The following is a 56,457-nucleotide window of genomic DNA, read 5'->3' as shown; positions in this document are numbered from 1 at the left end:
AGAAGTACCAAACAATATATTAATAACATCATAAAATATAGTTTTGATATCATAATCGTTTAATTCCTTGTATTTGTTCTTTTAAATACAAGATAAAAAAATCCGGAATAGAATTTTTCTTCTTCTTCCGGTTTTCAATTGATTGTACTCATCCATCCTTATCGACAAAAAGCCAAAATGTTGGGATAGCTCTTATGTAAAAAAATGCAAAAGAAAAAGGCTTACGCCCTTTACCAAAAAACTATGCGGAGTATCTCTCTCTACGCCATGCGATTGCAATGTTGTTCAGTCACACATTCTACAATACCGTACCAGTCGGAGCGACCGCTGGCATATTGCAGCTTTACGAGATGTGGTCAGGCATGACAGCCTACAAATTCCACAGGGGCATTCGGTATATTTTGATTATTAATAGTATCAACATATACCGCCTTCTGCTACTCTCACGCGTTTCTTGTCTTATAGATTATTTCTAATCATTTCACGGCGAAGGACTTCTTTGGATGTTTCCATCAGTGTGAAATGCCAATCCCTTAGCAAATCTCTTCACGGAGAGGCTAAGTCTTATCAACTTAGCTTTCTATTGTCGTCCCGACAAGTTCGCTACCTTACATTTGGTCACACTTTGCACACGTTCTTTGCGTTCCAATGCTTTTACACTGGCTTTCTTCTTGTTACCAAGAATACTCACTTGATACGCAACAGTATCCCATTACGACATCAACAACGACTTATTCCCAAACGCTCCTTGACGAGTTGCTTAAACTCTCATACACAAGGTTCTGCATTAGTTTTTTGATAAAAAGAATAAACCTTTTAACATTTTTTTTAATGATCATTATTTCATATATTTAGCTGACCTCAACGATATCATTCTTTCTCAACTTTATCATGAGTTAAAAAAATTTTCGTTCCTTAAATTTAAAAAAAAGAAAAAAAGTGGGACAGTCATCAGAATATTTTCTGATGATTGTCCCACACTCTTTATTTGATTGAACTCATCAGTCCTTATTGACAAAGAGACTATAAATACAACAAGCGTTTCTTTCAACCACATTATTTAATACTAGCTAATATAGTCATCTTGATACTCTTTCATCTGTATACGCTTTTTTTCTTTTTCAAGTTTAATTATATAATTTTTCAGAGAACTTCTATGACTGATAAAATCTAAACCTTTCAAGAATGAACTTTTCAAAAGTAGTGATATGAAGGAAATATTTTTGTCTATAAGTGGAACCTCGCTTCCGCTCCATTCATAAAAACTCGGAACTAAAGACAGTGTTTCAAAGTCTTTAATAGTTCTATTTTGCTTTAAAAATTCTGATATATAGTCAAGCCTATCGGTTTCATTTTGATTACTCACGAAATGAAAGAATAATTTGCGAATCAATTCATGGTCGGAACTATTCTCACGAATATAGTTTAAAATCCATTTTTTTATTCGTTCATTTACTTCAAGATTTTTTCTATCTACAGGAAAAATCAATTCATAACTTTCCCATCCAATATACTTTCTAGAATTTTGTAAAATATTATAAAAAGCGACATCAATAAGTGTTTGATAATTTTCTAACTTCCATATTTCTTGGAAAATTTCTTTTTTCTCGTGCTGGCTAAACAAGTCATTATTAGCAATATCTTGAGTATATCTGTCCCAGAATATTGAATCTACCTTCACAATTTCTATTAACATCTTACCGTCATAATCTAAGTTTTCTTCTTTTGCATCCATATATAACTCTTCAAGAACATCAAGATTATTCGAAAAGATTTCAATAAGTTTATCTACTGATTGATGATACTCAATTAAGAAATCATATGCTACACTACTTCGGTTTTTAGATAGTCCATGAATTATCTTACAAAACTTAACAAGTAACTCTTCGTCAAATTTTGTATATTTTAAAATAGTGTTAAGTCGTGGAATAGACGGAAATACTTCGCCTCGCTGAGATTCAATAAAATTAAATAATAGATTGACTTGTTCTTCTTTCACTCTATCTTCTGGAACTACTTCAAATAGCGAACTAATCCAAACATTTCTATATTGATAATTTATTTCGTTAATAACGGTGTATGTTTTCTCGAATCCAAATCTATTTAAAAAGTCAAACATAACTACTGTACATCTTATTGAATAAGGTGCATCACATTGAAAATAACATTTAAGCATATCTTCGCACATTTGCTCAGAACTGCATTTAAGAACAGTTACTAGATTTAGTCCAAGATGGTAATTTAGAAATCCTGTATCATTTTCCACATGTTTTGCTATCAAGAACAGCCGTCTATAGTCATCTATTAAAAATGTAGATGTCAATTCTTTTATTTCACCTTCGTTTTGCTTTTCGAAGTCTTCAGAGTATCTACGATCCTCTTTTGGCTTAATTATTTTGTAATATTGATAGTCTTCATTTTCCTCATATTTTCTAAAATCACTGTCAATTTTAATATCCATGCTTTTTGCAAAATCAGTAATTTTGGATAACACAAGACATTGATCAAAATCTGGAGTTATCCATTTATCAGCAAATAAATCCTTTATACAGGACAGATCAAATTCAAAAACTGGGATGACACGTTTCATTTCCCCAGTCCAACGTGATGATTCCCTAAGTATCTCTTGAACTCTTACTATGAGAGTTTCATCTTCAGATAGCACTGAAAGAATTTCCCAGAGATTTCTTCTTAATATCTTACATCCATCATTTAAACTAACAGTGAAATTTATAAATGTTACTGAATTTGCGTCTTCTCCTTGCTCACTTGTCGAAATAGAAGTTTTAAGTAACTCTCCGATGACTTTTAACAATAAAAAATCATAATTAAAATTAGTATTTGTTCTTAACTTACAAAGAGTATTGATAAGGACGTTTTCTCTTTCATATCTTAACTTAAAAGAATTTTTATCATAGGAGAATTTTTTTGTAAATACAAAATATATATCCATAAAAAGATCTGGCCGTTTTTTAAACAAGACTACAATAAGTTCAATTGCTTCCTCAAAATATTTTGTATTTTTAAATCCGCTCAAAATATTCAGTTCTAGACTTGTTATATTTTGGTTTTTTTGTTTTTCTTTGAAAAAATCATCCGTGATTTCAAAAGTTGTAGGTTCCATATCTGAGATTCTTCTATTTAGAATATCCAAAGACTTATCAAGATTTACAAGATAGAAAGTTTCTAGATAAGCGTCTTGTTCTTCCATTTTTGCTTTATTCCATTGATTATTAATTTGATCAGAAATATACTTTTCAATTTCCTTTGAGTGAAATAGTTCTAAAATAGTATTTATTGCATAGATGATTCTACCTTTTTTAATACTAAATCCTAGCTCTAAAAGCCTTTCTATACTAATAAATTTCTGCTCAACTAAAACATATTCAAGAATATAGTTTCCAAAACTCTGATCCCCAATTTTGACGATTTCATCTAAATACAAATCCACTAACTCATTTTGATGAAGCTCATGACTGATAGTTTTAAAAGATTCCCATGTAATATTAAATTCGGCTAATAATATCTTTGCAAAATCATCATCTTTAATTTTAACAGTGTTTAACAAAGAAACTATGAAGAGTATTTTAATTGTTTCATGAGACAATTTACCTTCATCAATTATTTTACCGTAATAATGCTTAAATATTTCTGACGAATTTTTTATCTTCTCTACATCTTCAATTGCAAACTTCCCAGCAAGTATAGCTAGGCGAATATTTCCTTTTGCAATTTTTGCAATTCTATCTTGAAAGTATTCGTTTTTAATCCCTAAACATTCATCTAGGATTTTCTTGATGTCTTCGTTTTTAAAAATAGGAACTTTAATTACACTAAATAAATTAAACTTACTTAATAAGTCCACTATTCTTCCCTTAGCATAATCTCGTACCGTGGCTAAAATTTTTATTTCAACATCGTCTCTATCATTTAACAATATCCAATCTACAACAGAAACAATGTCTGAGATTTGATTCATATCATCAATAAACAACAAATATTTGCCTAGTGTTGAAACAGAAATTTTAAAATCATCATAGAGTGGTTGTCCATTGTTTTTTACACAAAGAACTTGGTAACCTTCTGACTCAAAGTACTTACAAATTTCTATTGAAATTCGCGTTTTACCAACTCCTGAGGCACCACTAATCAACACGGCTGTATTTTTGCTAACAGCTTCTTTTATTTCAGAAACCTTATCCTCGCGAAATTTAAAATCGATGTCTAAAGGAGACACTGTCACATTTTTGTCATATGCTTTTACAAAACCGTTTATATCAAAAATTTGTTCTGTACCAAAACCAATATTTAAATACTCTTTAGCAATTCCTTGAAATTTAGGACTGGAAATATCTTGCGATAGAGTTCCTAATCCGATAAGTTTGATAGAGACGCCTTGAGTTTGTTCTTTTATATTTTCGATTTCGCGAATATTTATATTGGTTGAAGTATGGCAGCAAATAATTTTTTTTATCTTGCTTTTTGAGATACCTGTTTTCGATTCGTTTAAACAATCTAAAATATCTTCTCTAATTTTCTTTTTTACATCTTTGTGAGTCCCATACATTATTAAAGTATAAGTACCATCATCATGCTCAATGAATGTGTCTGGTACTCCTATAGTTGTTTTGTCAGTTCCCTCTTGTGATCCTAATGGAGAAATGTTTTCAAGCCCATATTTTTGATACAAGTAACTGTTGCACAATTTCTGAAATTTTCCTCCTTCAAGTTCTTTAATTCTATTCTCTACCTCATTAACTCTACTCACTTGAGTTGCCTCCTCATATTTTTTTTTGAACTTTCTTAGATATTTTTGAACATGCGAATACGATTCTTTTGATCAATATATTGATTCATGTAAGATAACGAAGAAAAACCGGAGAAGAAAACTCCCTTCTTCTTCCGGATTTCACTTAATTGAACTCATCAGTCCATATAAACAATGAGTCACTTATTTTTACTTCGATTGATTATTGATGAAATTTTTTCAATTTGAACCCTCAAACACTACTTCTTGAAGAGCCTTTTTATTACTTATTAAAAAAAATATAGAGAAACATCAATCCAATTTCAATACCCCAAATCAAGCATACTACCAATGAATAATTCTTTAAATATACTAATTCACCTCTAATAAATTTATCAGGAAGATATTCATCCACATATCTGCTAACTATATTTTTCTTTAGTATTATTTTTAAATCATTATAGTCTTTTTTTACTCTTTTTGCTTCAAAAAAAGTTTGAAGCATAACCAATATCAAATACAATAAGAAAATTACACAAATAAAATAACCGGATTTCTTTATCACATCTATCGATAATTGTTTGCTTTGAGAATTAGAAATTTCTTTAATAATATAATTGGAGATAAAAAAAGCTAAAACTGTAAATGAATTTGTTTTCAATATTGATCCTATACTCATTCTAATATCTCTAAATTTTTTTAGATTATCTTCAATAGCAATAATTGCTTTATTTTGAACATCAATAAATTTTGATAGATTTTCTCTAAGATACTGACTATAAGAAAATTTTATAGTTTCGAACATATCTTTATCAAGTATAATTTCCTCATCACTTTCAAGATATAAAAAATATTTAACTATATCGATCTTATCTATAGTTTTAGCTGAGTAGACCCATGTATAAATTTTATATGCTTCCGAAAACCTTATATTCATCAACTGATGAAAATTTAATGTTTCTTTTACTTTTTTCTCTGATATAATTTCAATTTTAAAGTTTTTATCATCAATCCTAATTACCTTGTTCGATATAAATATAATAGAAAAAAACTTTTCAAAAATTTTAAAAATTTGGTTCAATCTACTATTTTTATTTTTTTCAAAATTGTGAAAATCTTCTGGAATGAAACTTAAATTTTCATATCCAATTTTTTGACCAATCTCTCTAAACTGAGAAATAACATCATCTCTTATTATATTATTATCAATATTTTTTTTCTTATGACCAATACTATATAAAGTTCCTGAAAAAAACTGCTCATTTATGTCAGTGATAGTTTCAAAATGACGACAATTCTTCGAAAAAATATATTCATTTAAAATATTCAGTAGTTGGTACTCTGAAAGACTTGAACAAAAAGAGTCAAACACTTTAAAATTATATATTGATAAACAATCATTTTTCACACATTTAGTTATAGAAAGTTCAATGATTATATTCTTCATGCAATCAGAAAAAAAGAAGGTATCAAAATCATCCTTCTCTACAATCTCTAACAAATCAACTTCATAATTTTCATTATCAAATTCATGAGCTTTGATAGTAAAATTATCTCTTTTTGAGACTACATTGCCTAAAATATTCTTAATCAAAAGCGTATCCTCATAGCAAAATTCATCAAATTCTACAACCGATTCAAATTTTGAAAAATCTTCAGTAATAGACCGAGATTTATTTAAGAACAGATCACAGAAATTTTTCATTTTTTTACCTCTTAAAATTTTCGTATGCGTCACTAGTAATATCATTTACTATAAGCTTAAACCTTCCTTGGCTGTCCATTATAGCTTCAATATCGTTCTTAAAATTATTCACATGACCACTCAATTTTAAGTCTATGTTGTTTCTGAGAGCTATCGTTTTAACAATTCTTGATTTTATAACAGACGAATTAATATCAAATTGTGTATCGAATGTTAATTTTTCTTTTGTAATAAAGAATTTATCATATTTTTCTTTTATATTATCAATATCTATTTCCTCACTTTGAGCAATAAAAGTTCCAAATATGTATTCTTTTGCTTGAGTTGCTGAAAAGTTTTCACTAGTCCTAAAGTAACCAATCAAATTGTTTCTAAGGTCAAGTCCATCTGTTTTAGAAATTTTAGTAACATTCCTTGAAATAAAGCTATCTATTGCATTAAAAGCTTTAAGTGTATTTTTTCCACTAGTATTTAAAGGTTTTAAGTCTAGGAACTCCTCCGACCAAAATTTTGCAATTACAGGATTTGAATCAGATAAAATAATACTTATGCCATTTTCAACAAATTGAAAATGTGCAATTTTCTGACTAGGTTTCTCATCAGGCAACCCTACCTCATGATTATATGTTAAACCATTTAAATAACCCATATGATCAACTTTTGAAATTAAAAAAGATTCATTTTCTAAATAAAAAATTACGTTACCTTCTTTCAAATTTACCATAGCATATCTTTCAGAATATTTTTTCTGAGATTCTATTAACTTTTCTGATAATTCATCACAAACGTCTTCAAATACTTCTTCTAAACTACCTTCAATTATAGCGTATCTTAATTTCTTTATTAAAGTTTTACATTCGACATTTTCTCTAGTAAATATAAATTCTCTTCTGTTATCACGTGAAAAGTTTTCAACAATTAAATTTTTTGCATATGTATTCAAGCTATCTGGAACATTTTCAATATTAGTTACCTCATCACTTGACTTATTGATTTTATATATACGAGCCAAACTTATCTTTTTTTCTTTATAGTTATCAGTTAAGTTCATTATACCACCCATTCATTTTATTTTACTTAAAAATGTATTCGTTTTCAAAAATAATAATATCATATACTTTTTTTTTTATTCAATTATCTATATATAATTAAAAGTAAATACGAATAATTCTATACTATACTCATCCATATTCATAGACACTACTTAATCTTTTTTGTTTACAACAACGCCATAACTATGTGGTATTTTTAAGATTTTTCATATGAAATTTTTTATTTCGTTTTATATATAAACAATTTATTATCCTTTTGCAAAAAAAAAATACCAAAGTAAACCTTGTAGTTCATTTAAAAGATACCATTAATATTTTAAAATAACGAAAGGAGAATAATTCCTTTTATAAATCTTTCAAATATATGATTAGCTTGAGCCCTGCGGTAATAGTACACTTCTTCTCTAGTAGCTATTTTAAATTTACTGTTATCTCTTCTCCTACTTTCTTCTGAGCAGACAGAATAATTTCTATGACATCAATATAACTTGCTTGTCGTTTGAGATAGCTCATTAACATAGTAGGTTATGCTTGTGTACTAATACCATCAGTTTCAGTTATTAGATAATCCTGAAAAGAAGTAATATTTATTATAACTATTTTGAGGTATTAGATTTATAGGAAACAGAAAAAAGCCAGAAACGCCTTCAAATAGGCACTCCTAGCTTAATCAATTCAATTACCCCACAGACCCTTCCATCTCATAACTAAATATATATAGGTAATGTCAATTGATTTCAATTTAATAAAAGTCCCTATTTAACAGTAGTTTTTATGCCAAAACAGAAAATACGTTCCCCTTTATTTACTTACTTTTATATTTTTTTGTGGCAAATTTGTGGCAAAAATAATGTTATTGATTTCATTTTAAGTCACTATGACTACATGCCTTTGCCGTAGTCAAGAAACATTGGTGGCTGTTTTAGTCCACAAAAAACACCCGCTCGAAAAGAGCGGGTTGTGAAAAAGCAATGTTGTTAGGTGATACAATAAGATTACTATCATTTTAATTATTATTCAACTGTTTTGGTTTTCAGTGGTTGTATCTATTTTTTAAAAGACAATCACTCTGAAAAGTAGCTATCTCATTGAAAACTAAGACCTTCGAGATAAGTAAATTGTCTTAAGCTATAACAATTCTAGTGACTCTCAAATGAAGCTTTCCAATCATACAGACCTCTTTATCTTTTAATTCCTTACGAAAATGTAATGAATAAATCGGACAAAAAAATGGTTAGAAAAAAATTTTTTATAGATAATTAAATGTATCAAAATTAGGAGGTATTTATATGCCAATACTCAAATCTGCTAATCCTTTAAAAGCAATCTCTTTATTAGTAATCGGTGCTCTTGGCACAGCTATATCGGTATTGCACATCACTTGTATCTATATCTTTCATATGGGTGTTGCAGATCCGAACATCCCTCTGTTTGGATCTTTTGAAAAATTTGCTTCTGCTACTTCATCTATCCTTCACATTTCTTCCGACAATCTTTATTTATCATCTCTCTCGTTATTTATCATTTTTTCAATTATTGGATTATTTTTCAATATCTTCACTAATAATAATAAATTGATTTCCATTTGGATTTTAGGAATAAATTTACTTTTTTCTCTCCCTACACTCTTTTATTTCTTCGTTGCATGGGGGATGAATCAGTAATTCTTCCATTGTTAGCACAAATTAAGAAATAGAAAGAGGGTTCCAAAATGACTAATAAAACAGATCGTTTATTAAGAGCATTGCAATCATATCAAGAAGTGTGCTGGATAAATCCAAATTTTGGAGAAAGAAAAACTTCATGTTTTACCCTAAATGATGTGATAGACGCTTCTAAACGGCTACAAAGGTTTGCTCCATACATTGCTAAAGTTTTTCCTGAGACTAAAGCTACTGGTGGTATCATCGAGTCAGAATTAGTTGAGATTCCTAACATGTTGGATAAAATAAAAGAAAAAGAACATTTCGAAACAAACAGTAAACTATATTTTAAATGTGACAATAATCTCCCTGTATCTGGTTCAATTAAAGCCAGAGGTGGAATCTATGAAGTTTTGACGTTTGCTGAAAAAGTTGCGCTGGATTCTGGAAAACTAACAATTGATAGTAATTATGCTATTCTAGCAAATGATGAATTCAAAAATATTTTTTCTAATTATTCAATCGCTGTGGGTTCTACAGGGAATTTAGGTCTTAGTGTCGGAATCATGGGAGCAAAGTTAGGGTTTCAGACGACTGTCCACATGTCTAATGAAGCAAAAAGCTGGAAAAAGCGTTTGTTGAGAGAAATAGGCGTTGTTGTCAAAGAGTACGAAGGTGATTTTAGCAAAGCTGTAGCTTTAGGGCGAGCAGAAACAGTAAACAAATTCCACAGTTATTTCATCGATGATGAAGCTTCAAAAGATTTATTTCTAGGATACTCTGTAGCTGCACTGAGACTACAAACTCAATTAAAAGAAAAAAATATTGAAGTATCTGAAGATCATCCTCTATATGTCCATCTTCCTTGTGGTGTAGGTGGTAGTCCAGGTGGAATTGCCTTTGGATTGTCCTGCATTTTTGGTGATGCTGTAAAAATATTTTTTGTAGAACCTACTCACGCTCCGTCAATGTTACTTGGCCTGTACACAGGATTACACGACAAAATTTCAGTGCAAGATATTGCAATCGATGGTAAGACAGCTGCTGATGGATTAGCCGTCGGGCGCCCCTCACATTTAGTCGGCAAGATCATAGAACCGATTTTATATGCTACTTCTACTGTTCAAGATGAAAGATTATATCAATATCTAACATTGCTTGCGGATAGTGAAAACATCTATGTGGAACCTTCATCCGCCGCTGGGATTGCATCATTTGTGAATATAAATCGAGCATTCGCATTGAAAAAAACTTGGATAAAGTCTGGCACACACATAATTTGGGGAACGGGTGGTAATATGGTTCCAGAAGAAGAAATGGCTCAATATTACAAAAAAGGATTGTCTTTACTTAATTTCTAATTATGTAACAATAACAGCAAGTTCAAGTCATTAATCTCGCTAAAAGAACATCGATAACAAAAATACTCAGTTATCGATGTTCTTTTTTTTGGCAATGCTGGGTTACTAGATCATCGCAGGCTAATCTAGCTTACATTTGCTAGATTATTATGATTTGATTCTTTGTTCGTAATATTTGGTTTTTTTCTATTTTGAGAATTGCTTTCATTTTTTGGTTTTACTTTTTGGCTCTTCTTTTCTTTACTATCACTTGACTGTTTATTCTCCTGTTCATTTCTCTTGTTATTAGATTTTTCTTTTTTCTTAGTACCATTTGTGTCACTACTTTGTTTTTTTCTTGGGATCTGTTGTGATTGCTTTGGCGAATGGCTCTTTGGCTTTTCTGACACTTTAGGACCACACGCTGCAAAACTAACTGTCGCTAAAATTCCTAAACATGCTAATAAAAATTTCTTCATATTGACCACTCCTATTATTTTTTTTGGTACACTTAGAGTGTATAAAAAAGAATAAATTAAACGATGCCTATTTGCTTAAACCATTAATAAGAAACGCTTACATTACTGTCACATTACTTTTTAAACATCCATAGATATGTTTAAATAATTAAGAATATTTCTATTTAGCACTTTGCAGAAGTAAACAAATTCATCTCTTTACAAAATATGAACTTTTTATGAAATTTTTTTGTTTTAAATAGTTTCGCTAAATTTAGTTTTTTTGCTATCCGAAATGATTCATTAGCTCTAAACTTTTATAAAGAAAATTAGGAGGTTATTGTATTGAACGCTAATCGATTAAATACTTCGTCTACACCGATCATCTTATTTTTTATCGGTGGATTAGGTACTCTGTTTTCTTTTTTCAATCTAGCTGATTTTCTAGTTTTTAATGTAGGAATATTGGAACCGTCGATGCCAATACATGTCTATAACTTTTATCATATCTTATCAGTATATGCTGCTAATCTTTTATTTTTTACAGCCAATCAAATATATTTGGTTCTAATTGTTCTTACAATCACGCTTCCAGTTGTTATGCTCTTAATAAATATTAAACAAAATAACTTGAAATCAGATTCAATATTTTTACTCCTATTAAATCTAGTTTTTTCACTTCCAATCATTTGTCTACTATTTTTTCTTTAAATGAATGGTCAATTTCCATTGACAAATGTGAGTGAGAAAGCTAATTCAAAATATACGTATAGTCAAATTGACATTATATATTCTGTAAAACTAACTATATCATTATAGAAAAAAGACCTACTCCGCAGAGTAGGCAATTAAAAAAAACAGTATGGTTAGGATTGTACAATTCCTTTGTTGTCTAAATTACGTATGTTATAATTAGTAAAGAGAGTATCGATATGCACGCTATAGACTTCCCCAAAAGTTTTAGCTATCGATACTCTCTTTTCATAATTACGCCTACAGTTAGTTTAAGGTTAACCTAATGATAATGCAAGCGTTTTGCTAGATTATGAAACATAAAACAGACCCACTCAGAAAAGTGGGCAAATGATAATATCCTAATCAATGGTTTCAAGGACACTTTTAAATTACTATGATTTTATTTATTGTTCAAGTCATATGCTTTTTTTATCGCTTGTTCTCTTATAATGGTTAGGTGCCGATTGAAGATTTGAGCGAGTTACTACAATCGATTAAAAAAACAAAAATTCCCTTTCTAACTAAGGACAGGACTTCTAGTATTTTTATTTTTTTGTTCTTTGCTTACTACGCTGATTACTTTTCTTCACTGCTTTTGCAGCAACAACGCTTGATAACAAACCGTCGCCCATTACTTTATTTGTAGCTTTTTTTGCAACTTTATATTTCACTGCCGATTTTAGAATACTCAATAGCACGCACCTCCTCTTATACATTCAAATAATATTATAGATTTAAGAATTTTATATGAAATTTGAGATAATTTAACCATAAGTTGTAAAATATTGTTATATTATTATTTGAGGTGATTTTTATTTTCTGGATTTTTATTCTATACTTTTTAAGTTTCACGATGTTATATAACCGGTTGGATAATTCATCAGAAAAAACTTGATGTTGATCAATCGAATTGGAGCATATTCATGATATGTTGTATCCTATTTTCGCTATTAGTACTAGGCGTTGCAATCATGGGTACTTGGATAATGCCTGCTCTTCCTTATATTTAACACTCTTCACACATTGACAATGACTATTCGGAAGTATTGTTTTTATTTATTGTTCAAGTCATGTGCTTTGGAATTTATAACAGATCTGCTCGTTCTATATAATGCGATAAATAAAGATTGAGGATCTGGACGAATTGCTACAATTGATAAAAAAACTCAGCCAAGAATGGTTGACTGAGTTTTTTACTATGTACCCTGTAGGACTCGAACCTACGACCGGACGGTTAATAACTCGCCATATGCTCTGCCTAACTGAGCTAAGGGTACAAATTATTGTCAAAAGGGTCGTCAGAACTATTATCTGGTAGATAGTTTATTTATTATGGTAACAATCTTCTTGTCACTATGACTTAAATATATATAATCGTAAATATAAATAATGAAATAGTTATAGCCAAATTGTATCGAACAATTTTTGTTATTGTCAATGTAACAGATTATTCCTTAATTTAACTTTACAAACAATTGCACATTCTTCAATCTTATTACATACCAATACTATTGAGAAGCAAACGGGATTTCATGTAGATGTAATAAAAAATGATTATTTATCAATCCTAGAGATATCGATTTAGTATAAGTTGTTGCTTATTCATTTTAGATTATTTTAATCAAATCAGATTCACTTAGACAAAATAACACCCGCTCATATAAGAGCGGGCAGTCTTAGGATAAAGAATCTTCTGAATGTGGATAATTAAACTTTACTATCATTTTAATTTAGGTTCAAATAATATGTTTTTTTATGTATACCACTCCGAAGAGTGGCACGTACGTTAATATGGGAATTATTTGGTCAGCTTCACATTACTAGAGTTTGACCCCGCATTCAAGTAATACGCTTTCCTTGCTGTTTAAAACACATGTGATAGAATCATAAAAAGAGTACCAATGCGCACGCTGAAAACTTCCCCAAGTTTTTAAAACTTTGTCCATTGGTACTCTTTTTTTAGAATGATTCCTATTCACACCTTATGGGTAACCAGTGATTATTGCAAGTACCTTGTCTTAATCTGAGAATTCTTAAACTTTGATCGAATCTTATTTTAAACAAAAAAATACCCGCTCGTAAAGAGCGGGCCACTAAAGGATTCAATCCGCATTAGTGAAGCTAAGTAAAGCTTACTACCATTTCAGGCTATGTTCAAATAATATGTTCTTTATGTACCCCGCTCCAATGAGCGGGATGTGAAAAAAGCAATGTTGTTAGGGTGATACAATAAGATTACTATCTTTTTATCTATTATTCAACTGATATAATCATTTTGCTGTCTAAAATACGTATGATATAATTATTAAAGAGAGTATCGATATGCACGCTATACACTTCCCCAAAAGTTTTTAGTTATTGATACTCTTTTTTATGATGGCGCCTACGGATATTTTAAGGCTGACCTAAAATTATTGCAAGCGTTTTGTTTTTATGTTTTTTCAGATTTTCCCATAAAAAAAGACCCACTCCGGAGAGTGGGCGGGTATTAAAAAACGAATTCTTAGTACTGAGGATAAATTAAGGTTACTATGATTTTATTTATTGTTCAAGTCATGTGCTTTTTTTATCAGAGAAAAACTCGCTATATTATCAATGGTTAGGTTTTGATTCGGAATATAAACGAGTTGCTACAATTAATTAAAGAACGTAAAAAAGACCTCAGCAAAAATTGATTGGCTGAGGTTTAAAATATATAGTATTTTATTTATCTGGCGTAAAAATTTGTATTAATAAGTACTCAAAAAAACCTAATTTATATGCGAAAAATAAAATGCTAAGACAATATATAGATCCAGTTAAAATATTAATCTTTTTTAACTGTAAAATTTCAGGACTAGAAATTTTTGATTCTAGCTCATCAATAACATTATCGTTAGTTAAATATAGTTTTGGATAATACTTGTTCATAATTTTAATCCTATTTTCAAATTTTGTGTACGTTTTAAATTCTCCGCTTACTAAATACATAAAAAAAAGATACACGGAAAATACAAAAGCAATTTTGTACGCTAATATACTATATGAAGAATCACTTTTATTAATAGCATCAATAAAAAATTTACTTAAAAATATCCCAATGATTGAAATTAAGTTATTCATTAAGGTTTTCTTTGACTCAGATATTTGGTTACTTATTTCTTTTGATAATTGAAATTGTTCTTTTATAATCTCTTTTTTTTCAGTTAAGAATTTTGTAACTTTATCATCAATAAATAAATCATACTCATTTATAATTTCATCGTATAGTCTATCCCAAAACAGCTTATCGTCTAAAATATAATTATCATCATCTAAAGAGCTATATAATAATGACTTTGCTATTCTCAATTTATCAATATATCTGCTCTTTTCTTTATATATAAAGTAAATTAACTTTGAAATTGACGTGTATATTCTTGTGTCTGAAATATTTATATTTTCATAAAGGATTTTATTATAGTTTGGTTTAAAAAAAATAAATGCCTCTCCGGTTTTCTCATCAAAAAAATTACTAAGCAATTTCAAGTGACACAACTTTTGAAGCACTTCAAATTTTTCGTTATTTTCATTATCCAGATTTACTTCAATTAAATTAGGAATATTAGCAATTGTATAATCCATATCCATTTGAGCTTTGATAAAATTTTTTACCTCATCATCAAGAAATTTCTCATTCTCAGTGTTATTAAAATTGAATAATGAAGATTTTAAACTTGTGTTTTCACTTAATTCAATTATTATTTTTGTTGTTAAATTTTTACAATCACTTAACTTTATATTTTGAACCAGTTGTTCCATTAATTCTTCAAAATTTGATTTGAAAACACATTTTATTTTCAATGAATTATTAAAAGGTAATTTATGTGTTTCTGTATATTTCATTTTTATTCTTATGTTATCAAATTCATTATTTTCATTCTGTACTCGCAATAATTCCTTACCCAACTGATCTTCACTAATAATTTTTGAATCAGAAGACATTTTTTCTATAAACAAGCTCATTGATGGTTTTATGGGAAAATTCTTATTTAATAATTCCCTCGACTCTAGAAGTTTTTTTACAGTTATATCACCTTCTAAAATCTCATTTATTATTAAACTACTATCTGAATTTCTTGTCACACTAATACTTTCATTTTTACTACCCTCATTCAAAAATTGAGATACTGAAAAAATATTTTGATCTATGCATTTTCCCCCCATCAAATTCACCTCACTTATTAAAAATTTTACTTACTTTTAACCTGTTTCTTGGGAATAGTAATTACTATATCACGGGTTTTAGACGTATCTACTTTCACTACATGATCATCAATTAAACCTTGCTCTATACTTAAATAGATACTTCTGTTCTCGCTGGAAAGAATATATTTCTTGCCATCTACTGGTTGTGAAATAAAATTAGAATAGGCGCTCGGATTGTTTTGTCTCATTAGTTTAAAAGTTTCTTCAGATAGAGAATTAATGTCATGACCTTCATTTTCTAGCTTTTCAGTATTTAATAATGGGAAAATTTCTGTGAAAATATTCTGTACAGACGTACTTTTCCTTTGCGACATTATAACTCCAATTCTTTTTTCTACTTTTTCATAATCTTCTTGCCCATCAGTATATCTTCTTGCTGTATGCTTTACAAATCGTTGAGCTAATCTTGACATAACTTCATCATCTGCTACTAATACACTATTCATCAAATTAATAAAGTAATTAGAAATTGTTTTATCTTGTTTGTCCAGTATTTTCAAATGAAAATTACTATCCAAATTGTTCACTTCATAATTTTCTAAAAATGATTTATAAATAAATGCACATTTTTGTAAGTGATTTCCTAAATCAGGCAACATGTTTTGATGTATAACAAAATCGTTATTGTTTACTTCAATACCATCATTTGTTTCCATTTTCATAATTGCTAATATTTCTTCGACTTCATCAGGTTCTGCATCTAGAAATCCTAGTTCTTTTTTTTTGAACTCGTAATTTAATATTACAAGTATAAACTTATTCTTAACCGAAAAATGCATATTAGATTTTAAAATATTGGCAATATTACGAGAGTTTTCTTCAAATTGTTCTTCGAAAAAACAACTACCGCAATATCTATAAATATCACTTTTTGAGTTGCGAAACCTTGCTACCTTTGAATTAATGTGTTCGACAGAATTAATAATATGTCCTCTAAAAAAATTATGTACCCCGTTTTTAAAATCTTTTAACAAAGCACTCTCTGTTTCTATTACTTCTAAATCTGGATCAATTTCAAAAATTTTTAAATATTTAATCAAAATAATTCCTCCTCATTTATATCTGCTAAACTAATTAAACCAAAAGAAAGCCCTAAAAACAACAGCTTTCGGGCTTCATAGCAGATATAATCATTGAGGATTATTAAATAACTATAACATATAGGGAACGTAAGTTCAATATAAAACGTTTATGATATTAAAACGATATTTTATGATTTACATACCATTGAATTTGTAACAAAACTGTTATATAAAATCCTATGTACAGCTCCCCCTTGTTGAGGAGCAATTTTTATCGCTTATGAATCGTCAAAACGTACTCTGGAAAACGAATGTCGACTGTTTGTCCATTGATCGTATTTCCGTTAGGATCATTCGTTCGTCGTAACATCGGAAAAACTCTTTTCCCTGCAAATTTACGAATATCCATTGTGCCATCCAAACCAAATCGTAGACCACTAGATAATCCATATGCTGCATTCACATCATCTCTGATAATGCCCGCTGACCGACAACGACCAATTTCGACATTCGGATTGTCTGCATCCATCCAGAAGACATATCCTTGATTTAAATGAGCTGCACCGTTGATTGGCACTAACCAAGCACCAATTCGAAAAATACCAAGAGATAGCTCATTAAACACTTCTAGCTTACCTACATAATTACCAACGGTTTTTGGTGGGCTTGCTAAAATAATTTGATCATGTGTCTGTGGCGTCGCTTGAATACTACCACTTCCGCTTGTGTTGTAGCCAAGCACATTCATCACCGCACGGATTGCCTGATCCATATTCTGATCTAATCGTCGCATGTCATTTGCATTATCGATAAAGCACCATTCGATCAATAATACATTGACGCCCGGATTAGTGTTACGGTGTACGAAGAACGTTGTGGTAGGCTTTGCTCCACGATTCGGAATTCCCAACGTATCCGCAATCACTTTTGATACAGCTGCCGCTAAAATACGCATCTGTTCGTTACCAGCCCAATAAAAAACCTCAACACCAGTTGCCTGACCATTAAAGGCATTCAAGTGACTCGTGATTGCTACGCCTGATCCCGCCACATTCATAACCGTGACTTGGTTCTGCAAGTTTTGGTTAACAGTTGCGCCAACGTTATCTGTAGAATCGCGCACACTTGCAATTGCTTGCATCTTTTGGGTGATTGTTCGTACAACATCTGCTTCACGTCGCCCGTTTCCTACTGCACCTGGATCCATCCAGTTGGAGCCATTTTTTCTTCCTCCGTGTCCGGCACCGTTTGATCTGATCGTCATTTTACTTCACCTCTTCCTACGTAATACCAGTCCAGCATCTGTTGATCCGGATCATCTGTTTTGGGTCGTTGCTTCTGCTCAAAATCAAATGCTTCCATTTTGCCAGTTTCTGTAAATTCAGCTGCCACGGTCACGGTCGTTCCTTCGATATTGTTAAGAGTGTGTGCGGCATCCTCGATCGTGTTCTCGTCATTTTGAAACTCCGGTTTGACTACTTTGTTGTAGTCTTCTAAAAATTTTTCTTTGTTTCTCATCGTATTTACCTCCTAAATATTTAATAGAAAAAGATCAGCCTTTCGACTGATCCTGTTCTTTATAAATTAAGTTTTCTGTACCTTCTTGGCCATCACCATAATCCGGTGGATCAACGTCTGGTTTAACCATGCTGTTTCCTAAATCAAATAATCCGCCAGCGGCTAATCCTGATACAGCCCCAGCCCATGCGTAGATTGCTAAATCTTGTGGTGCTAGGGTCATTGCATAAAGCACCCCTAACAAAATACCCGCAATCACATTGATCACGGGTAAGAGTTTGTACTCCTTCATTTGTGTTTTAATTAACCCTGTGACACCAACGACTAGTGGTGTAATAATACTTGAAGCAGCTAAGATTTCTGTCATGTTATTTTCTCCCCTTTCCAATTTGCTTAAAAATAGATCTGATTTGTTCTTCAATAATTGAAAGCCGATTGCCATAGTCAATCTGACTTTTTTCTACGCGGATGATCGTCTTTTCTAACTTTCCTAACGTGTGATCAAGTTTCGTGAACATCGCATAAAATTTCGCCACACCCACCATTAATGATCCACCGAGTGTAAGAATCGCGATCCACTCCCCGATTGTAATTCCCTCCATAAGTAACCTCCTTTATATCAAACTTCTCGAATTTCCCGTAAAACAGCCTTTAATCCTTCAGAACTCACATTCCCACCATGTCCCCAAATTGAATTAGAAGAATAATCCACTTGAATTCTCTTATTGATCCAGTTACTACTAGAATTTAATACTTGACTCACATGTAAACCTGCTCGTTTAGGTAAAAATTGTGTCGTAAAATCATAATTCCATGCTGAACCGTTAGCGTAAGGTGCCCAGATCAGTAATAGTCCTGAATTAAGATCCTCGAATTTTTTAGAAAGTCTTATGATGTGACTCGTATTCATAGTCAATATTCCTGTCCAAAGGGGAAGACTTTCAATGAGCGAATCATTATAATTTGTTGTGTTCTTTGTAATAATGGCAGTAGTTCCTGAAGTTGTATAACTACACAACGGGAATGTAACTACCCTATCCCCTGCTAAAGTATTTCCATTAATTAAATGGTTAACTGCCTCTAAACGAACCTGATTATTTGTCCAAGAGTAATTCTCACTATCTGCTGGAAAATCATCAGTTGGAATTACCGATTCATTTAAATCAATCGTTAAACAAACATACCCACTTGAATTTGCTGGAAGAGTAATACTTTGTGCTTCTTTCACATATACCATTCTACCTTGTATAATCGCACTACCACTGGCAACTCTTACATCCAAACCACTGGAAGATAATTCTAATCCTTGTTCATAACCAGAAATCACATAACTTCTTTTTCTTGCTAAAGCATGGTACATTTTCGCATCATTTTCAGCACTGATTTTTATATTGTCAAATTGATATCCATCTACATTTCCAGCCATCAGTCCACCTCTTTAAATGTCAGTTCAGGTAATCCCATCTCAACCAAAACTTCTTTTACTTGTTCACGTATGATCTTTGGAACATCTTCAATTTTTTTCTTTTCTTTTATGATTAACGTTGCATATACAATGACCATTGTCTTATACTCCTTTTTTAAAATAAAAAAGACAATCCTACATCTCAGCCTGTTGAGATAAGATCGCTTTGACTTCTTTCTGGATTTTTTTAGGTACATCTTCAATTTTTTTTAACCCCTTGTTAATTAATTCAATATATATTTTTATCAAGTTATCCTCCTCCTAGAATCAATTCATATACTTCTGTTAAAGCTAACTGAGTTTCTGTTAGTTGCTCTTCTTGTCTTTTTACATTTTTTTCTAAATGTTTATAAAGTACTTGAAGATTATCAACCTGCTCACTAAGCACACTATTCTCTAACTCTTGCCAGCGATTTTCTGTTGGAACAAAAAACTGGTTGGCTATTTCAATTTCCTCTATCGGTGGAACATCAGTAAAAGGGACCTGAATTGGGAAATCATCTGAGACTTCTAGCTCTTTTCCACCAGTACGTCCATACTGCCAAATTTTTTTCATTTCATACCTCCTCAACCTTACTATTGTTTGTGGGTGCAGGTGCAAAAACTAATGCATGACCTCGAACTGCTAGTCTCTTCACTAATGTTGTTGGCGAATCAATAAAACGGACAATCGGTTTACGAGCATCATCAAAATTGTTTGATACAGTAATATGATAAGAACCAAATCCGCCGTCTGTGTAGTCTGGTAAACAGGAGCCACCAATCCAAATGTATCCGCCAAAAATATTCGGAACATCAGGATAAGTGAAGCCCGGATGACCATCATTTCCAACGCGAATTGTACTTCCTCTTGCCCAACCAATTGAATTCGAAAATTCTAATGTCTCCCACGCAAGCCACACACAGCCACCTAAATACACCGCACCATGATTTTTATATTTATCAGTCGCTACTGCTTTCGCGTACTCAACACCTATATTTACACCATTAGACTGTAAACCGCTTAAAAAGTTTTTAAATCCTGGGACCTGCTGTGGCTCATTTAGACTAACTGTTTGTAAGATTTTAGAATCCAAGTACTCTTCGGTGATATCCCAGCTATAATCATTTGGGTTACTACTATCTTTCAAACCTTCGCCAAAATATTTATATTCCAAAATATTCGGAGTGGCTATATCACCTTTTTCTATTTTTAATGATTCAATCGTTACTTGCCCCATTGTTGCTTGAGGGAATTGGTAAATTTGTAATGTGCTAGGAGAAACACTCCCATTCAAATTTACTTCTGAAGGAGTGAATGTCAGTCGCCAAGTATCTGCTAAACCTTCTACTATTTCCATGTCCCCAATATTAGAGGTACTATTCGGACCAGTCGTGTATACCCTAAATGATTGTGTACCTAGCTTGGTTCCTTTCAAAGTTAATGTATACGTTTGATTAGCAATAAATGGTTCAATCATTTCAGCAGAATATACTAAATATTGTCGACTACTTATCGGGAAAGCTTGTTCTTTATTTGCTAGATTTTCGTTCAATGGAACCTTGGAAATGTGATACGGTTCAACAAGTAGATTGGGTTGATAAGGCGTAGCAACCGATCCTTCTTCTATCTTTATGTTTCGAAGAGAGATTTTACCCTTAATTCGACTTGATGCTGTAACATCTTGTAAGACTACATACCACTGTTGAGGCAGTGTAGTCGCATAAGTGGCTATTTGCGTACCACTAATCGTGTGCCAGATATTAGTAGCTGTCGGGAGAGGTCTAACTGTAGATAACATAATATTTCCACCTGGTACGTAGGTATTAGTTAATCGAATATTAGAGGCATCTCCCTCTAAACCTTCATGTAACATAATCTCAGCGCTAATTGTGTATCTCTTTCCGTTTTTAAGAGCGGGTAAACGCATGCTTGTATTAAATTTAGTTAGTTGTGCAGATCCATCTAACGTGAAAATGATCTCGCCATCTGGTCCATCTTCAACCGTAGCTCCATTTCCCGATGTAAAATGAGCAGCTGTAATCTTTGGTAGCAAATTGGCATTCCCTGAGTAGTCGTAATTACCGAAATCAATACTGTTTGAGTACATCCGTTTTAGATTACCTAGCTCGTTGATTTGTTTGCTTGTCTCGTTGACTTTTTCATTTAAATTTAAAACTTGTTCGTTTAACTCTTTAACTACGTTCTCAATACCCTTATACTCTTGTTCCTTTTCTTCAATAAATAATCGGAAACGATTATCAAAATCCTTTAGTTTTTCATCTAGCAAAGACACATAAAGCGTTGCTTGACCTTGACTGATATCGGCATCATTTTCAACTTTTATTCGAAAGCTCTGTGTTGCATAACATTCTCCGTTTTCTCTCGTCACACGAAAGAACGCTTCCTTGAACTCACCTTGGACACTAAAATTTTCACGACTAAATTTATAGCTGATTTCACCTTCAGTAGGATCTAAAATTGTGGGCACGCCAGTTGTGAATGTGCCATTTGCATTTGTTCCATAAAAAACTATTGTACATCCATTGAGATTTATTGTTGATCCGTCTGGATCTAATAATTTAAAGGGATAATTTATAAATCGATTATCCCCAACTCGACCAATAATGGACTTTGAGAGCTTTCGTCCGTTACCGCCTAATTTAAGTTCAATAGGCTCCATTACTCCACTACCTTTCTTTTATTCATCAAAATATTCACTTAATCGACTTCGAATATTACCAAATGTTAATTGCATCTTGTTCTCAGTACTATTTACTCGCCAAGCAGTTAGAACTGATTGATAAATTGTATTTTTTATTCTTACATTCGCTAATAATCCAGTTTCAATTTCTTCAACATCAATATTTTTTGCTTGAAACATAACTTTACAATTGATTTCATGTGAATAAGCATTTCCTTTTAGTTCACTATTTGCAACTTCTAAATATGTGGGTTTATCTTCTAAATCCTGATCATATATATATACCGTATTAACAGTAGGTCTAATAATTTTATTGCTGTTTGGATTGTTAGTGACATTATTATCATTTTCTAAATAGTAGGTAGCTAAGATAATTGGATGGTCCATACTGTTAGTTGCTTTATCAACAATTAACAATGCATTCTCATTACCAACTCCTGGCTTTTTTACCCAATAATCCCAGTCACTAAATTCTGAAGAATTATCCATTATTTGAATACTTTTTTCTATTCTTTTTATACCAGTCTGTATTCTGCCTCCTGAGATTGCTTTAACATACCACTTTACGTTGTATTTCCTAAATCCATTAATCAAATAGCTATTAATCCTTCGAGAATTTAATTCAATTGCTTGATAACTATGAGCTGTATCACTTTCAACATCAATACTTAATGTTCCATTTAAATTCTTTGTACGGTCATTTAAAAGGTAGTTAGTGATGATTGATTTAGCATGAGATTCAAAGCTATTCCCACTTGTTCTATAAGTAGGGAAATAACTATCTCCAAGGCCCATCAACCCACGACAACGGATTGTTTTATTATCTTGAGAGTCGACTATCCCAAAATAAGCGTATTTTCCACTAGGTATATACTTTGCTCTTAGCCAATCACCTTTTTCAATTTTTATATCTTCTGTTAAGGTGAACTCACTGGTCAGTTCACGATTAACTTCATCAATACCAAAGTCGAACTCTCCACATATATATTCTCTAGGATAGGGAGTTAGATCCCAACGAAATAAATGAACAGATATAATCATTAAAACAGATCAGCCTCCTCATAAATCGTTATTTCTACTTCTGCAGTACCGATATGAAATACTATTATTGATTCTCCGACAGGCGCATGAACAAACCCGTTTTTAGTTATATCTTGTTGTTGATAGACCGAAGACTGTAATCCATTCTGATCTATTAATATAGCAGTCCTTTCTTGAAATAAACTAGAAACAACCAACTGCTGTTCTTCTTGTAAAGTTAGAAAATAACCATCTGAGCTAATTAATTTTGAACCTTGGAATATTTCCCAACGAGGGTTTACACAATAACCAGTTATTTTTATTCTTAGCGGAGTCAGATGATTTTTTTCAGCAGATAAATAGAGGGAACGATTATTAATTCGATAGTTCCCTTTTTTCTCATGTGCATTTTGAGTATAGACATACGGCCGGACATAATTATAGACTTTTCCATGGGCATTAACATTTATATTTTTTTGATGAATTTTTGCATACTTCACTGTATACCAAGGCGATAATCGGTCAATTATAATTGATTCTTTTAAAAATCCGCCTTGTTGTATAGAAGATTTCGATAACATAGAAACTGTAATCAGTGCTCTTTTTTGGCCTGCGTCAGTAGTATAAATTAAATAAAGTGGACTAAAGGATAAAAATTCTACAAAAGAATAATATACTTGATAGGCATTTTCATTTTTACGACGTCCAAAATGAAAATAAGCTTCAAACTGATGTTGTTTCAATACGTGCTTTTCAATTCTAGAATGCCCATTTTCGCTCAAATAATCAGTTTCAAAACCTATTCCTAAACCATTTACATTAGAAGCCCTTAAAGAGTGCGTATTATCTATGAGCCAGGTATCACCATGACTGTTTTCAATTGATAGATGTTGCACTAAAATCCTCCTCTCGCCATCGTCTTACCGATTATTTTTGTCAGTCCATTAGTGTCTTCAATCATTACTATCTGTTCTTTATTTGCCAAATCTGTTAAAGCTTGTGCAATTTTGGAGGTGTATGGGGATTGCGTACTGTATGATTGATTAATAATTTGTGTACCTCTAGCTTCCATACCCATACTTGAAGCGCCTAAAGCTATTTCTGGGGTAGTGATCCTCAGTATTCCTTTTGATAAATTATCTATCGATTGATATGCTACATCTGCATACTTATCAATTCCCACAGCTACACCTTCTGGTATCCATCGACCAACTTCTGATGCCATCACTCTAGATGGACTGTTAATATCTAATGCTTGTTTCATTGTATTAGCAACCTGATTGGCAATTCTATTTGCGGTTGCCAATACAGATGCTGTACCGGCATTTAATCCAGCATTCAATCCAGCCATAGCATCTCGACCCACTCCATTTAGCTGGTTAGGTAATCCTGAAAAAGCAGATACAACCGCCGAGCTAGTTCTTGATGCAGTTGAAACAGGCTGACTTGCAGATGAATTCATTCCACTATTTAATGAACTAATTGCGTTGCGACCTGCCATTTGCATCTGATTTGGCAACTGATTGAAGGATTGTACAATCCTATTTGATATATTTCTGGAAGTTGCGACAACCCTGCTCGACTCTGCCATCATTCCAGAATTCAATCGACTCATAATATCTCGACCGATCGATTGAAATTCACTTGGCGTATTAGTAAAGGTCCGTATCAAGTTGCTATTCAAAGCTTTCACAGTAGCTAATTGTACTTGCGATCCACTTTGGAAACTCATATTCATAGAATTCATACTATTGGAAGCTACCATAGGAAGCGCACTCAACGCGTTAGCTACATTAGGAACAACTTGATTAAAACTTACTGTCATATTTTTGATACCAATGTCAGTTTGTTTTACCATTTGGTCAACCAACTTATTTACTTCCGCAACAACCACTGGACTAGTGGCTGCGATTCCCGTTGCAAGACCTTCTCCCACTGCTTGTCCGTACTCAGCATAGTTACCTTGGTTCATATGGCTAGATAGTTCATTATTTGGAGTGTCTGCGACAGCTTTAGCACTTTGTTGCACAGCTTCTTGACTGCTATCAATCCCTTGTGCTACACCTCGACCTACCTCTGTTCCACTTTCCTTAGTTTTTTCTGTAGTCATCTCAGCTTGAATAGTATTTTCTGGTATCATTCCTATAGCTTTGGCTGCTAACTCAACATCGGCATTAGATTGATTAATTCCTTCACTTAATCCTTTACCTGTTTCTTGACCAGTCGGAATATAACGATTTGCTTGTATGGTTTCCTGAAACATTGTTTCTGGAGTTTGTGCTACTTCTTTAGAAGCTTCTTCTACTGAAGTAATATTATCTAAAATTCCTTGCCCAATTTTGTTGGTGGTGCTGCACCCATTGAGGCGTAGTCTGTTTGTTCTAGTTGAGGGCCCATAACTCTCTCTGGCGTTTGAGCAACTTCCTTTGCTGCTTCCTCTACTTTGGCGGTTGCCTCTACCATCCCATCCCCAATTTCTTCGACAGGTTGACGTCCCCACTGTGCAAAGTCTCGCCCCTCTGTTCCTCTCCGTAAAGATGCCTCACTTTTTTCTGGAATTAATCCAAATTTTTCAGCAACAGTTTCCGTTTCTTCACCAACGATATTCCCCATACTCGCCATCGCTTGCTTCATCGTTGCATCCGCAGTCCCATTTAAATCACTAATGTGCTGTTGTGCTGTTTCTGGTAATTTACCTAATTCAAGATCTAAATTTTCAACAAACCACGCCGATTGTTCAGCTGACATTTTTGGTAGGTCCTCCATATGAAGACCCATTTGTTCCAGCAGGCTTTTTGTATGTTCTCCACCTAACTCCGCTAATGAACCAAGATTCAGCCCCATCTCATCCACCATTTGCTGTGTTTGAAGCGCACCCGCCGGGCCTAGTTTTTCAAGTTGCATAATAATGCCATCATCTACACCGGCCTTCGCCAAAATGGCAACATTGGTCGACCACGTTCTCATAGCTTCAGCATTTTTTTGTAGATTTTCCTTCATTTGATCTAAGCTGATTGCTTCTTGTTGTTCAATCTGCTTAAAAGCATTCCCTGATTCTTCTACCAGCTTTTTGTACATGCTATTCATTGATTCCAAGGCAGCTTGTTGTGCATCAGATAGAACATTCCATGAAGTAATCATCTGAGAATTAGCTTCTGAGACGGTCTCTGCGACTGCTCGTCTTTTCTCTTGCTCCTCCGTGTACAATTGATTTCGTTCGGATTGATTTTCAACAAGTAAACCTTGAAGTTCATCTTCCTTCTGGGACAGTCCTTCCAGTGATTCTTTGACTTTTTTCTTTCCATCCACGCCAGATTCTGAGGCTTCTTGCTCCAATCTCATACGTTCTTTGGCTACTTCAGTTAATGAGGATTCAATGTCTGCAGCTTCTTGATTCAACGTCTTTTGTCGTTCGGTTAGCCGATTGACTTCTTCCATTCCTTTAGAAGCTTCAATCCGTTTGTTTATTTCTTCTGTGGTTGCATTAAGCAAGCCTGTTTCTTCGTCGTAAGAGAGATTTAGACCAGTCACTGAATTATTCAGTTCATCAACTGTATCAGCCATCAATTTTTTATCCGCAGCCGATTTATCTTCAATTGCTGAAAGCCTTTGTAATTCAGCTGCTAGATCCTTGTTTCTTTCTGTATTCGACTCGATCACTTTAGCTTGTGACTCAAATTCTTTTGCACTGGACTGGGTTGACTTTCCGACATTATCTAGATCGTCTTTTAATCCATCTAATTCACTAGCTAATTCTTTGGTCTTTTTACGTGTATCTAAAAAATTTTTTCCCATTATGGCTGCAGCTACACCAGCTGCTCCTAAAACAGCTGCTGTACCCGCGACTACTGGATTCAATAGAATGCTAGCTGCTGCCAGTGCCTTCTTCGCTGCTGCAGAAGCACCAGCAGCAATCGCATAGGTTTTTTGGGCGGCTGCTGCACCTTTTAGTGAAGCTGCATTGGAAATGTTTGCTGCAACAACCGCTTTAGTGGTGGTGGCGTTCTGTAAGTTGAGACTGATTCCTAGTTTTGTAGCAACTGCATCAACTTTTTTAGCCATCGTCGCACCAGAAGTTGCACCGGTCAGGTATTTCAACATCTGAACATAAGATGCTGTAGCAACTGCTGCTTTCTGTACAATAAGTAGTCCACCAAATGCAGTTCCTAATCCGATAATCACGGGTGAAGCTGTCACAGCTGCGTCCTTCACAGTAATAACCCCACCGGTCATCGTATCAACAGCCGAAACAACAGGAGGGATTACACCAGCAATCCCATTTAGCGCACCTTCAAATGTTTTACCAAATCCTTGGATGTTTTCTTTCATCGAGCCAAAACGTGTTTCTGAGAATGCCTCGTCCATAGATGCGATAATATTTGCTGTTCCTCGGCTTGTTGCAGTAGCCATATTGGCAAACGACCCTGCCCAAGTATCCCCAGCTTGTTGAGCCATCCCAGAAACCGATGTGAATTCATTCCCACCATCACGCATCGCCTGTTCAACCGTATCAAAAAACTGATTGGCACTAATTTCACCATCACGCAACGCATCACGAATACTCTGCATACTCATGCCAGTTGCATCTTCATAGATTTTCCAAGGATCAACACCACGACGGACCATTCGATCCATTTGAGCCATATTTACGGTACTGGTGGCTCTCATTTGGATCATGGCATCCATTACGTTATCCATTGTCTCCGCTGCACCGTCACCATACATAGCCACAGCGTCACCCCAGATTTGATAACTTTTTGTCGATTGTTCCAGTGAGCCGTTTTGCATCACTAAACGTTGAACGGTCTGAGCCGCACTATCCAGCATGTAGTTTGTACCAACAACGACATCTCGAACGCCTTCCATCCCTGCAGCCGCTTCTTCTGAACTGCCAGTTAATCGAGTCATCGTATTTTCAAAGTTATTCAAAGTATCAATACGACCAAATGCACCATCTAATGAACCTTTAGCCATCGATAGTGCTGTAGTTGCTCCTTTTGTGATCAACATCGCTGCACTTAGTTTGCCCACAGAGCCTGTTAACAAATTGGCTTTTGGCTCTGGTTGAGAAAAGGAGGTACTCATTTTAGCACCAGACTTTTCTGCTTCATCACCCAATGACGTAAGATCCTTTTTCATCGCATCAACCGCATCACTGACAGTCTTTGCTCCGTCTTTGGAACCAGCTTCTAAACTAGTCGCAATGCTCTTTCCTGCCTTAGTTGCTGATAATTCAACAGGAGGAACCATCTGCGCAGAGGACTTTTCTATAGATCCAAGAGCGCTAGCTGCTTGCTTGGAACCTGCTTCAAACGAATTACCGATGCTTCTACCTGCCTTAGGTGACGTCGCTTCAATACTGGCTAACATGTTACTGCTTGATTTCCCGATACCATCTAAAGCGCTAGTCGCCTCCTTGGCACCAGATTGAAAGGAGCCACCAAGCTCTTTACCAATTTTAGGTGCAGAAGATTCCACAGAAGAAACCAAGCTTGTGACTGATTTAACGACACTGTCATTGGCCTGATTGGCATTTTTGGCACCAGAATCAAAGGATTCACCCATGATACGTCCTGACTTAGCTAGTTCAGTGCTCGTCGTGGCGGTTAGATCCGTCACTCCTTTAGCCACGCTATCTGTTGCGTTATTAGCAGCCTTAGATCCCACTTCGAAGTTTTCGCTTAATGATTTCCCAGCTTTGACAGTAGCCGTATCAGTCGATCTTCCCAAATCAGTCATCGACTGTTCAACTGAATCCACTGCTTGATTAGCAACTTTCGCTCCTGTCTCAGTATTGGCACCCATATTATTACCAATTTTTTTTGTAATATCATCAGCATTTTTTCCTAACTGTCCAAAGTTTTTTTCAATTGAACTTATTACATTAGGAACCTGCTTGGCGTCGACATCAATCAGAATACTTATTTTGCCATCTTTAGTCATTATCTTCCTCCTCTCTATCAGTATTTAAGGCATAGTATCTTTGTAAATCTGTCATATCTTGCTTATATTCTTCTGAATCATTATTTCCTGGTTTCCAAGCTCGAATCTGCATAATTCGTTTAAGTGGGGTGTCTGAAGGCAGATTATGTAAAAGAGCTCTAAATTTGGACCAAGTCAGTATTCCCTGTTTATCAATTAAATCGATGTTATATGCTTGAATAAAAGAAGCGTAAATAGTCTCTGCATCCGCTGATATATCTATTAATTGTTCGTGCTCTTCCACAGAAAGTGGCTCTCCGTAAAAACTATATTTAATGAACGGTGGAACTTCTTTATGAATAAATTGGTCGTAAATAAATATCCATAGACTAAGTGCATCCTCAGATTGATACCAACCTTCTCCAATTAATAAATCTAGACATAGACAAGCTTTCTCATAATCAGTGAATATTGCCTCGTTTAACACATCAAAAGCATCTAATACAATATCAAATGACAAATTAATCAAATACTCACGTTCTTTATAAAAAAAGGAAGTGACTTCTGGGTCATTTAACCTCATGTCACCACCTACTTTTTATTTGCTACTTTTTGCTTTTTCTTTTTCTGAAACTCTTTGGTTAACTTTTTTGCAGCAAGCTCTCTATCCTTTTGTCTTTTCTTTTCTTGTTGTTCGACTTTTTTACCAATAGCTTTGATAGTTGGTTCATAAGCACGTTCAAGTGCATCAAAATCTGGTACACACTCATATAATTTTTTAAATGTTCCTTTACCAAAGAAAAAATCATATTGATATTCAAGAGTCCCTTTAGCATGTTCTATGACTGTTTCAACATTAGTTTCGTGGATAGAATCTTCTTTAAGTTTTTGTTCGTATATTTCGAATTCCTCATAGTTTTCTTCTACAATAATTCGTTTTAAATTTTCCAATGAGCTATCAAACCAGATTTCAACACGCTCACCAGTAATTGGATTTGTAAATCCTACTGGAAAGCCAGAGAGTTCAATATCGATATCAAGTGTTTGTTTCATAATTACCTCCATATAAAAAAGAGAAGGCTATAAAGCCTCCCCCAATATTTTAGTTAGTTCGTCTTTTTTAGCATTTGACGGGTATTCTATATTTTTACTATCAAGTGTTTGTTTTAATTCTGGAATAGTTAGCCCAGTAGCTTTCAGTTCTTCTGGCTCTGGGCTGTCTGCTTTGAATAAGGTTCCCATTTAGGTGTAGTATCATATAGAACAGTAAATTCAATATTACCAAATTCAGTAGCCCCTCCAGTTTTCGTTTGAGGACTTGATAAAGTTGCAATTCCTTCCCTTTTCTTTTTGGGATTATCTCGATCATCTGTTACTCGAAAACCAATTTTCCGATCATCTCCAAATAAACCAATCATTTCATCAATTAATTCGGATGCTTCATCACCCTCAAAGTATTCACCCGTAAAACTATAGCCTAGTCGATGAGAGGTGATCGTTTGCTCTGGTTCTCCTGACCCATCAAAGAAACCGTCTCCATCGTCAACTTCTTCTTGTGAGGCATCAGAGACACTCTTGATTTTTTTTAAACGAACCCAACCATCTTCAGTAATTTTTCCATCTTTCAATTTTTGAATTTCAAATCCAATTAGCGCAATTTTTTTTCGTTTCATAATATTCCTCCTATTTATCAAAATATAATGTTGCTTTGATTGCTAATCGATAATACAGAAATTTTTTGTCGTCATAACCTGTAAAAAAAGGTTCATCTACAATAGTTATTCCAACAAATTGATAACTATTGTTACTAGATGGAATATCTTCTTGTTCTTCTAGTAACTCACCTAGTTCAATCATTATCCGATCTGCATTTTCACATTTTGTTTTATAGACAAATTCATAATTTAGTTCTTTTTGTTTTGATCCATCCATAAAAGTTTCGACCGTTTTACCTCCAGGTAATGCGGTTAGACGCATCGACTCGTCTTTATCTAAAGAGTGAATACGGACTGGTACTGGTACTTGGTTCGATACTTCTAGCAACTGATCAATAAAATCCATTACCAATTCGCTCCCCTCTTGAATGCTTCTAACCAACTAGACATAAATATAGATTTTGCTTCTTTATCCCAATATGGGCCAGTTCCCGGTGTAGTATAATTAGAAAATATTACCTGTGTTCCAAACTTATTTGTAAACCCTCCGTGATAATGAGCCAAAGCATATCGAGCATTCCAAGTAATCTTTTCTCCATTACTTTCAACAAAAGACATATCTCTCAAGTGTTGGCTCCTCATAGGAACAAATCTTTCATTCATATCTAAATGAGCTTTATTTGCCATTTCGTGCCGTCCATTTTGTATAGATGAATGACTTAATTTTATTTTTGCTCGACTTAAATCAATTCTTACAGATGCTCCCATTAAACCACCTCCAATTCATAAGCGAATGGTTCAGGAGAATCAGCAAGCAACGGAACGATTTTTGTGATTGTGTATTGTTCGCCAAAGATTTCAATTTGATCTGCAACTGAAAACTCCGGTAATGGTCCAGTGTATTTTTTCACCATAGAAATCAATGCATTTGGCGTTTGTACTTTCCCATCAATATCCCTTGGCTCAAATTTGACTGTGTCGTCAAAGCGGACATGCTCAATGGCTAAATCATCCTCAAAAATCGGCTCACCTCGTGGACCCATTCCGTTTTTCTTGCGATAGATCATCGCATGAGGGAAAAAACGTTTAGGTGGCATTCGCATTCTCATCGACTCACCCCACGATATAACAGCCCTGTGCCAGATAACTGCAGCATAGCGTCCCCAGAAAGCAGGGATACTTCGTTTGTCGATGACGAAACACCTTTGCTTTTAGAAACACTCATCCGTCCGATGGACCAACTGTCAGGCTCTTGCATGCCAAACGTGGTAGTGGCATCTACTTCATGCATGTACTCGATTTGATAGGCAATAGCCAACTTAAAGGCATTGCGCCGCATCGGAATATCTGACTCGAGATCATTCCGCTGATAAAAACGTCTCGTTTGGATGTCCAACAATGCACTGGCTTTTCTCAGAAGCTTCCGGAAATCTTTTTCGGTCAGTTCCGTGTCACGATCCACGAGTCGCTTGTACTCTTTAAGAGACAGGTAGCCACATGGCTCGATGCTCTCCTGATCGTCAAAGCTTTCGTTCAACGGCTTACGTCTTATTCGTTCCATGGTTTTTCACCTCCATGAAAAAAGAGAGTGGTTATTCACTCTCTTTTAACAGCTCAATTAATTCTGGTTTCTTGGCAGTAGATGGATACTCAAAGCCAAGACGATCTAACTCAGCTCTAAGCTCATCAACTTTCATGTCATCGATGACAAATGATTTACCTTCTACCCCAGACTTCCCCGGTTCTTCCGGGGTCATGCTTTTGGGTCATCATAAGAGATATAGATTGCTGGACGTGCTTTCTTAAGTACCAAGCAATCGTAATAATCCAACCCTTTGATGGTGTCACGGTAACCGCCACGATCCTGGTCAGCAGGGACCAAATCAATCGTATTGTACTTCTCGATTGGCTTAGCAACGGTAATAGGCGTCATAATGAAATTAATATGCTTGTCTTCATCGACCTGCAACCGATTTTTAGCAACCTTTTGGATGATGATGTTCGTGCCATCAAGCATCTCGACACGACGATCGATACCGTTAAATTGAACAGTGTTGGTGGTAAAAGTTTTAGAAACGCCATCTGCATTCTTCAATGCTTTGTAGGCATCACTAGACATAAATGCCACAAACTGACCAATGACTTCTGTGTCAGTCATGTACGCTTCAGCATCGTCGAAGCTATCTAAAATATTAGATTTAGTGATTGTTTGTTTGACCGTTTTTCCTTTGTAAATCTTATCAGAAGTATCAAATCCAGCTTCAAGCAAACGAGCAACAGCGGTTTGATCTTTCTCAGGAATCGTAACCAATCGAGTGTGCTCTTCAATGACAGCACCTACTTGATAGGCTGCATTTTCCGATTGATCTAAGCGATCCATGTCGTAGCCCATCCAACGTTCCTTTTCCAATTTTAAAGTTGACTTCTCAACTGATATATTGTTCCGTTCATTTTCTTTATTTCGCTTATAATCGGCAGCAGTAAATCCTTGCATTTCATTTACACGAACTTCATGAGTCCCCACAAAATCAGCTTCTGTAATATCTTTTGCGCCTTGTGTCAATACTTCCCATACTTGCGACTCAGCTGCAAATTCCTTGTCGATTTTCGCTAAATCCTTACTGTCTAAAATTACTGGCATTTAAACCACTCTCCTAATTATTTTTTGTTCTTGCAATATTCTCTGCTAGATTATCTTTCCAGCTTTTTTCTTTAGGTGGCTCACCACCACCTGTATTACCAGCAGCCACAAACTGCTTTTTCTTTGGCTGTGGTGCAGGATCGCTTGATTGAAACAAATAGCCTTCATCTTTTTTCAGTGAGGCTACTTTATCATCTAATCCCTTGACTCCTTCGTCAGTCATTTCCAATTCATCTGCCTTCAACAAAGCTTTCACAGCTGTAATGTTCTTAGCTCCAGCTTGTGTTAAAGCTAATTCGATCGCAGCGTTCTTACGATCTGCTAGTCTTTCAGCGGTTACGGTTTCTAACTGATTTTTATAGTCATCAATTTGTTTTTGCAGATCTTCATTTCCACTGTTTGATGCTTTCAACTGCTCAACAAGCGCATTTGCGGCGGTTAAATCTTCGTTTGCAGTTTTTAGCTTTTGAGACTTATCGTTAAAATCAGCTTTAGGCACAGCATTTTTCGGAAATTCTGATTTTATTTCTTTTGTCGCTCCGTCTAGATCAAACTTCCCATCCTCTCCGACGTGTTTTGATAAAATTTCTTTGATCCATTCCATGATTCATTCTCCGTTCCTTTTTATTCTGGTTGGTACCAGTTTAGAGTGTGAGTTATACCGCTCACTCGGTAGATGAACAGTTTAATGTCATATTCAGGACAAAATAAAAGCCTAGCAAGCTAGACTAAACAAACCAAAATCCTCAAACTTCAAAGCAAGACCAATTTCATAAAATGTTAGTAAGATTTCAGATAAGCTCAATTTGCTTTAATCCTCCACCATACTTTCTCCTTCTATGAATACACTTGCTCTTTCGAATAATCCCGACGTAACAATTGATCATGCTCATTGATAAAAGTACGCAGTGCTGCTTGACGTCGTCTGACCAGTTGTTTGAAGTGCAGAACATCTTCTTTGTTGTCCATTGTCGTTGCTCCGTTCAACTGCCGCTTGGCACGACGAATAGCGACTTCCATGCGTCGTTGCTTGGCAACCAAGTCTGCATTGTCAATCGCTTGCTTTGGATCATACTGCTTCATGTGAATATCAAGATCCGGATCATAGATTTGGATGTACAATCGATGTCGACAATTAATACCTTGGGTTCCGTCAGGCTCACCGTATCCATGATCATAGATCGATGGAATGTGCCGTAATTCTTCCGGCGCATCCTCTTTACGGACAAGCAATACCCATCCACCTTGAATATGGGCACAGTGTGGTCGTGCAGCCACATGGCTACTCATTAAAGCAGTGACGATGCCATGCTCTAAGCCTCGCTTAAGTCGCAGATCTTGATAAACACGGTGAGTGGTTGCTTTTAAAACCATCCGAACGTACCGCTCAAGGCTCCATTCACGCCCTGCCTTGTCGACAAAGGTCGTCATCACCCCTTTTTCCACCATCGCATAGATCGACTCTCTAAGCGCCTGTTGTGGCGTTTTAGTGCCGCCAATGATTTTGGCTACAGTATCGTTTAAAACTTGTTGATACATCTTAGCCAGTGGATTATTCGGATAATTAGTGTCGATCAGCGTTTGATTGACATGATTGTCGAGCTCTCGCCATTGCTGATTGAAATATGACTCCATCACATTGTCGATCTCCGTTCGTGGTGGCGATTCTTTTCCGGTTTGCTTAGCCAAATTCTTGTCGAGATCTGAAACGACCTCAAATCCCATATCCACGATGATTTTACGTAACTGATCATAAGAATAATGACTTGTTTCATTGACCACTTGCTGCAAAGATTGTTGATTCAACAAATTTAATTGCTGCATCTTTTCAAGCTTCCATCGAAGCACATTATCTTCTGTGAGCGGTGTTCTCGTTGGCTTGTTTAACTGGCGGACAAGCATCCTCATGATCTCATCTTCCATCGCCATATAAGCATCTTGAATGTAAGAAGCCTCAATATCTAGCTGGTTGGGTGTAATGGCCATTCAATCACTCCTCGAAGTCTTCGTATCCAGAATCTCGTATTTTACCAGTAGTCTCATCAACTATATCTAATTGCGCTTGTCGGTAAAGATCTTTTGCCTTACTTTCAGGCAACTTCATTATTTTGGCTAAAGTTAACCATCCGGGAATCAGCCCATCATTTTTCAGTTCACGATAATAATCAGATTCTGACTTTTTATCTAAGAAGATGCCATCATCAAAGTTCACACCGATCTCTTCACGATTTGGAGATTCACCACTAAATAGTGGTTTCCCATCAACTTCTGTGGCCCGCCCTAACTCACACAACGCTAGTACAACATCCCGAATGAATTCCTCTAATTCGGTTGTTTGTTGGTTCCTTGATTGATACGTTTGCGAGTTCTCGCTGATTACCTCAGTTGCCGTCTTATTCGTCGTACGTACCCCGGCACCATCGAAAACGAACGTACCAGTCGACAGCCCCACTTCCATTTCTAGAAGTCGCAAGCGATGATTAATTGCTCCGATGTATTGTTCTGTTCGAATATCATGAGTTAAATCAGTAATTTTAAATTCATCAGGGTTCGTACCAGGAACAATGACATAGAAGTCATCATCTTTATCAAAGGTTAATTTCGTTTCGCCTGTTCCCTTGTCAGGAATTCCACTTAGCATAGATTCAGGAAAGGCCGCTCTTCTCTTTCCTACGTCAATTTCATGATCGAACGCATCAAGTGCTTTGTTTAATCGATCAAGTGTTCGTTTACAGTTATCGTACACACCAACACCAAGTGGTGAGTATGGGTTGATATTGTTAAAACCTGCTGTCTTAAAATAAGAGAAGATTGGACGTTCAATTTCTTCACCATGAACAGCCGCCTCAAACTCTTCGTACTGCTTTAATGTGTTTAAAGATACTTGCATCCCCAACACATTAGATTTTTCACTTTCGTATAGTTCCATAGAGACCCAATACTCACCATCGATCCACTCATGGAATTCTAACAAGGTATAATAGAACGTTTTGTTCCCTTGGGTTTTGATCGTTTTAAATGCCATTGCACACTGACTGATCTTATTTGTACTACTTTCCAATGGAAAGAAGGCATCCGGGAGCGCCCATGAAAATTCCACTTGTCCTGATTGATCATTGAAATAAGGTCGCACAACTAATCCACCAAGAGCCATTGCTGGTTCAAGATACTTACTGAGATTACGCTTGAAGTCATTATGTTGAAACACAGACTCTATCCAAGCGCTAGCTTCATCATATTTTTTTGATTTATCGTCTTTTCCGATCGTGATTTCTGCCTGTTCATTGAACATTACCTTCGCATATTCAGAAGCAACCTTGCGGGCCATATTGATATTCGCCTTTGCTCTCTGATCAGAATTACAATGCATGTACCCTTGGTAATAAAGCAAGCTGTTTTGAATACGATCATATTCTTCACGACTCATTTGAATCTTTGGATGATCTAAAATACTTTGTAGCTCTTTTTTCGCTCCTATCGCAACCGCCCCCTGTCCAAAAACTCTTTTTATTGCTTGCCAAAATGACACCTGATCACCTCCTGCTAAAGAACATAGCGTTTCGTAAAGTAATTAATCGCATAACGACATTCATCTAATGCATGGTTGTTTTTATCCACTGGGTAGCCAGAATCATTCCGAACGTACATTCCTAATTCTTTGATGAAATGATAGTGACCATACTTGCCATCATGATCGTAAAGAAAAAAGCGTCCTTTTGAAAAGGCGCTTTGCATACGTTCGATACCTATTTCAATTTTAGTGCCATTGCTGGTTACTTTGTCTTTTGAGTTGTTATCTGCTTTTGTTGTGACGATTCCTAACACACGTAATTCCTCACTCAATGACTTACAGGCTGGATCGACAAAGAATTTTGAATGCTTAGGCAGCCATGACCACTCTTTATAACACCATTCTTTAAACTGCTTAATTTCCTTGGCATACTCACTCATCGCTTTCGTGACACCCGTGTCGGCACCACTATGATAGAAGTTGGCCATTCGATAGAGATTATACTTTCCGTCTTTCCATGTAACGAGATTTAAGGAACAGGTAGTAGCATCACTTTGTCCGCCGTCTGCACTAAAGAACGCTTCTACAGACTTGCCTATAATTTCTTTTGTCATATGGATATCTTCATTAAACATTGAATAGATCACACCCTCAGGCATCACACGGTCACCTAGCCAATCTCGTTTGTAAAGATACTCGGAGACTTTACATTCCGCTTCCCATTCTTTCAAAGCTTGTTTCGTTAAAATAGGATTATCTTGTGGTCGCCAATGACGAAACTTAAAAGACCCAGTTTCTATAAAAGGTTTAAGAGTTTCTAGGTTCGGATGATTTGGTGCTGGCGGATTCTGTTCAGCGAGATGATAACGAAAACTAGAAGCTTTAGTCCGACGAAAAGCCTCCTCTATGACCGCTTTGTTAAGCAGATTGAATTCCAAAAAAGTGACAGTTCCAAATGACATACCAGTGATAGCGCCGACAGCATTTACTTTTCCGCCGCCTTTATAATAGATCCGCTTTTCTCCCTCTGGAAGATTGATCCATAAATGATCCCCATGCTCATCGTGTCGAATCTCAGCACAGCTGGCAAAGATATGTTCCAGTCCGAATCCTTCACAATCCATAAACATTCTGTAAGCTTGTTCTTGGTTGTAAGCAAGTACAAGATGATTGGTGTCGGGATGTCCTGCATAGATCAGCGCCATCTTTTGTGCATCTGACATCGTTTTTCCCGAACGAATCGTTCCCTCGTTCAATTCCATCCGAATTCCCTTGAGCGATTGGAAAATATTCTCTTGTTGCTTAGTCGATAGTTTCAACCGGCTCATCTGCATCACTCTCCTCATCTTTCTTTATTGGGCCAATAAGCGATTGACCGATATCGATAAGGCCCTGTACTTTATTTTGCTCACCTTGTTTCAGAATAAGTTTAGAGACTTTATGTTCGAGAATATCCGCTTCAAAGGCTAGCTTCCGTTTCTGCTCTTCCATTAATACAACTTTTCCTCCTAATAGAGATAATTCATTTAGTTGTTTAATCGATTTTGTCAACTGGTTACTAATCCGAGTTAGCGAATCTTCAATTGAAAGAATATCATCAATTTTACGGTATACTTTTCTACTTACTTGGATATCTTGCATTGCTTCACGTTTGATTTCTAGCTTTTTGCCATCTTTTTCTATGGGAGTTTTTATTTTTCTTAGCTGTTGTAGTCGCTCAACTTCTTCCTCATTTAGCCCTTCTTCGGCTTTTTTGATTCTTTTCATCATTCGTAGCTGCCTAATCTTCAGTAACCGTATTTCTTCAGACAAAACAAAAGAAGGATCATCATCCAAACTTGAATAGATGTCCTTCTCATCATCACTTAACGTATCAAAGAATATTGTTTCATATTCGCCAGTTTTCAAAGCGTTCTTATTACCTGATGGCGGCGATGCTCTGCTATTCCCTTTATTCCCTATGGCATTCTGGTTACCGATAGGTGCGCCACCTTTATTTGCAGTACTACAATGATTATTTGAAGTACTACATTCATCTTTTTGCAGTACTTCATTCCATTTGTCACGTGATTTCCATGCTGAAATAGTTTTTTCTGGGACAGATAACTTTGCAGAAATTTCTCGGTTAGTTATTGTTCCATTAGACTTTTTAAACAATTCGAAAGCTTCATCACGTCTTGGATCACGCTTTCTTGCCATTCAATATACACCACCTCACAATCTGATTAGGTTGAGTTTTGTTTTTCTATTTCCCTTCTTTAGCAACATTCCATTCTTGCTTTAGATATTTTCTTATCTCATCTCGAAATTCAATAATAAGGTCACTACTTCTGGTATCATCTTTGTAAAAATTCCCACTATTTACCTTCTTTAAAATTTCATTTATAAATTCCACAATCTTTTCATTCTCTCCATCTTTATCTGGACCAAAATAAATCATTAAAAGATTTGCAGCATTGTTCAATTGAACCCTGATTTTTTCTTTTTCTTTAGCATCTACTACATCATCATAATGAGATAAAACTTCCTCATCAGGTTCGACGTCTGCAGTTATAGTTACAGTATTACTTTCTATATTTTCCACTCTAACATTTGTCGGCTTTCCGACAATTCTTTTAGGTGAATACTCTAGATACAGTAAACAATTTGTAATAAAATCAGCAGATTGGACACGGACTTGTGTAATCCACTCTATTCTTGCTTTTGCTTTCAAATTAGCATCTATTTGCTGTTTAGCGATTTTCTTTTGTATGCATACATTCATAATCACACCTACAAACACAAAAAAAGCAGATACAGCCGAAACAGTAGCTGAAACACCTGACCAAATAATCCCTCCATTTGAATCAATGAAAATATTTGATAACATTTCATACCTCCGTTAGTTTTATTTTAATTATCTACTAACTATCGATATCTTTCAACATAAGATCAGCTTCAATTAATATTTTTAAATCGGAAACTTTATCCAACTTGATTTGTCCTGATTGGAGATTTTTCAACCATTTCCCCAAAGCGACACGAATGATCTTTTTATATTCTTGAATGGACTCTGCTTTCTCCATTGCCTTTTCAATCTCATAATCTAAATCAAAGTTTTCGTTTTCCATTGTGTAAGCCCCCCGCATTTGTTAGAATGCTAAAAGACACAGAACTGTCTAGAAAGCACGCGCGTGTGGTTTCTGTGTCTTCGGGGGCTTACGGTCCTTGTTGAAGTAGTCGAGTGTTAGCGCACTCGGCTTCTTTTTTATTCTGAAACTAAAATTGCTTCGTTGCCTGTTGCTCGTTCCCATCTTTCAATAATTACATCACAAAATAGAGGATCTAATTCGAGAGTATAACAAATACGTTCTAACTGATCGCAGGTCATTAATGTACTACCAGAGCCACCAAACAAATCTAAAACGATATCTTGTCTTTTAGAACTATTTTTTACTGGTATAGCAATAAGTGATAATGGCTTTTGCGTCGGATGATAATATGCATTCACATCATCTTTGGGAACTCTCCAAATGGTTGCTGGTAAATCTTCTAGTAAGTCGTCTTGCCAAACCGTTGTCTGTTTCCTATCTCCGTACCACGTAGGTGCATATCTTTCCTTATGTGCATAAAAAACTGGTTCATGTTGCCAACGATACTGACTCCAACCAAATGTTGCATTATTTTTAACCCAAATACACTGCGACCGAACTATAATTCCTGCGGCATTCATGCTATTTTCAAATTCTCGCTGATAAGAAGATCCATGAAAGACATAAATTGCCGAGTTGTCTTCCATGGCATTAGCATAGTTTTGGAATACAAACATTAAAAATTGATCAAAATCTTCATCACTCATATCGTCATTCATAATTTTATCTCGTCCAGATTCGTTTAATTCTTTATTATCAGATTTCACCGCTACATTATATGGTGGGTCAGTGACAACTAAATTCGCTTTTTTACCTTGTAGCAATCTTTCGACGTCGCTCGCTTTCGTAGCATCGCCACATAATAAATAATGCTTACCCAGCTTCCATAGTTGACCATATTTAGTTCTAGGATCAGAATGATTTTCTATAAATTCATTCACTTCGAATCCATCTTCTATTACAGGCTTTTCGGTATCTTCTTTATACTCAAACGCAGTAAGTAATTCTTCTACTTCTTCCGATTCAAACCCTGTTAAAACAATGGTTTCATTTTCTAATTCTTTCAACAAAACAGAAAGCTTTTCATCATCCCAATGCCCAGTAATCTTATTGAGAGCCACATTAAGAGCTTTTTCCTTATCAAGTGGTAAATCAACGACAGATACGTCTATCTCTTCGTATAGGCCCAAATCTTTAGCCACAGCAACCCGTTGATGACCGCCTACGAGATTTCCTGTTCGTTTGTTAAAAATAGGTGGATCAACAAAGCCGAATTCCAAAATGGACTGTTTTAATTTCTCGTATTCGGCCATACCAGGTTCTAACTTAATTCTTGGATTATAATCAGCAGGCTTTAAGTCCTGTAACTTCATTACTTCAATTTGCATTTGTATCCCTCGAATTCTTGTTAATATTTTCTTCAATATGTGATTCATTAAAGTAGCCATATCCACAGTATCGAAGATTATATTTGTCAATTTCTTTCGGTGTCGCTTCTCTGGTCATTTCTACAATGGAGTATTTCTTTTTGATCTGAACTGACTGGACGACTCTAACTAGATCACCTTCATTCGGCTGTGGATACCTATTAGATAGTGATACGTACCAGTAGTTTCTCATCACGTGGCCTTCTCTCTATCTGAGATCAAATCATTGTAAAGAGCAGTAGCTCGTTCCTTTCCAACACGTAATCTACGTTGAATAGTTCCAATCGTAAATACTTGACCTTGACCAACTTCTTCAAAGCCCTTCTTTAATTGTTTCATTTCCTCAAAATCTTTATCAGTGTATTGTTTCATGAGTTCATTCCTCCTTAAGACAAAATAAAAAAGACCTCTCAACGAGCGATCTTATGTAACTACACAGAGAAGTGTGTTTGATTTTCTTATAAATGGGCAATAATGATTTCACTAGACATTAATGCTCGTTTTTTGTAAACTGTTTTTTACTATAGTCATTTGCCTATACTAGCGGAAACTAGTATAGGCTTTTTTGATATAATTTGATTATTGGCCTCTGACGCATCTTGGATTAGCGTGTAATCTTTCTCCAAATTATTTGCCTCGTTTTCATAATTCCCTCCTAAGATATTGGTAGCAAGACTCTGTAACATCCAAGTTTATCTCATACATTCTAAGTGACAGACTTGTGTAAACAGTCCTCCCTAGACAATACACTTTGATCAAATGTTGTAAAAAAATGTAGCTTGTATTGCTTACGAGTCTTTACCTTGTCCCTTCTAATCATTCATCTGATTTAACTTTTTCATGACTTTTTATCCTTTCGCTGTATAATAGAGTAAAAAAGAGAGGTAAGTAAAATGCCTTACTATGTGATCAAAAAGAAAAAGTTAAAAATATCGAATAATCGATTCGTCATTCACGAATGCACTTGCCATCGTATTAAACAAAAAGATGAAATCACTGCTATCGGGTATCATACAGAACATAATGATGCTCTTCTCTCTATTAGCTTAAAAAGACCCTCAGACGAATTTTTATTTTGTAGCTTTTGTTGCAAAACTCGAATTATAAGTGAATAGGCCCTACAATCTGCCAGATTTGATACCGGCAAATTTTTTTCTCAAAACAAAAAGCTATCCTTTATAGGACAGCTTCTCTAATATCTTTTAACTTAACTACAGCTACCTTATTGCTGTCGTCCACTAACTCGACGACTGCTGTTCTTTCTAAAATATTACGAATTTTGATTTTATAAAGTTCTTTTTCTCCGACTACTTTAGCCATGTAGATGCCATCTTTTTTCAATTCACTAGTTTCTAACATAAATCGTTTCACCTCTGAGAACATTTTCCATACAGGATAAACAATTTTTGATAATTAGTAAAGCATGTTCATATTGTAGATACAAACAAATCCAACAACCTTACACAAGCCTGACAACCGCTTCTCTTCCCTACCACAGCCTCAGTTGCTATTGTTATGGGTCAGATACTTATTACACTGACCAGTGTTAAATAAGTCCTCCCAAAGTCACTGGAGTGGGATTGCACTACACACAAGAACCTACTAGATTCTCACGAGGTTATTCACATTGACCGTTGCGTCTCATACTTCCGCCACAGCGACATAATAAGAATAGACAGCAACATATGAACTATCCGCAGGAGCTGAACCCCACATCCTTTAGTTTATTTGCTGCTGTCTATCGAAGCTTAATTACAACGATGAGGGAGATTTCCTCCCTTCAAATTGTTTTTGTCGAAGTCCTGTTTCCTAATCTTTCGACACTATCATAATAAATCATTTGCTAGGTAGTTGATCGGTACAAAAAAGGTATAAAAAGGAAAGCTTCTGGGTAGTAAATGGGTATAAAAAGTGTAAAAACTGGCTACTTAAAAGCAACCAGTTCTAAGGAAGAAGCAAATTGAATGATGATTTTGTTCGATTCTGCTTTTACAGATTCCTCGCTCGTATTATTTCTTTGAGCAGTTACATAAATCGACATACCGTTGATATAACGATCATAGAATATCTTTTTCCGTCTTTCTGTTACATCAGGTTTATGCGGATGCTGAATTGCTGAATAGCCACGAATAAATAATTTGTGCAAGTACTCAAATTCTTGTTGTGCTTCCTCTTTCTCAATCATCATTCGTTCTGCTTCAAATGTATTATTTGCAGTAGAAGGTGGAACCAAGGAGTAAGATGCTGTTACTTTAGGCTCACGAGGTTGACCTACCCTACATCTAGCTGACAGATATGCTGAAAGGAAAACACCAACATTATGTTTTGTGCGATCCATATCCACATCTTTTGCCTCTGGTGTCTCATACTTCTTTACATCGAAAAGTACCATCCATTGATTCCTCCATTTATGATATAATAATTGTGTCAGAATTATTAATTAAGGTCGGAGGAATCCGGCTTTTTTTATACCCATGCTTATGCTAAGCTTTTCAAGTAGCGAGGTTGCACTCGTTACCCATATACATGTTGAGCTATCTGGCGGAAAACAGATGGCTCACTATTTCAATATTCTGCTAAGGACAGCCAGTGGTCGGCTGTCTTTTTTATATTTAATGAGAAGCCTTACTTATTTTTTTATCTTTATTACGAAAAATGATATTATCTATTGATAATAAAGCGTATAGGAGATGGTTGAGTGACTATGTGGAGCATGCTGTTATTTTGGATTCCCGTTTGTATTGGTGTTGTCGCGTTTTGTTACTTTGTCAAACACTCTAGAACAAATAAGCTCCTCATGTTATCTTTTTTACCTATAGTATTTTTTATTGTACAAATTGTTAAACATACCTATATTGAATCGCAAGAAATATTCATTTTTTATGTGGTAGGTTTATTTATCTCTGTGGTCTTTTTCATAATGATACTTTCCTATTTTTATAGAAAATAAATTTTTCTCTTAGAAGTACATTCTTTCGCTGTTTATATAGTCTTCATATCCACTAATCGAGCAACTGCAATATTCGCTTTGCTCTTTGCCAGTCCTCTATAAAATTTGTTACTTTCTCAGATTTCATTGTTGATCCGTCTTTATTCCATATAATTAAGCTTTTAGCTTTTTCCATCTTGACACTCCTATTCCAATTGTTAAAAATTTTTGTGCTACTTGCCTCTAGACAAGTAACTTTTTATTCGTTTGGTTTCTTCATCGAAAAACTTTTGCAACCATTTATTAAGTATTCTTAAATGGAATTTCATTACGAGAAAGGAAACAATAAAAGAAGTTATTGTAGAGACTAAAATGACTATTATCAATCCCCTCATCCTTCCACCTCTTTCACTGGCACAGCAAATGGCCAGAAGCGTTCGTCATTCCCTTTGATTTCCTTTTCAGTAAAAGTTGGAATATGTGCTTTGTTATTTGTATAATCAGCGTTTCCTTCTTCATCTAAAAAAGTATATTTCCATCCACCTTTATTTTCACTCAATATCACATAATACATCGGCTCTTTCTCGACCTCGTAGCCATCTTTCATGCGAATGAGTGTTTCGATTGGATTTTTTTCGAATTGGCAAACCATTGATGAAATTCATTACGATATTCTTTGCTAATCTCCATCGCTCTAACACATTCGTAGAATATTGGAATTTCTAAATTATCCTTTGCATCCTCAAACCACTTAGCTACAAACTCAGGCAACACTGGCTTTTGCTGTTCCTCCTTCATAAAAACTAACCAATGTGTTTTTGTTCACTTGCTTGAATATATCTGAGTTTCAATCTTATTATTCGTCTCTAAATCTCTAACGTGTTAGCGTTAATTTGTGGGGGGATTTAGGGGGTGGCTCATTTGTTTATAACTGCAAAGGTTATCTTTTGAGTGATAGTTATTCTTTTCGTCCTAGTTATTTGTAGATTTGCAAAATGCAATGATCAATGTTACACAATGTTTCTTTTTGCAAGTCCGATTTTTTATTTTATATCTAAAATCTTTAACTATGGACTTGATCAATCGTTATCTATTTTTATTAGATATTTGATTGGCCTATTTCTCGCAGTTGTTACTTTTATCGCATATCTAATCTATCGCTTTAAAAAGTAACAACTAAACCAGTCTATATGGCTGGTTTCTTACGTCTACTCCTCTAATAGATCACTATTCTCCCAAATATTCCCGATTACCTCTTCTTCACCCGTCCAAGAATAGCCATTATTTAGTCCTGAAAGATACCATGCTGGCATACCACCGATAAACGTCCCGCCATACTCCTCTAACCAAATGACTTCATGAGGACAACCACTAGTACATTTGATAATATCGCCTTGATAAACGTCTACACCGTTCTTATCCTTCAGTCCTGTAGATTGCATGAGTATGGTATCGACTTCAAAGCTGTACCAATCACCTCTACCGTCTTCTATCGATAAATAGCCTATATTATCAATAAAATCTATTAATTCAACTTCATGCATTGTCTTGTTTTTCTTATCCCATGCCCGAAACTTCAGTATCATCTGCTGTCTTCCTCCATATTCTGAAAAATAATAATAGCTTTCTCTGCATCTTTTGTAGCTTAATTGTACAGGTAACTTCTTAAGCGACGTATGGCTTTGCTAATCATTACTCTTTTCATTATCCTTTTCCCAATCACTCATTTGCTGGCCTCTACCCCAAACCGCAACTTGGCAAGTCCGATGATCAGTAGGTATTGCTTGTCGTACTCGTTGTCTCCGTGAGTCTCTTTCAGTTTGTGTAAACTCATATAGATTGGCATCATCCAAAGAATCTCACTACGGTTTTTAACCTCAGTATCGTCGGAGACCCATTCACTTTATCTCATTTATTTCACAATGAATGTATAGAATTATAAAACACACTACTATTCATCAATTATGTGTTAAACTTATATAAAGGAGTGAAATTTATGCTAAAAACACAAGTTGATATTGTATCAATAATGAAAACTGTCTCATTACAAGTAGCAGATTCTTTTGACAGTGCTTCAATTATTGCAGAATTCGATACACCCAATGAACTAATTGAGTATTCAGAAAAAAATTTTGATTTAACATCAAAAAAATTTATAGAAGAGTTTGAAAAAAAATTTCAAGAAACTTATGTTGCTGAAGTAATTAAACAATTAAAAGAGCAAAGTGTGACTTTTAATTAGCCTCTACTCAGAAAGGGGCTTTTCTATCTCAGCAAAATACGGTAAATTTTCCTTTTACGACTTCCTTTACAATAATTGCTAATCTCTAACAGATGAGAATGGCAGCGAGATTATCTATCCCTTGGCTTACTTTTCAAGAAACTCTTGTAAATTAACGACGTGCCGATAAACTAAAAACCATTCCTATAGTCACAATGAGCATAATTAGTTTTTTCATTTGCTGTCCTCCAGATCACTAGACTTTACAAACACCCCATCAACCATTTGCCCAGTACGTCCTTTAATTTCGTTCTAAGCCTGTACTAAGCACTCCTCAGCAGTCAACCCATGCTGCATAGCTGAAATGATAAGAGTAACAAGCGTGTCTCCGATACCATCTTTTACGGCTTTTAAATTGCCACGAGCCATACCAGCTCCGACCTTTCCAAGTTCCTCAATTACCTTCAACATCTGTTTCTCTGGTTGTGCCTGATCCAATCCTTTATTTTTAGCCCATTTCTCAATATTTATTGTCAGTTCGTTCATTTTTCTTCCTCCATGTATTTAAATTGACGGCCCTTAGAGTCAATATCCATGTGCTTCGCTCTGCTCCATATGATATTTTTTGACAGCCCAGTAATTTCTGCTAACTGTTCAGCTGTACCTGTAACTAGAATTCTGTCGCCATGCCAAATTGCAATTTTCCTCGGTGTTTTTCTTCTAAGCTTCTCAGTCCATATCTTTTTACCAAGCTTTTGTACTTCTACGATGATTTTTTCATCTTCTTGCCAAGATTCCGCACTGGTTAATTCAGCAATTCGTTTCATTGCTGCTTTCTTATCCATCCTGACAGTCTCCTTTCAATAATTTGAGTACTTGATCAAGTGCACTCTCACGTCCGCCGTGAAATGTATTTAACCATTTGTCTTCATACGAAGCGCTTTGCCTCATCGCTTCTTTGTGCATTAGCTCCACTTGAGCTTTCAACTCATTAATTTCCATGACAGTACCCTTGTCTTTCGAGTTCTCTTAAATGTGCTTTTAATCCTTTGATACATTCCCAAAAAAGCAATTTCATATAAGCTGTTTCCCTTAGTTTTGTACGATCAATGTAAAAAGCATAATAATGACGTAATTTCGCCCAACATCTACGATCATTTTTGATCTGTTCGAGATTAACTGCTGCCAGTTGATCATGTACGATTCCTAAAATGTCATACTCCTCATCTTTTTTGTACTTAGCGATTTCTTTAATTAATCCTAAGTAGTCAAAATTAATATCCAAATCTTCTCCCCCTTACGCTTCATCCCATCGGGGCTTATTTGATCGTTCTAGCGCTTTTTTCTTTTGATAGGCTTCTTGGTCGATTGCCCATTCAGGAAGTGTCTCTCGTCTTCCTGTGCGCTTGTAGCTACTATTCATCTTCTTAGGCTCACTTTTTTCTTTCCTTGCCCAGCTTCGAATAGTGGCCAAGTAATTTTTATAAGTTTTACCAGCTGATTCACAATACTCGGATAACCGTTCAATCCTTTCTTGATAATCATTAGGGAATTCTGTTTTGAGTTTCTCCATTTGGTCATCTGACAAGAGAACATTTTTATATTCCCCGTATTTATGACGGATGGGCTTAGCCTTCGATTTTTTCGAAGGCGGTAACTCTCTTATATATTCTTTTGTATTATTAAATGTATTATTAATAGATGTATTATTATCTTGATAGATTTCTTGGTGACCCCCCGCCAAATTTTCTTGGTGACCCCCACCAAGAATTCTTATATACCTAGCCTCGATTTCTTTACTACCCTCTTTGTACTTAACTTCTCGGTAGATATAGCCTTTTTCTTCAAGTGACTTTAGCCAATTCTGAATTGTTGGCTTACTTACTTTGTATTGATTGGCAAAGTATTCATTACTAGCCCAGCAATAACCTTTTTCATTACACAAAGCTGTGATTTCTCCATAAAGAAGTTTTGCACTAGGTATCAATGAATCGTCATATCTAACATTTGCAGGTATGATAGCGTAATATCCTCTGTGATCCACTTTTTATCCTCCAATATTTAACTTTTTGATCGTTTCTTGATTTAACTTAATCCCTTTGATTTGGTACTTATTTTTAAAATTAGTTACACCGATTTGATGTTTTTCTGTGTGGTGTATTCTGCAAAGTCCTGCGTAAGTGTATTCTGAATGATCAATTTTTTTACGTTTTCGTCTACCCAATGCTTTATCGAAGTGATCAATGTCAGCTCCTGTTCTTCCACAAATACAACAGACTCTTTTCGTAATACACTTGTAGAAGTAGTATTCTTGATTCGCTGGTAAGATTTCATATCCTTCTTTAAAAGGAATATGATGTTCAAAGATGAAATCTAAGATGATATTTGCTAGGATGTTTACATCGCTCACAGTTGTATTCGATTCGTCTTTGAGGCTTATTTTCCGCCCTGTGACACCTTCAAAACGAAAGTAGAAGAATTCCTTCCAGAAATCTGTTGGCGTGCCTGTATCGATGAATATATCCCCTATGAGCGCATAAATGAAGTTTCTTTGCTGGGCTGTGAAGCGACGTGGATCGATAAAACGCACTTCAATGATCCGATCACCTTCATAGCCTTCGTACATTGTTCTTAAACGTTCGATGTTTACTTCTTCGTTGATTGTTGCGCCAATGTAGTTGCCCCTAAAATTCTTTAGTACTGCAGAATATGAATCGATTAATGGTTTGAACACTCATATCACTTCTCTTTTACTTCTTCTTTGTATTGGTCTTCTAACCAGTTAACACCTCGTTTCAGAACACCTAGATCACGTTTAGTCCATTTGCTATCATCCGCTGTAATAGAAGCCGCATCAGTCAACGCAACAATTGCTTCATCAATTGTTTTTTCATACTTATTAGCAATAAGCTGTAAAGCATCCAAAAATAGTTTTTTACTTCGCTGACTCGCAGTTTCTAGCATTGAAACATCCTCTGGCATATCTTCACCGGCAAAGATATATAAACCAAGACCGAACATTGCGAGGTTTTTTACTAGACAACGCATGATTGTCTTGTTGATATCGAACATAGTTGCCGCTTCAACTCTCTTTTTAACTTTTCCAACAATTTCTTTTTTCTTCGTTTCGTTATTCCATTGATAGTCATTAACTTCATAGGTGTACGGCTCATCTTTCATTGCCTTGTTTGCTCCGTCCATCACTGGCAGCCACATATCACGCTTTACTCCAGTGACTGTGATACTGGTAAAGACCATGTACCCTGTTTTCTCATCAAAAAGATAAGGGCGATTTGTTTCTGGATCACGATAGATTTCGTAGTCTACCTCTTCACAGATCTTACTGACTTCTGCCCACGCCCATGCCCAAGATAGATAAGTCAGTTTATTTCTTTTTTCGACCACATCATTGACGGTTATCTTGTATAGGCTATTGAATAATTTGTTATCGGTGCGTTGCGTTCCTTCACTCATCGAATTCTTCCTCCATTTCAGCAATGTATTTTTTCCCTTGTCCGTAGTATGAGATATCGATCAAATTTCCCCTCTCGTACTCTTCAAGCGCATCAATCAAGCCATCTTCGATGACGTAGATATATTCTGGTTTATTTGAATGTTTTGATAGATGGATAAGATAGACATGGTCATAGATACTCACAAAATTCCCCAGATCATCTTGATCACATGCTAGTTCTTCATCCGTCAAAAGATTTCGTCTAATTTTTCGGTTATTTGTTCCTTTAATATTCATTTTTCCCCAATCAGGGTCAGTCAAATATTGATCTAGAGTGGAAAGTTCTTTTTCCATGTGTTAACATCTCCTTAGATGTGTTTTCTTTAGTGACTCTATGCTTGCAGGCGGAGTCACTTTTTTTGTATTTTTTCTCCACACTTTGAACAATACGGTCCATCCCATGGATGACACTGTTGTAGTAAATTATTGTTAAAACGTAATGTATAGCGACAATCCGGACAATAAAAAACATGTCTGTAAAATAGATACTCTTTTATTTTTTGTCTTAATTTCATTTAATTTCCTGCCATTTCTTTTGTTTATTGATCACCTGTTGACTTAAGAAAGTTGACTTATTGTCACGCCACCATCTATCAGCAATCACCTTTCCTTTTTTCAAAGCTTCTTTTCGTTTCATATGTTCTCCTTTCCTTGGAATCTAATAGGTTCATCAAAACCATTAAACTTGCGAAAATACTCCCTCCCACTACGCTGTAGTGCGCTACTAGTACGAGTAAACCTAAAATGACTCCGATAAAAAGCGTGTCTGTCTTTTTCATAGTCTTATCTCCCTATTTTTAATTTCTAACTTGCGTAAATCTTCAAGCTCATTCGCAATCAGCTCTGCTTGTCTATCTGAAAGCTCATCGGCTTTTCTGAGTGCTGCACGATCATCCTGTAATTCTTTTCTACGTAGCCTTATAAGATTGATAATTTGGTGTTCTTGTTGTACTGTGTATGCCATCAAATTACCTCCTATATATCCGTATTCAGTGTCGAAAATTCGCAATTCTATCTACGACATCAAATTTGATTCCTCCTCATCCCTGCTTGTGCAGGTTCTCGTTATTGTTGTGCCTATGAGATTCTTCTTTTTGGTATAATTTAATTATCAGCACTGCAATGCTGAAATAATCGAAAGGAGAATACTAATTGAAAAAATATATAATAAGCTTTCGTTATCTTGAAGTCGCTGACCCAGAGCTAGCTATCAAGATTCGCGCAAAGATTGAGTCTTTGTCACCCGATACATGGATTCACGTTTTGGAAAATCAATTGTTAGTTCAATCTGAAAAAAATATTGAAGAAATATACTCGTATCTATCATCAGAGCTAAAAAATGTACGACTTTCAATTGCACAATTTGATAAGATTTTCATAAACGATGGTTTTATGAGTGAACTTGAATCCCGTAACTACTAGAATCTCGCTCGCCTAACATAATCTTCGTACAGAGCGATGTATTCTTTTTTTGAAATTGGCGGCCTTTCAAAAGTCATTCCTGAAAAAATAGATGACTGTTCATCAGAATCTGTTACTTTTTCAACATTCAATTCATGATGCTCCTTACTTCCTCTAATAGTAGGGAGCGTTTTTACTATTTCTTCTGCAAACTCTAGCTTTTCAACTAATTCCTTTGCATCTTTCAATTGCTCTATGGTTAATTGGATTTTTTCACTAGTTAGGCAAACAACAGCATCATCCTCGTTTATGACAGTTGAACCCAAATCTCTTGCAGCATTTAGAAACATCTCAGCGCCTTCCATCATCGTTTCCCACACTTGCCATTTTTTCTCTAATTTTTTATTGATTTTCATTCTGTTACCTCCTATGCGAGTTGTTTTTGTTCGATTAAAGGAAGTATTCCGTTATCCTTCAAAAGTTGATAGATAAAAATATGACCTTGTTGTGTCCACTTAGTACTAGGTTTCAAATTCTCGCTACCTTGTACTGGGATCATCTCGGTATGTGTGTAGCCCTTGTCTTGGTGTTTGCGATAAAGTAACCAAGCATTACCTTGACGGTACTGAACACCTAAATCATGCAATAGATTGTTCATCTTGGTTGCGCTCATGCCGTAATTTTTAGCTATGATACTGATTGTCATAAGGCTTTTGTTTTTTAAAATGTTGTCATAGTACTCCGCTTTGGGTTGTAACTCATTTACCCGTTGTTCAGCGACTAATCGTAAAGCACGTTCCTCTTTAAGTTTGGTTGCTACTCCGATAAGTAAATCTGGGTTATTTAGCAACTCATCTGTTGCATAAATACCGTGTTTACGGATTGCTGGTAGGACTTCGCTTGTCACCCAGCGTTTGAACTTTTTTGCTGACGGCAAGTTGCTACCAAAAATCAAATCATAAACTCCACTTTCGTTTATTAAAGTTGGATACTGGTTCCTTCCTAATTTATCTTTAAAAGATGGGGTGGTGTTTTGGCACCCTATGATTTTGTCTTCATTTTCAACGTGTTGTTTTAAAGCGTTATTCGAATCTTTAAACCCTAACGCTGTTGCAACATCTTTCCCTACAAAATATGGTTCATCATTTGCTAAAACCGTTCGAGCCTCGTTTTGTTCGAAATTAAAAATTTGTGGTTGATTCATTGTGTTGCCTCCATTCTCTAATACTCTGGTAAATCATCAAATAATCGTTTTAAAAACGGGCGGATATTCTCGGCATCGAAAAGCCATTTACCATCTGTGTCTTTTTTAGCTAACTTGTTTTTCCGAACATATGGGTCATCGACGATGTACTCCATTATCCATGCTCGTTTACGACGAGTAATTTTTTCCATGTCAGCAATAGTTAAAAACTGTGGTCGTAGATAATGCTCAAACAGTTCTCTAAGGTATGCGTCTGCATATTCTTTCCAGTACGCGTCATCAACCTGAATATCCACCGTCACTGACTGTCTTTGTTGCTGAAACATAGATTACGCCCCCTTTACTATTGCAATCTGTAAATCGTTGGCGATTGTACGTTTGTATGCCTGGGCTTTAGGACCTTTTTGAACACCTTCTACAATTTGCTTGGCGTATGTCGGTGAAGTTCCGATTAATTCTCCTAGGTATTTCCAGGTTTTATCTTGACGTTTCATTTGAATCAGGACCATTTCATGAAAATCTTCAATGACCATAACGTCACCTTCTTTCTTATTTTTCTTAAACGTGTTTAATAATTTTGATATAATTCTCATATCAGCGAGTGGTCCGCTGAAATAATTGATAAGGTGGTGATTTACGTGAAGAATGTTTACGCTAATTTACTTGGCGAATGGCAAAATCTGTCAGCAGATCCTAACTGCGTCATCGGAACTAATCATTCAGATCCCAACACTTGGTGGAGAGAAGAGGGACATGAACTATTCAATTATGACTACATTAATTTGCATTTTCGTGGCCAAGACTTCCGCATTCACCCGTCATTCATTCAAATTGTCACTGACAAGAATTGATTGCAGGTGATTAGCAGTTCTGTTCAAATCAAGGTCTCTGAATGTTAAATTTTCTTCATATTCATGGACCTTGTTTTTCAACGTATTGCTCACAACATCTGAAACCAATTCCCATTCCGCCAACGTCATCTCCTCGCCTTCATGCAGGATTGTATTTATATTTTCTTTAGTAACCATCTTTCTCACCTCATTTCTCATATAGTTAAACTAGAAATATAGCTAGAAATTAAACTAATTATTGACATTTTTAAACTATAGTGTAAAATAAAACCATAGCTAAATAAGACTGAAAAAAGCCTATAAATCAGTATTTCTAAGTTTACCGACCTCGAAATTTTTTGATTTTTATTGGTGCTATTTAGTTTTGTTTCTAGCTAAATAACTAGCTTATGAATACAGTATATTAGACTATAGATTAATTGTCAAATTATTTTTAATCAAAAGTTTAATTTTATGTGTTCTCTATTGAGGAGAATCTTGAGATGACGGTATTTGATAGAGTAAAAAAACTAGCTGACAAACAAGGAATTTCTATAAATACTTTAGAAGAACGAACTGGATTCAGCAAAAATTACTTGTACTCTTGGAAGAAAAAAGTACCTAGTGGCAATAATCTAAAAATTATCGCTGACTACTTCGGCGTAACAACTGACTATCTACTAGGACGCACAGACAACCCTAATCCAATACAGGAACGTGTGCCTGACGATTTAGACAAGATGCTCGACAACGCTATGACTTTTGGTGGTAAACCACTGACCGATATAGACAGAGCGGCAATTCGCGCTTATATAGAAGGTAGACAAAGTTCGAAGTGAGGTGAGTGTATGCAGTTATTAGAAACGGTACTTAATGAATGTGGCGTAGGTATTGCTTATGTTGAAATGGAATCAGATGGCTGCTATATCGAAGAAGAGCATATTATCTTCGTTAACTGCAGCCTCTCGCAAGAAGACAGAAGAAAAACAATTTATCATGAAATAAAGCATGTTGTAGATCACAAAGAATTTATTGAGCTCTACAAGATATTTTATTTCAGAACTAAAATGGAATATGAAGCTGATCGCTTTATGATTGAGAATTTACTCTACGATTTTTTATCTGAATGTCATATCGATCCATATCAAATAAACATTTTTTCATTTATGGACTACTATGAACTAGATTACAATTGCGAATCTACTATCAGAAATCTTATTTTAGAAATGGTAAGAAACGAAGTTGCAGTTTAATTATTATTTTTTTGCCTGGAAAACGAACATACATTCTTGAAAAGGGATTCATTATGTCCGAAAAAAATTTGACTATACCAAACGGTTTTTTACTACAGAATGAAGCAAAATTTAATATTGACATGGATAACTACTTAAATTTAATACTAACAAATGATGTTTTGTCTCAAATAGAAATATCCGAAGGAGATATTGCGTTAGTAAAAAAACAACAGGCTTTCAAGATAGAGAGTTAGCCGTGTTAGAGTCCTAGAATGTCTAAGAAAGGTGTTGATTATCATGGCTAGTATCAAGCAACAAGAAAACGGAAAGTGGCGTTTTCGTATTCGATATAAAGATAACGGAAAATTTAGAGAAGTTTCGAAAAGTGGGTTTAGAACAAAGAGAGATGCACAAGCTGCGGCAAATGAACTTGAAAGACAATATAATAACGGTGTTCAGATTGGAGCTAATAACATATTAATGGCCGACTATTTGGAGGATTGGCTCGAAGTTTACAAAAAACCAAATATCAAACAATCAACTTATCTTAGGTTAGAACGTTCCATAAGACTTCATATATTACCTACGTTTGGAATGATGAGTTTAAAGGAAATAACCCGTACAGATATTGTTAAGTGGGTAAATGACCTAGATACCACAAAGCAACAAACAAGAAACACAATTCGATCAAATCTAAATGTGTTACACGATGCATTAGAGACTGCAGTATATGAACTCAACTATCTTGAAAAAAATGTTGCTAAAAAAATAAAACTCCCAACCGCTAAAGAAGAACAGAAATTGAAATTCTATTCTAAAAATGAGCTTGCTCAAATGTTAGAATACTTATCCTCTTATAAATTAGGTAAATACGCTCATTCCATTCAATATTACGTCTTATTCTACCTGTTAGCGAGTACTGGTCTCCGATTAGGCGAAGCTTTAGCGTTAGAGTGGTTAGATATTGACGGAGATAAATTAACAGTAAACAAATCACTATCTTACGATGATCATAACAATTCAATAATTACGCCACCTAAATCAAAAACAAGTATTCGTACGATCAAAATTGATGATCGTCTTGTTCATCTGCTAAAGAAACATAAAATAAACAAGAATGAATGTATTTTGAGGTATCGATCGTACGATAGCCCAATAAATGAATCTATGGTATTTTCTAACGAAAACGGCAACTATTTGCGCCATTCAGTTGTTAGAGA

Annotated in this window: 67 protein-coding genes, 1 tRNA gene and 2 pseudogenes (1 of these 70 cut by a window edge); 8 read left to right on the top strand and 62 right to left on the bottom strand. The window is 35.0% G+C overall.

Going from position 1 to position 56,457, the window contains the following annotated elements; translation table 11 throughout:
* Positions 1 to 1,066: 1,066 nt before the first annotated feature.
* The 3 genes from I2F89_RS08350 to I2F89_RS08340 all read right to left on the bottom strand — a co-directional run bounded on the left by I2F89_RS08350 (position 1,067) and on the right by I2F89_RS08340 (position 7,503).
* The gene (locus I2F89_RS08350; RefSeq protein ID WP_195514183.1) at positions 1,067 to 4,768 is read right to left on the bottom strand and encodes an ATP-binding protein; all 3,702 of its coding nucleotides are present in this window, start codon (positions 4,766 to 4,768) and stop codon (positions 1,067 to 1,069) included.
* Positions 4,769 to 5,030: 262 nt separating this feature from the next.
* On the bottom strand, positions 5,031 to 6,452 hold the full coding sequence (locus I2F89_RS08345; protein ID WP_195514182.1) for a hypothetical protein: 1,422 nt from the start codon (positions 6,450 to 6,452) through the stop codon (positions 5,031 to 5,033).
* A 4-nt stretch (positions 6,453 to 6,456) separates the two neighbouring features.
* The gene (locus I2F89_RS08340; RefSeq protein ID WP_229078079.1) at positions 6,457 to 7,503 is read right to left on the bottom strand and encodes a hypothetical protein; all 1,047 of its coding nucleotides are present in this window, start codon (positions 7,501 to 7,503) and stop codon (positions 6,457 to 6,459) included.
* A 1,290-nt stretch (positions 7,504 to 8,793) separates the two neighbouring features.
* Here I2F89_RS08340 and I2F89_RS08335 point away from each other — a divergent pair.
* Complete coding sequence (locus I2F89_RS08335; protein ID WP_041684275.1) at positions 8,794 to 9,168, top strand: hypothetical protein; 375 nt, start codon at positions 8,794 to 8,796, stop codon at positions 9,166 to 9,168.
* A gap of 47 nt (positions 9,169 to 9,215) precedes the next feature.
* Positions 9,216 to 10,508, top strand: coding sequence for a D-serine ammonia-lyase (locus I2F89_RS08330; protein WP_023520187.1), 1,293 nt, complete (start codon positions 9,216 to 9,218; stop codon positions 10,506 to 10,508).
* Positions 10,509 to 10,633: 125 nt separating this feature from the next.
* Here the strand turns inward: I2F89_RS08330 and I2F89_RS08325 are convergent, their stop codons facing one another.
* From I2F89_RS08325 to I2F89_RS08135, 40 genes are all read right to left on the bottom strand, one after another.
* A complete protein-coding gene (locus tag I2F89_RS08325) occupies positions 10,634 to 10,966 on the bottom strand; it encodes a hypothetical protein (protein ID WP_023520188.1) in 333 nt (110 codons plus the stop codon).
* Positions 10,967 to 12,225: 1,259 nt separating this feature from the next.
* Complete coding sequence (locus tag I2F89_RS08320) at positions 12,226 to 12,372, bottom strand: hypothetical protein (protein WP_195514180.1); 147 nt, start codon at positions 12,370 to 12,372, stop codon at positions 12,226 to 12,228.
* A gap of 507 nt (positions 12,373 to 12,879) precedes the next feature.
* Positions 12,880 to 12,957: transfer RNA gene (locus I2F89_RS08315), tRNA-Asn, on the bottom strand.
* Positions 12,958 to 14,383: 1,426 nt separating this feature from the next.
* Positions 14,384 to 15,865: a hypothetical protein gene (locus tag I2F89_RS08310; RefSeq protein WP_195514179.1), complete on the bottom strand. Its 1,482-nt coding sequence runs from the start codon at positions 15,863 to 15,865 to the stop codon at positions 14,384 to 14,386.
* Between the two features lie 26 nt (positions 15,866 to 15,891).
* Complete coding sequence (locus I2F89_RS08305; RefSeq protein WP_195514178.1) at positions 15,892 to 16,947, bottom strand: hypothetical protein; 1,056 nt, start codon at positions 16,945 to 16,947, stop codon at positions 15,892 to 15,894.
* A 253-nt stretch (positions 16,948 to 17,200) separates the two neighbouring features.
* Positions 17,201 to 18,193: an N-acetylmuramoyl-L-alanine amidase gene (locus I2F89_RS08300; RefSeq protein ID WP_195514177.1), complete on the bottom strand. Its 993-nt coding sequence runs from the start codon at positions 18,191 to 18,193 to the stop codon at positions 17,201 to 17,203.
* Complete coding sequence (locus tag I2F89_RS08295; RefSeq protein ID WP_096081701.1) at positions 18,190 to 18,447, bottom strand: hypothetical protein; 258 nt, start codon at positions 18,445 to 18,447, stop codon at positions 18,190 to 18,192. Before I2F89_RS08295 ends, I2F89_RS08300 begins: the two co-directional genes overlap by 4 nt.
* Positions 18,448 to 18,481: 34 nt before the next feature.
* A complete protein-coding gene (locus I2F89_RS08290; RefSeq protein WP_195514176.1) occupies positions 18,482 to 18,814 on the bottom strand; it encodes a holin in 333 nt (110 codons plus the stop codon).
* A 1-nt stretch (position 18,815) separates the two neighbouring features.
* The gene (locus I2F89_RS08285) at positions 18,816 to 19,049 is read right to left on the bottom strand and encodes a hypothetical protein (protein ID WP_062804778.1); all 234 of its coding nucleotides are present in this window, start codon (positions 19,047 to 19,049) and stop codon (positions 18,816 to 18,818) included.
* Between the two features lie 17 nt (positions 19,050 to 19,066).
* Positions 19,067 to 19,873, bottom strand: a complete 807-nt coding sequence (locus I2F89_RS08280) for a hypothetical protein (protein WP_010734001.1) — start codon at positions 19,871 to 19,873, stop codon at positions 19,067 to 19,069.
* Complete coding sequence (locus I2F89_RS08275) at positions 19,873 to 20,010, bottom strand: CD1375 family protein (RefSeq protein ID WP_010734000.1); 138 nt, start codon at positions 20,008 to 20,010, stop codon at positions 19,873 to 19,875. The genes I2F89_RS08280 and I2F89_RS08275 overlap by 1 nt, the downstream gene beginning before the upstream one ends.
* A 37-nt stretch (positions 20,011 to 20,047) precedes the next feature.
* A complete protein-coding gene (locus I2F89_RS15635; RefSeq protein ID WP_264082979.1) occupies positions 20,048 to 20,161 on the bottom strand; it encodes a CD1375 family protein in 114 nt (37 codons plus the stop codon).
* A gap of 1 nt (position 20,162) precedes the next feature.
* Positions 20,163 to 20,468 carry a hypothetical protein gene (locus I2F89_RS08270; RefSeq protein WP_010733999.1) on the bottom strand — a complete coding sequence of 102 codons (306 nt, stop codon included), beginning with the start codon at positions 20,466 to 20,468 and terminating at the stop codon, positions 20,163 to 20,165.
* 1 nt (position 20,469) lies between these two features.
* Complete coding sequence (locus I2F89_RS08265) at positions 20,470 to 22,575, bottom strand: BppU family phage baseplate upper protein (protein WP_096081704.1); 2,106 nt, start codon at positions 22,573 to 22,575, stop codon at positions 20,470 to 20,472.
* 18 nt (positions 22,576 to 22,593) lie between these two features.
* Positions 22,594 to 23,637 (bottom strand): hypothetical protein, encoded by a 1,044-nt coding sequence (locus I2F89_RS08260; protein WP_010733997.1) that lies wholly within the window; start codon positions 23,635 to 23,637, stop codon positions 22,594 to 22,596.
* Positions 23,637 to 24,512 (bottom strand): phage distal tail protein domain-containing protein, encoded by an 876-nt coding sequence (locus I2F89_RS08255; RefSeq protein ID WP_096081705.1) that lies wholly within the window; start codon positions 24,510 to 24,512, stop codon positions 23,637 to 23,639. The genes I2F89_RS08260 and I2F89_RS08255 overlap by 1 nt, the downstream gene beginning before the upstream one ends.
* Positions 24,512 to 25,879, bottom strand: coding sequence for a hypothetical protein (locus tag I2F89_RS08250; protein ID WP_195514175.1), 1,368 nt, complete (start codon positions 25,877 to 25,879; stop codon positions 24,512 to 24,514). The genes I2F89_RS08255 and I2F89_RS08250 overlap by 1 nt, the downstream gene beginning before the upstream one ends.
* A 56-nt stretch (positions 25,880 to 25,935) precedes the next feature.
* Entirely contained in the window at positions 25,936 to 29,559 is a 3,624-nt protein-coding gene (locus I2F89_RS08245) for a tape measure protein (RefSeq protein ID WP_195514174.1), read from the bottom strand.
* On the bottom strand, positions 29,552 to 30,121 hold the full coding sequence (locus I2F89_RS08240; RefSeq protein WP_195514173.1) for a Gp15 family bacteriophage protein: 570 nt from the start codon (positions 30,119 to 30,121) through the stop codon (positions 29,552 to 29,554). Before I2F89_RS08240 ends, I2F89_RS08245 begins: the two co-directional genes overlap by 8 nt.
* A gap of 8 nt (positions 30,122 to 30,129) precedes the next feature.
* Positions 30,130 to 30,591, bottom strand: coding sequence for a hypothetical protein (locus tag I2F89_RS08235; RefSeq protein ID WP_195514172.1), 462 nt, complete (start codon positions 30,589 to 30,591; stop codon positions 30,130 to 30,132).
* Positions 30,592 to 30,618: 27 nt separating this feature from the next.
* Entirely contained in the window at positions 30,619 to 30,780 is a 162-nt protein-coding gene (locus tag I2F89_RS15760) for a HeH/LEM domain-containing protein (protein ID WP_080637949.1), read from the bottom strand.
* On the bottom strand, positions 30,735 to 31,211 hold the full coding sequence (locus I2F89_RS08225) for a phage tail tube protein (protein ID WP_010733992.1): 477 nt from the start codon (positions 31,209 to 31,211) through the stop codon (positions 30,735 to 30,737). Before I2F89_RS08225 ends, I2F89_RS15760 begins: the two co-directional genes overlap by 46 nt.
* Before the next feature lie 10 nt (positions 31,212 to 31,221).
* A complete protein-coding gene (locus tag I2F89_RS08220; RefSeq protein WP_010733991.1) occupies positions 31,222 to 31,599 on the bottom strand; it encodes a minor capsid protein in 378 nt (125 codons plus the stop codon).
* A complete protein-coding gene (locus tag I2F89_RS08215; RefSeq protein WP_010733990.1) occupies positions 31,599 to 31,961 on the bottom strand; it encodes a minor capsid protein in 363 nt (120 codons plus the stop codon). Before I2F89_RS08215 ends, I2F89_RS08220 begins: the two co-directional genes overlap by 1 nt.
* Positions 31,961 to 32,302, bottom strand: a complete 342-nt coding sequence (locus I2F89_RS08210; RefSeq protein WP_229078078.1) for a putative minor capsid protein — start codon at positions 32,300 to 32,302, stop codon at positions 31,961 to 31,963. Before I2F89_RS08210 ends, I2F89_RS08215 begins: the two co-directional genes overlap by 1 nt.
* Positions 32,299 to 32,754: a hypothetical protein gene (locus I2F89_RS08205; protein WP_137073000.1), complete on the bottom strand. Its 456-nt coding sequence runs from the start codon at positions 32,752 to 32,754 to the stop codon at positions 32,299 to 32,301. The genes I2F89_RS08210 and I2F89_RS08205 overlap by 4 nt, the downstream gene beginning before the upstream one ends.
* A 31-nt stretch (positions 32,755 to 32,785) precedes the next feature.
* Positions 32,786 to 32,950, bottom strand: a complete 165-nt coding sequence (locus I2F89_RS08200) for a HeH/LEM domain-containing protein (protein ID WP_100495009.1) — start codon at positions 32,948 to 32,950, stop codon at positions 32,786 to 32,788.
* On the bottom strand, positions 32,947 to 33,834 hold the full coding sequence (locus tag I2F89_RS08195) for a hypothetical protein (RefSeq protein WP_010733986.1): 888 nt from the start codon (positions 33,832 to 33,834) through the stop codon (positions 32,947 to 32,949). Before I2F89_RS08195 ends, I2F89_RS08200 begins: the two co-directional genes overlap by 4 nt.
* A gap of 13 nt (positions 33,835 to 33,847) precedes the next feature.
* Positions 33,848 to 34,438, bottom strand: coding sequence for a phage scaffolding protein (locus tag I2F89_RS08190; protein WP_010733985.1), 591 nt, complete (start codon positions 34,436 to 34,438; stop codon positions 33,848 to 33,850).
* Between the two features lie 233 nt (positions 34,439 to 34,671).
* Complete coding sequence (locus I2F89_RS08185; RefSeq protein WP_195514171.1) at positions 34,672 to 35,820, bottom strand: phage minor capsid protein; 1,149 nt, start codon at positions 35,818 to 35,820, stop codon at positions 34,672 to 34,674.
* Between the two features lie 4 nt (positions 35,821 to 35,824).
* On the bottom strand, positions 35,825 to 37,363 hold the full coding sequence (locus I2F89_RS08180; RefSeq protein WP_195514170.1) for a phage portal protein: 1,539 nt from the start codon (positions 37,361 to 37,363) through the stop codon (positions 35,825 to 35,827).
* Positions 37,364 to 37,377: 14 nt separating this feature from the next.
* The gene (locus I2F89_RS08175; protein WP_195514169.1) at positions 37,378 to 38,673 is read right to left on the bottom strand and encodes a PBSX family phage terminase large subunit; all 1,296 of its coding nucleotides are present in this window, start codon (positions 38,671 to 38,673) and stop codon (positions 37,378 to 37,380) included.
* Entirely contained in the window at positions 38,648 to 39,544 is an 897-nt protein-coding gene (terS, locus tag I2F89_RS08170) for a phage terminase small subunit (RefSeq protein ID WP_195514168.1), read from the bottom strand. The genes I2F89_RS08175 and terS overlap by 26 nt, the downstream gene beginning before the upstream one ends.
* A gap of 46 nt (positions 39,545 to 39,590) precedes the next feature.
* On the bottom strand, positions 39,591 to 40,214 hold the full coding sequence (locus I2F89_RS08165) for a hypothetical protein (RefSeq protein WP_195514167.1): 624 nt from the start codon (positions 40,212 to 40,214) through the stop codon (positions 39,591 to 39,593).
* Between the two features lie 34 nt (positions 40,215 to 40,248).
* Positions 40,249 to 40,455, bottom strand: coding sequence for a hypothetical protein (locus tag I2F89_RS08160; RefSeq protein ID WP_195514166.1), 207 nt, complete (start codon positions 40,453 to 40,455; stop codon positions 40,249 to 40,251).
* A gap of 137 nt (positions 40,456 to 40,592) precedes the next feature.
* Positions 40,593 to 41,864 (bottom strand): site-specific DNA-methyltransferase, encoded by a 1,272-nt coding sequence (locus tag I2F89_RS08155; RefSeq protein WP_195514165.1) that lies wholly within the window; start codon positions 41,862 to 41,864, stop codon positions 40,593 to 40,595.
* Complete coding sequence (locus tag I2F89_RS08150; protein WP_071866030.1) at positions 41,854 to 42,096, bottom strand: hypothetical protein; 243 nt, start codon at positions 42,094 to 42,096, stop codon at positions 41,854 to 41,856. Before I2F89_RS08150 ends, I2F89_RS08155 begins: the two co-directional genes overlap by 11 nt.
* Entirely contained in the window at positions 42,096 to 42,275 is a 180-nt protein-coding gene (locus tag I2F89_RS08145) for a hypothetical protein (RefSeq protein WP_071866029.1), read from the bottom strand. Before I2F89_RS08145 ends, I2F89_RS08150 begins: the two co-directional genes overlap by 1 nt.
* A gap of 804 nt (positions 42,276 to 43,079) precedes the next feature.
* Positions 43,080 to 43,262 (bottom strand): hypothetical protein, encoded by a 183-nt coding sequence (locus I2F89_RS08140; protein ID WP_023520218.1) that lies wholly within the window; start codon positions 43,260 to 43,262, stop codon positions 43,080 to 43,082.
* A 565-nt stretch (positions 43,263 to 43,827) separates the two neighbouring features.
* Complete coding sequence (locus I2F89_RS08135; protein ID WP_071866027.1) at positions 43,828 to 44,295, bottom strand: ArpU family phage packaging/lysis transcriptional regulator; 468 nt, start codon at positions 44,293 to 44,295, stop codon at positions 43,828 to 43,830.
* A gap of 306 nt (positions 44,296 to 44,601) precedes the next feature.
* On the opposite strand from I2F89_RS08135, the gene I2F89_RS15695 reads away from it, so the two are divergent.
* Complete coding sequence (locus I2F89_RS15695) at positions 44,602 to 44,853, top strand: hypothetical protein (RefSeq protein WP_081367400.1); 252 nt, start codon at positions 44,602 to 44,604, stop codon at positions 44,851 to 44,853.
* 52 nt (positions 44,854 to 44,905) lie between these two features.
* Here the strand turns inward: I2F89_RS15695 and I2F89_RS15630 are convergent, their stop codons facing one another.
* The 4 genes and pseudogenes from I2F89_RS15630 to I2F89_RS08120 all read right to left on the bottom strand — a co-directional run bounded on the left by I2F89_RS15630 (position 44,906) and on the right by I2F89_RS08120 (position 46,418).
* A complete protein-coding gene (locus I2F89_RS15630) occupies positions 44,906 to 45,028 on the bottom strand; it encodes a hypothetical protein (protein WP_010733971.1) in 123 nt (40 codons plus the stop codon).
* A gap of 195 nt (positions 45,029 to 45,223) precedes the next feature.
* Positions 45,224 to 45,469, bottom strand: a pseudogene (locus I2F89_RS08130) (DUF1642 domain-containing protein); the annotation flags it as partial.
* Positions 45,436 to 45,630: a DUF1642 domain-containing protein gene (locus I2F89_RS15755; RefSeq protein ID WP_178946496.1), complete on the bottom strand. Its 195-nt coding sequence runs from the start codon at positions 45,628 to 45,630 to the stop codon at positions 45,436 to 45,438. The gene I2F89_RS15755 and the pseudogene I2F89_RS08130, both read right to left, overlap by 34 nt.
* A gap of 410 nt (positions 45,631 to 46,040) precedes the next feature.
* Positions 46,041 to 46,418 (bottom strand): YopX family protein, encoded by a 378-nt coding sequence (locus I2F89_RS08120; RefSeq protein WP_071866025.1) that lies wholly within the window; start codon positions 46,416 to 46,418, stop codon positions 46,041 to 46,043.
* 410 nt (positions 46,419 to 46,828) lie between these two features.
* On the opposite strand from I2F89_RS08120, the gene I2F89_RS08115 reads away from it, so the two are divergent.
* The gene (locus I2F89_RS08115; protein ID WP_137072774.1) at positions 46,829 to 47,074 is read left to right on the top strand and encodes a toxin-antitoxin system, toxin component; all 246 of its coding nucleotides are present in this window, start codon (positions 46,829 to 46,831) and stop codon (positions 47,072 to 47,074) included.
* A 213-nt stretch (positions 47,075 to 47,287) separates the two neighbouring features.
* On the opposite strand, the pseudogene I2F89_RS08110 reads toward I2F89_RS08115, so the two are convergent.
* The 10 genes and pseudogenes from I2F89_RS08110 to I2F89_RS08070 form a co-directional block, all read right to left on the bottom strand.
* Positions 47,288 to 47,599, bottom strand: a pseudogene (locus I2F89_RS08110) (MazG-like family protein).
* Complete coding sequence (locus I2F89_RS08105) at positions 47,596 to 47,898, bottom strand: hypothetical protein (protein WP_137072776.1); 303 nt, start codon at positions 47,896 to 47,898, stop codon at positions 47,596 to 47,598. The pseudogene I2F89_RS08110 and the gene I2F89_RS08105 overlap by 4 nt, the downstream one beginning before the upstream one ends.
* The gene (locus I2F89_RS08100) at positions 47,891 to 48,055 is read right to left on the bottom strand and encodes a hypothetical protein (RefSeq protein ID WP_010733960.1); all 165 of its coding nucleotides are present in this window, start codon (positions 48,053 to 48,055) and stop codon (positions 47,891 to 47,893) included. Before I2F89_RS08100 ends, I2F89_RS08105 begins: the two co-directional genes overlap by 8 nt.
* Positions 48,045 to 48,338 (bottom strand): hypothetical protein, encoded by a 294-nt coding sequence (locus I2F89_RS08095; protein ID WP_229078077.1) that lies wholly within the window; start codon positions 48,336 to 48,338, stop codon positions 48,045 to 48,047. The genes I2F89_RS08100 and I2F89_RS08095 overlap by 11 nt, the downstream gene beginning before the upstream one ends.
* A 12-nt stretch (positions 48,339 to 48,350) precedes the next feature.
* Positions 48,351 to 49,097: a helix-turn-helix domain-containing protein gene (locus I2F89_RS08090; RefSeq protein ID WP_137072778.1), complete on the bottom strand. Its 747-nt coding sequence runs from the start codon at positions 49,095 to 49,097 to the stop codon at positions 48,351 to 48,353.
* A gap of 3 nt (positions 49,098 to 49,100) precedes the next feature.
* On the bottom strand, positions 49,101 to 49,787 hold the full coding sequence (locus I2F89_RS08085) for a putative HNHc nuclease (RefSeq protein WP_137072781.1): 687 nt from the start codon (positions 49,785 to 49,787) through the stop codon (positions 49,101 to 49,103).
* A 5-nt stretch (positions 49,788 to 49,792) separates the two neighbouring features.
* Entirely contained in the window at positions 49,793 to 50,527 is a 735-nt protein-coding gene (locus tag I2F89_RS08080; protein ID WP_137072783.1) for a DUF1071 domain-containing protein, read from the bottom strand.
* Entirely contained in the window at positions 50,520 to 50,861 is a 342-nt protein-coding gene (locus I2F89_RS08075; protein WP_137072225.1) for a hypothetical protein, read from the bottom strand. The genes I2F89_RS08080 and I2F89_RS08075 overlap by 8 nt, the downstream gene beginning before the upstream one ends.
* Before the next feature lie 217 nt (positions 50,862 to 51,078).
* Positions 51,079 to 51,204, bottom strand: a complete 126-nt coding sequence (locus I2F89_RS15625) for a hypothetical protein (protein WP_023520240.1) — start codon at positions 51,202 to 51,204, stop codon at positions 51,079 to 51,081.
* 138 nt (positions 51,205 to 51,342) lie between these two features.
* On the bottom strand, positions 51,343 to 51,531 hold the full coding sequence (locus tag I2F89_RS08070) for a hypothetical protein (RefSeq protein WP_137072785.1): 189 nt from the start codon (positions 51,529 to 51,531) through the stop codon (positions 51,343 to 51,345).
* Between the two features lie 188 nt (positions 51,532 to 51,719).
* Between I2F89_RS08070 and I2F89_RS08065 the strand changes: the two genes are divergently transcribed.
* The gene (locus tag I2F89_RS08065) at positions 51,720 to 51,989 is read left to right on the top strand and encodes a hypothetical protein (RefSeq protein ID WP_023520241.1); all 270 of its coding nucleotides are present in this window, start codon (positions 51,720 to 51,722) and stop codon (positions 51,987 to 51,989) included.
* On the opposite strand, the gene I2F89_RS08060 is transcribed toward I2F89_RS08065, so the two are convergent.
* From I2F89_RS08060 to I2F89_RS08040, 5 genes are all read right to left on the bottom strand, one after another.
* Positions 51,986 to 52,384 (bottom strand): hypothetical protein, encoded by a 399-nt coding sequence (locus tag I2F89_RS08060; protein ID WP_096081726.1) that lies wholly within the window; start codon positions 52,382 to 52,384, stop codon positions 51,986 to 51,988. The two genes, I2F89_RS08065 and I2F89_RS08060, sit on opposite strands and share 4 nt — an antisense overlap.
* Before the next feature lie 11 nt (positions 52,385 to 52,395).
* Complete coding sequence (locus tag I2F89_RS08055) at positions 52,396 to 53,172, bottom strand: phage antirepressor (protein ID WP_195514164.1); 777 nt, start codon at positions 53,170 to 53,172, stop codon at positions 52,396 to 52,398.
* Between the two features lie 17 nt (positions 53,173 to 53,189).
* Positions 53,190 to 53,498, bottom strand: a complete 309-nt coding sequence (locus tag I2F89_RS08050; RefSeq protein WP_137072789.1) for a DUF771 domain-containing protein — start codon at positions 53,496 to 53,498, stop codon at positions 53,190 to 53,192.
* A 3-nt stretch (positions 53,499 to 53,501) separates the two neighbouring features.
* A complete protein-coding gene (locus I2F89_RS08045) occupies positions 53,502 to 53,705 on the bottom strand; it encodes a hypothetical protein (protein ID WP_096081729.1) in 204 nt (67 codons plus the stop codon).
* Between the two features lie 285 nt (positions 53,706 to 53,990).
* Positions 53,991 to 54,200: a hypothetical protein gene (locus I2F89_RS08040; RefSeq protein ID WP_137072793.1), complete on the bottom strand. Its 210-nt coding sequence runs from the start codon at positions 54,198 to 54,200 to the stop codon at positions 53,991 to 53,993.
* A 305-nt stretch (positions 54,201 to 54,505) separates the two neighbouring features.
* Between I2F89_RS08040 and I2F89_RS08035 the strand changes: the two genes are divergently transcribed.
* From I2F89_RS08035 to I2F89_RS08025, 3 genes are all read left to right on the top strand, one after another.
* Positions 54,506 to 54,841 carry a helix-turn-helix domain-containing protein gene (locus tag I2F89_RS08035; RefSeq protein WP_137072795.1) on the top strand — a complete coding sequence of 112 codons (336 nt, stop codon included), beginning with the start codon at positions 54,506 to 54,508 and terminating at the stop codon, positions 54,839 to 54,841.
* A gap of 9 nt (positions 54,842 to 54,850) precedes the next feature.
* Entirely contained in the window at positions 54,851 to 55,255 is a 405-nt protein-coding gene (locus I2F89_RS08030; protein ID WP_096081731.1) for an ImmA/IrrE family metallo-endopeptidase, read from the top strand.
* Positions 55,256 to 55,534: 279 nt separating this feature from the next.
* Positions 55,535 to 56,457, top strand: partial view of a site-specific integrase gene (locus tag I2F89_RS08025; RefSeq protein ID WP_096081733.1) — the 5' portion only. The gene runs 250 nt beyond the window's last position; 923 of the gene's 1,173 nt are visible here — the first part of the coding sequence; the start codon lies at positions 55,535 to 55,537; the stop codon falls past the right edge of the window.

Origin of the sequence: Enterococcus sp. 1001283B150225_161107_E12 (genome assembly GCF_015556925.1) — a bacterium.
In the GTDB taxonomy this organism is placed as follows: domain Bacteria; phylum Bacillota; class Bacilli; order Lactobacillales; family Enterococcaceae; genus Enterococcus_B; species Enterococcus_B mundtii.
The sequence above is the reverse complement of the archived record's forward strand: the minus strand, read 5'-3'. Positions and strand labels throughout refer to the sequence as shown.

What these genes read in the sequence shown, in the direction of transcription:
- I2F89_RS08210 (WP_229078078.1), bottom strand. Translation starts at nt 32,302, where the DNA reads ATGAGAATGCGAATGCCACCTAAACGTTTTTTCCCTCATGCGATGATC.
- I2F89_RS08190 (WP_010733985.1), bottom strand. Translation starts at nt 34,438, where the DNA reads ATGGAATGGATCAAAGAAATTTTATCAAAACACGTCGGAGAGGATGGG.
- I2F89_RS08035 (WP_137072795.1), top strand. Translation starts at nt 54,506, where the DNA reads ATGACGGTATTTGATAGAGTAAAAAAACTAGCTGACAAACAAGGAATT.
- I2F89_RS08225 (WP_010733992.1), bottom strand. Translation starts at nt 31,211, where the DNA reads ATGAAACGAAAAAAAATTGCGCTAATTGGATTTGAAATTCAAAAATTG.
- I2F89_RS08265 (WP_096081704.1), bottom strand. Translation starts at nt 22,575, where the DNA reads ATGGAGCCTATTGAACTTAAATTAGGCGGTAACGGACGAAAGCTCTCA.
- I2F89_RS08055 (WP_195514164.1), bottom strand. Translation starts at nt 53,172, where the DNA reads ATGAATCAACCACAAATTTTTAATTTCGAACAAAACGAGGCTCGAACG.
- I2F89_RS08135 (WP_071866027.1), bottom strand. Translation starts at nt 44,295, where the DNA reads ATGGTACTTTTCGATGTAAAGAAGTATGAGACACCAGAGGCAAAAGAT.
- I2F89_RS08165 (WP_195514167.1), bottom strand. Translation starts at nt 40,214, where the DNA reads ATGTTATCAAATATTTTCATTGATTCAAATGGAGGGATTATTTGGTCA.
- I2F89_RS08280 (WP_010734001.1), bottom strand. Translation starts at nt 19,873, where the DNA reads ATGGCTGGAAATGTAGATGGATATCAATTTGACAATATAAAAATCAGT.
- I2F89_RS08075 (WP_137072225.1), bottom strand. Translation starts at nt 50,861, where the DNA reads ATGGAAAAAGAACTTTCCACTCTAGATCAATATTTGACTGACCCTGAT.
- I2F89_RS08285 (WP_062804778.1), bottom strand. Translation starts at nt 19,049, where the DNA reads ATGGAGGGAATTACAATCGGGGAGTGGATCGCGATTCTTACACTCGGT.
- I2F89_RS08050 (WP_137072789.1), bottom strand. Translation starts at nt 53,498, where the DNA reads ATGTTTCAGCAACAAAGACAGTCAGTGACGGTGGATATTCAGGTTGAT.
- I2F89_RS08140 (WP_023520218.1), bottom strand. Translation starts at nt 43,262, where the DNA reads ATGTTAGAAACTAGTGAATTGAAAAAAGATGGCATCTACATGGCTAAA.
- I2F89_RS08240 (WP_195514173.1), bottom strand. Translation starts at nt 30,121, where the DNA reads ATGAGGTTAAATGACCCAGAAGTCACTTCCTTTTTTTATAAAGAACGT.
- I2F89_RS08070 (WP_137072785.1), bottom strand. Translation starts at nt 51,531, where the DNA reads ATGGCATACACAGTACAACAAGAACACCAAATTATCAATCTTATAAGG.
- I2F89_RS08260 (WP_010733997.1), bottom strand. Translation starts at nt 23,637, where the DNA reads ATGATTATATCTGTTCATTTATTTCGTTGGGATCTAACTCCCTATCCT.
- I2F89_RS08205 (WP_137073000.1), bottom strand. Translation starts at nt 32,754, where the DNA reads ATGGAACGAATAAGACGTAAGCCGTTGAACGAAAGCTTTGACGATCAG.
- I2F89_RS08080 (WP_137072783.1), bottom strand. Translation starts at nt 50,527, where the DNA reads ATGAGTGAAGGAACGCAACGCACCGATAACAAATTATTCAATAGCCTA.
- terS (WP_195514168.1), bottom strand. Translation starts at nt 39,544, where the DNA reads ATGGCAAGAAAGCGTGATCCAAGACGTGATGAAGCTTTCGAATTGTTT.
- I2F89_RS08200 (WP_100495009.1), bottom strand. Translation starts at nt 32,950, where the DNA reads ATGACCCCGGAAGAACCGGGGAAGTCTGGGGTAGAAGGTAAATCATTT.
- I2F89_RS08105 (WP_137072776.1), bottom strand. Translation starts at nt 47,898, where the DNA reads ATGGATAAGAAAGCAGCAATGAAACGAATTGCTGAATTAACCAGTGCG.
- I2F89_RS08245 (WP_195514174.1), bottom strand. Translation starts at nt 29,559, where the DNA reads ATGACTAAAGATGGCAAAATAAGTATTCTGATTGATGTCGACGCCAAG.
- I2F89_RS08185 (WP_195514171.1), bottom strand. Translation starts at nt 35,820, where the DNA reads ATGGCCATTACACCCAACCAGCTAGATATTGAGGCTTCTTACATTCAA.
- I2F89_RS15760 (WP_080637949.1), bottom strand. Translation starts at nt 30,780, where the DNA reads ATGGGAACCTTATTCAAAGCAGACAGCCCAGAGCCAGAAGAACTGAAA.
- I2F89_RS08215 (WP_010733990.1), bottom strand. Translation starts at nt 31,961, where the DNA reads ATGGGAGCATCTGTAAGAATTGATTTAAGTCGAGCAAAAATAAAATTA.
- I2F89_RS08150 (WP_071866030.1), bottom strand. Translation starts at nt 42,096, where the DNA reads ATGAGAAACTACTGGTACGTATCACTATCTAATAGGTATCCACAGCCG.
- I2F89_RS08300 (WP_195514177.1), bottom strand. Translation starts at nt 18,193, where the DNA reads ATGACGATCAGATCAAACGGTGCCGGACACGGAGGAAGAAAAAATGGC.
- I2F89_RS08030 (WP_096081731.1), top strand. Translation starts at nt 54,851, where the DNA reads ATGCAGTTATTAGAAACGGTACTTAATGAATGTGGCGTAGGTATTGCT.
- I2F89_RS08310 (WP_195514179.1), bottom strand. Translation starts at nt 15,865, where the DNA reads ATGGGGGGAAAATGCATAGATCAAAATATTTTTTCAGTATCTCAATTT.
- I2F89_RS15630 (WP_010733971.1), bottom strand. Translation starts at nt 45,028, where the DNA reads ATGGAAAAAGCTAAAAGCTTAATTATATGGAATAAAGACGGATCAACA.
- I2F89_RS08250 (WP_195514175.1), bottom strand. Translation starts at nt 25,879, where the DNA reads ATGTTTCAGGAAACCATACAAGCAAATCGTTATATTCCGACTGGTCAA.
- I2F89_RS08145 (WP_071866029.1), bottom strand. Translation starts at nt 42,275, where the DNA reads ATGAAACAATACACTGATAAAGATTTTGAGGAAATGAAACAATTAAAG.
- I2F89_RS08100 (WP_010733960.1), bottom strand. Translation starts at nt 48,055, where the DNA reads ATGGAAATTAATGAGTTGAAAGCTCAAGTGGAGCTAATGCACAAAGAA.
- I2F89_RS08045 (WP_096081729.1), bottom strand. Translation starts at nt 53,705, where the DNA reads ATGGTCATTGAAGATTTTCATGAAATGGTCCTGATTCAAATGAAACGT.
- I2F89_RS15755 (WP_178946496.1), bottom strand. Translation starts at nt 45,630, where the DNA reads ATGAAGGAGGAACAGCAAAAGCCAGTGTTGCCTGAGTTTGTAGCTAAG.
- I2F89_RS08160 (WP_195514166.1), bottom strand. Translation starts at nt 40,455, where the DNA reads ATGGAAAACGAAAACTTTGATTTAGATTATGAGATTGAAAAGGCAATG.
- I2F89_RS08195 (WP_010733986.1), bottom strand. Translation starts at nt 33,834, where the DNA reads ATGCCAGTAATTTTAGACAGTAAGGATTTAGCGAAAATCGACAAGGAA.
- I2F89_RS08325 (WP_023520188.1), bottom strand. Translation starts at nt 10,966, where the DNA reads ATGAAGAAATTTTTATTAGCATGTTTAGGAATTTTAGCGACAGTTAGT.
- I2F89_RS08340 (WP_229078079.1), bottom strand. Translation starts at nt 7,503, where the DNA reads ATGAACTTAACTGATAACTATAAAGAAAAAAAGATAAGTTTGGCTCGT.
- I2F89_RS08290 (WP_195514176.1), bottom strand. Translation starts at nt 18,814, where the DNA reads ATGACAGAAATCTTAGCTGCTTCAAGTATTATTACACCACTAGTCGTT.
- I2F89_RS08115 (WP_137072774.1), top strand. Translation starts at nt 46,829, where the DNA reads ATGCTAAAAACACAAGTTGATATTGTATCAATAATGAAAACTGTCTCA.
- I2F89_RS08060 (WP_096081726.1), bottom strand. Translation starts at nt 52,384, where the DNA reads ATGAAAATCAATAAAAAATTAGAGAAAAAATGGCAAGTGTGGGAAACG.
- I2F89_RS08040 (WP_137072793.1), bottom strand. Translation starts at nt 54,200, where the DNA reads ATGGTTACTAAAGAAAATATAAATACAATCCTGCATGAAGGCGAGGAG.
- I2F89_RS08330 (WP_023520187.1), top strand. Translation starts at nt 9,216, where the DNA reads ATGACTAATAAAACAGATCGTTTATTAAGAGCATTGCAATCATATCAA.
- I2F89_RS08120 (WP_071866025.1), bottom strand. Translation starts at nt 46,418, where the DNA reads ATGATACTGAAGTTTCGGGCATGGGATAAGAAAAACAAGACAATGCAT.
- I2F89_RS15625 (WP_023520240.1), bottom strand. Translation starts at nt 51,204, where the DNA reads ATGAAACGAAAAGAAGCTTTGAAAAAAGGAAAGGTGATTGCTGATAGA.
- I2F89_RS08270 (WP_010733999.1), bottom strand. Translation starts at nt 20,468, where the DNA reads ATGAAAAAAATTTGGCAGTATGGACGTACTGGTGGAAAAGAGCTAGAA.
- I2F89_RS08155 (WP_195514165.1), bottom strand. Translation starts at nt 41,864, where the DNA reads ATGCAAATTGAAGTAATGAAGTTACAGGACTTAAAGCCTGCTGATTAT.
- I2F89_RS08220 (WP_010733991.1), bottom strand. Translation starts at nt 31,599, where the DNA reads ATGGATTTTATTGATCAGTTGCTAGAAGTATCGAACCAAGTACCAGTA.
- I2F89_RS08345 (WP_195514182.1), bottom strand. Translation starts at nt 6,452, where the DNA reads ATGAAAAATTTCTGTGATCTGTTCTTAAATAAATCTCGGTCTATTACT.
- I2F89_RS08335 (WP_041684275.1), top strand. Translation starts at nt 8,794, where the DNA reads ATGCCAATACTCAAATCTGCTAATCCTTTAAAAGCAATCTCTTTATTA.
- I2F89_RS08295 (WP_096081701.1), bottom strand. Translation starts at nt 18,447, where the DNA reads ATGAGAAACAAAGAAAAATTTTTAGAAGACTACAACAAAGTAGTCAAA.
- I2F89_RS08235 (WP_195514172.1), bottom strand. Translation starts at nt 30,591, where the DNA reads ATGAAACAAACACTTGATATCGATATTGAACTCTCTGGCTTTCCAGTA.
- I2F89_RS08175 (WP_195514169.1), bottom strand. Translation starts at nt 38,673, where the DNA reads ATGAGCCGGTTGAAACTATCGACTAAGCAACAAGAGAATATTTTCCAA.
- I2F89_RS08275 (WP_010734000.1), bottom strand. Translation starts at nt 20,010, where the DNA reads ATGGTCATTGTATATGCAACGTTAATCATAAAAGAAAAGAAAAAAATT.